Consider the following 57,671-nt stretch of genomic DNA (forward strand, 5'->3'; position numbering starts at 1 on the left):
CATGCCCTGCTGGCGGTGGTCAGTCGCCTGACGGTGATCAACTTCGGTGCCAAGCTGGCCGAAGGCGAACCGCGCAGCGTCATGGCCGATCCTCGGGTCCAGGACATCTACATGGGCATCGGGAGCTGACGCATGCTGACCATCGAAAAACTCTGCGCCGGCTACGGCGACTTTCAAGCGCTGTTCGACATCAGCCTGACCCTTGAGGCCGGTGAAACCGTGGCGATCATCGGCTCCAACGGCGCGGGCAAATCGACGTTCCTGCGCTCGTTGGCCGGGTTGATCAAGAACCAGCCAAGCGCCATTACTTTCAAGGGTCAGGCCATTGGCGACATGGCCGCCAATCAAGTGCTGGAGCGCGGCATCGCGCTGGTGCCGGAGGGCCGAAAGCTGTTTCCGTCCCTGAGCGTCGAAGAAAACCTGCTGATCGGCGCCTACAGCAAACGCCCGGGACCGTGGACGCTGAAGCGCATCTATCAGCTGTTCCCGGTGCTGGAAAAACTGCGCAAACGTCCCGGCACCGCACTGTCTGGCGGCCAGCAGCAAATGGTCGCGATTGGCCGGGGCCTGATGGCCAACCCGCATTTGCTGTTGTGCGACGAAATCAGCCTGGGCCTGGCACCGACAACGATCAAGGACATCTACGCCGCATTGCCCTCGATCAAGGCTGACGGCACCACGGTGATTCTCGTCGAGCAGGACATCAATCAGGCACTGAGTGTGTGCGACCGCTTCTATTGCTTCCAGGAAGGGCGCGTGTCCCTGACCGGTCGGCCTGGGGATGCGGACAAAGCACAAATCAAAGCCGCGTATTTCGGGATCTAGTGATGGAATGGCTCAATACTTTGCTTCAAGGCATGTTGCTCGGCGGCCTGTACGCGATGTTCGCGGTGGGGCTGTCGCTGATGTTCGGCATCATGCGCCTGGTCAACATCGCCCATGGCGATTTTATCGTGCTGGCGTCGTACTTGGCTCTGCTGGTGGTCAATCACCTGGGGTTCAGCCCGTTGGCCAGTTTGCTGATCGTGGTGCCGCTGATGTTCTGTTTCGGCTACCTGTTGCAACGGCTGTTGCTCAACCGGACGTTGGGCCAGGACATCCTGCCGCCGTTGCTGGTGACGTTCGGCCTGTCGATCATCGTGCAGAACGTGCTGCTGGAATTCTTCAGTGCCGACAGCCAAAAACTCGCTCAAGGTGACCTTGAGGTGGCCAGCATCGGCATTGGCAGCCTGAGCGTAGGCGTGATGCCGCTCATTGTGTTCTGCAGTGCGCTGCTGATCATCGGCGGCCTGCAGTTGCTGTTCTACAAAACATCGTTGGGCCGGGCGTTTCGCGCCACCTCTGATGACCAGCACACTGCACGGCTGATGGGCGTCAACAACGCGCACATTTTCGGCCTGGCCATGGCGCTGGCAATGGCCGTGGTGTCGATTGCCGGGGTGTTCCTGGCGATCCGCACCAGTTTTGATCCTACGGTCGGGCCGGCGCGGCTGTTATACGGCTTCGAAGCGGTGATCATCGGTGGCCTGGGCAGCCTGTGGGGCACACTGGCCGGAGGGGTGATTCTCGGCGTTGCGCAAACCCTGGGGGCAAAAGTCGATCCCGGTTGGCAAATCCTCGCCGGTCACCTTGTGTTTCTGCTGATCCTGGTCCTGCGCCCGCGTGGCCTGTTTCCCCGGAGTGTCGACTGATGAATGCCTTGAATAACCCCGCGCTTGGTTATCGCGTACAACGCACGACCACCAGCAGCACCGTCGGCCTGTCGTTGCTGGGCCTGTGCGTATTGATCTTGCTCAGTGCACCCTTGTGGGCCGATCGGGCGAGCCTGCGTCTGGTGGTGGAGTTCGCCTATTACCTGGCGTTGGCGCAAATGTGGAACTTGCTGGCGGGCTACGCCGGCATGGTCTCGGTAGGGCAGCAGGCCTTTGTCGGTCTGGGCGGCTATCTGCTGTTTATGCTGGCGAGCCAATTCGGTGTGCCGCCTTTGGTGGCGGTGTTGCTTTCAGGCGTGTTGGTGGCGCTGTTGGCGATACCCACGGCGCTGATCGTGTTTCGTCTGCGTGGCGCCTACTTCGCCATCGGTACCTGGGTGGTGGCGGAGGTCTTCCGTTTGGGCCTGGCGCAGATGAGCAGTCTGGGTGGCGGTTCAGGGCAAAGCCTGCCGGCGGCGATTGTGCGGCAGATCGGCAATGACCGGGACGGACGCGAAACGCTGATCTATTTCACTGCGCTGGCCATCGCCATTGCCGCCGTGGCAGTTGTGTTTTTTCTGCTGCGCTCGCGTCAGGGCCTGGCACTGGCATCGATTCGTGATTCTGAACCCGCGTCCGGCAGCCTCGGGGTGGATACGTTCCGTACCAAACTGATGGTCTACGTACTGGCAGCCGGTTGCACGGGGGTGGTCGGGGCGCTGATCTTCCTGCAAAAACTGCGCATTTCCCCGGACGCTGCGTTCAACCTGCAGGACTGGACGGCCGTGGTTATCTTTATCGTGATCATCGGTGGTATCGGCACCCTGGAGGGGCCGTTGATTGGCACGCTGATTTACTTTGTGCTGCGCGGTTGCCTGGCGCAGTACGGTGCGGTGTACATGATTATCCTCGGCGTGGTTGCGGTGGTGATGATGCTCAAGGCTCCGCAAGGGGTGTGGGGACTGGTCAGCGAACGCCTGGGCTGGCAGGTTTTCCCCATGCAGCGACGGTTATCTGTACAGCCCCAGCCATAACACAGTCCACAACAGCTGGCGAAGCCTGCGTTTGTGGTCTAGCTGATTTACGACTGCTGCGCAGCCGAACGCAGGCTACGCCAGCTGCTACAAAAAGGGGATGCGACAACAATTGCTGGAGCGCATGGTAATCCGTAGCAGCTGGCGAAGCCTGCGTTCGGCTGCGCAGCAGTCGTAAAACCTGTGTATGCGATCTACCTGATAGATGGTGTTGTCTGGGTTTACGTCTGCTGCGCAGCCGAACGCAGGCTGCGCCAGCTGCTACAAAAAAATGCATTACGACAGCAACTGCTTAACTGACTGGCATCCTCCAGAGAACCTGCCCCCATGGATCGTTTACTCAGTGTCGAAGCCTTTGTGCGGGTTGCCGAAACCGGCAACTTCGCCAGGGCGGCCCAGCAACTGGGCGTGACCCGCTCGGTGATCACCCACCGTATCCAGCTGCTGGAACAGTTCATCAATGCGCCGCTGTTCCATCGCAGCACGCGCCATGTGCGGCTCTCCGAAGTGGGCGAGACCTACTACAAGGAGTGCGCGGACATGGTCGCGAGCTTCAACTCGTTGACCGAACACATGCGCGAACAGCGGGCCAAACCCACCGGCAAATTGCGCGTGCAGATGCTGCCGGGGTTTGCCATCGGTCACTTCGGCCGCATGTTGGCCGAGTTCACGCGGTTGTACCCGGACATCGAAGTGGACGTGATCGTCAATGACCGGGTCGTCGACCCCATCGAAGAAGGTTTCGACGTGGCGTTCCAGATGTTCCCGCCCATGGCCGAAACGCTGATCGAGCGCAAGCTGTTCAGCGTGCGTCGATTGTTCTGCATGTCGCCCGATTACGCCGGCGAGTTCGGCGTGCCCAGCCATCCCCAGGAGTTGCTGCAACACAAGATCGCCTTGTACGAAGGCTATCCGTCGCGCAACCGCTGGATCTTCACCCGTGAAGACGAGCAAGTGGAACTCAGCCTGCCGGGCCAGGTGCGCTCGAACTCGGTGCATTTACTGCGCGATTACGCGCAAACAGGGGTGTGCATTGTCTGCCTGCCGACCCTGGTCGCCAGCGATGACTTGCTCAGTGGCCGCTTGATTCCGGTGCTGCCGGAGTATGCGCTGTCCTCGTTCAACTTCTCGGCGGTGTATCCCGCCACCCAGCGCCGGGCCTTGAAGGTCCGTACGTTGATCGACTTTCTGGTGGACAACTTCGGCGATGAGCCATGCTGGGACAAGCCCTTGCTGGAGCGTGGCTGGGTACGCTGAGTCAATACACAAACCCTGTGGGAGCGGGCTTGCTCGCGAAGGCGGTGTATCAGACGACATTTATGTTAACTGACACTCCGCCTTCGCGAGCAAGCCCGCTCCCACAAGGATTGCGATTGAGCAATGACAACAGTGTTTGCGTTTCGCAAACACTGTTGTCGCCGGTCCTCTAATTGTTCGCAGAGCGGGTGCGACGTACTGTTGGCTCACTGTTACTACAACAACAAAACGGTGAAAACCATGAGTAGCGCTGCAATCGAAACGGTCTTCGGCTCGCTGGACAACTACACCAAAGGGTCGGTTGAAATCATCAGCGGCCAGGCCAGTCACTACGCCTTTTCCAACATTTTCGAAGTGGCGGATAAATCCCTCCCTTACGAAAAAGTCGTGGTCGGTTTCAACCTCGGCTACGTCGTCGAAACCCTGCGCGCCGAAGGTCAGTCGCCTTGGTACACCGCGGCACACGACGAGTTCGCCATCGTCATGGACGGTGAGGTTCGCGTGGACTTCCTCAAGCTCGATACGCCGATGAAAGCGGGTGAGGGCACACACCTGGCCGGTGAGATGCCAGCAGGCAAACCGATGGGCTATGTCCTGCTCAAGCGCGGCCATCAGTGCCTGTTGCCAGTGGGCACCGCTTATCGCTTCGAAGCCAGTCGCTCGGGTGTGATCCTGCAGCAAACCATCAAAGGCCCGTTGTCGGTCGAGAAATGGGCCGACATCTGCTTCAAGTGATCTGCCGCGCCCGACCGCCCAATCCACAAAAACAAGAGGAATCCCGCCATGGCCATGCTTGAAACCGCTGCCGACACCGCAAACTTTGCCGACGATGAAGTCCAGGCCAGCGCTCCCCACGCCATCACCGGCTACTGCTCATTCAAACTCGGCGCCTTCGAACTGTCGCGCGACGAGTATTTTGCCCGCATCACCTGGCCAGCCAAAGGCCAGACCCGTTCGCACCTGATTCCGGTCGACGCCTTCCTGCGCGCCATGATGCGCGACGTGGCCTGGGGCTTTTTCTATGGCTGGGTCAACTTTGACCACGTCATCGGCACCCGCAACTACTACGGCAAGGTCGACCTGTACGCCGGCACCTTCAACGGCACGCTCAAGGCGGCCGGGGTCAATTACACCGAAAACTTCGAAACGCCGCTGATCATGGCCACCTTCAAGGCCATCCTGCGCGACTGGACCAACGCCACCTTCGACCCCTTTGCCGCCCCGGAAGAAACCGGCAGCGCATTCGGCCGCAAGAACGGCAACAACATCGAAGCCATCGAGCGCTCCCGCATCGCCACCAAACGCATGCCGGGCCTGAAGGATGACTCGCCGCTGCGTGACGACCTGCCGGTCAATCGCCAGTTCATCGATGTGCCACAGGACGAACCGGAGGTCCATGCCGCCGAAGGCTTCGAAGGCGAACTGCATGCCTTCAACCTGTTCAAGTACTTGTCCCGTTCCGACGTGACCTGGAACCCGTCGGTGACCTCGGTGTGCAAGGCCAGCCTGTTCTGCCCGACCACTGAGGAGTTCATCCTGCCGGTGTTCCACGGCAACGACCGTATCGAGTGGTTCTTGCAAATGTCCGACGAAATCATCTGGGATGTTGGCGACAAGGACGACGGCAATCCCCGTGCGCGCATCACCATGCGAGCCGGCGACATCTGCGCCATGCCCGCCGACATTCGTCACCAGGGCTACTCGACCAAACGCTCGATGCTGATGGTCTGGGAAAACGCCACGCCAAACCTGCCGCAACGCTACGAAAGCGGCGAACTCAAGCCGTATCCGATCGAGTTCTAGGACCTGGTGTCCGGCCCGGCCTCGCGTCGGGCAAAGCGCTCAGGAATCACTTCGTCAAACACTGCGCCAGCCGCGCGGTGCGAGGAAACCATTATGCAAAATCAGCTCTATATCGATGGCCGTTTCGTGGATGCCGTCGCTGGCGGCACCATCGACGTGGTATCGCCCCACGACGGTTCTTTAATCACCCGCATCGCTGCCGCCGAAGCGGCTGACATCGACCTCGCTGTCGCCGCCGCCAAGCGTGCGTTCCCAGCCTGGTCGGCCCTGGGCGCCGCCGAACGCGGACGCCTGTTGCTCAAACTGGCGGACAAGATCGAAGCGTGCGGTGAAGAACTGGCGCAGCTCGAATCACTCAATACCGGGCATCCGATCCGTGACTCCCGTGGCCTCGACGTGCCGCGCACGGCGGCGTGCTTCCGCTATTTCGGCGGCATGGCCGACAAAATCGAAGGTTCGGTGATCCCGGTCGAAGCCGGGTTCCTCAACTACGTGCAGCGCAAGCCTATTGGTGTGGTCGGGCAAATTGTGCCGTGGAACTTCCCGCTGATGTTCACCAGCTGGAAAATGGGCCCGGCGCTGGCGGCGGGCAACACCATCGTGATCAAGCCTTCGGAAATCACCCCGTTGTCGACCTTGCGCATTGTCGAGTTGATGACCGACGTCGGCTTCCCCAAAGGCGTGGTCAACGTGGTGCCGGGCTACGGCCATACTGCCGGGCAAGCGCTGGCCGAACACCTCGACGTGGGCAAGATTGCCTTTACCGGTTCGACCGCCACCGGGCGGCGGATCGTCGAAGCCTCCAAGAGCAACCTCAAGCGTATCCAGCTGGAACTGGGCGGCAAGGGCGCGAATATCGTGTTCGAGGACGCCAACCTGGACGCGGCGGTGAACGGTGCGGCCTGGGCGATCTTTCACAACCAGGGCCAGGCCTGCATCGCCGGCTCGCGGCTGATTCTGCACAAAGACATCGCGGACCAGTTCCTGGAGCGTTTCATCGCCTTGGCCAAATCCATCCGCCTGGGCGATCCCTTAGACCCGGAAACCGAAATGGGTCCGCTGACCTCGGCGCTGCACCGCGACCGGGTATTGGCATACATCGACATCGCGATAGAGCAGGGCGGCAAGGTCCTCGCCGGCGGCAAGGCACCGGACGATAAAGCATTGGCCAATGGATTCTATGTCGAACCGACAGTGGTCGAGGCCAGGCCCGGTGACCGTGTTTGCCAGGAGGAAGTCTTCGGCCCGTTCGTCACCGTGGTGCGCTTCAGCACCGACGAAGAAGCCCTGGCCATCGCCAACGGCAGCGAGTACGGACTGGGCAGCGGCCTGTGGACGCAGAACCTGAGCCGCGCACACAAAATAGCCGACGCGATTCACGCCGGTATGTGCTGGATCAACTGCTACAAACGGGTCAATCCGGGCAGTCCGTTTGGCGGTGTCGGTCAGTCCGGCTATGGCCGGGAAATGGGTTTCGAAGCGATCCACGATTACACCGAAGCCCGTTCGGTCTGGGTCAACGTCGACGCCAACATCCCTGCGTACTACAAACGCTGAGGCCTGCCATGAGTCCTTTTGTTTACCAAAGCCTGCCGACCCGTGTGGTGTTCGGCTGGGGCAAGCTTTCGGCACTGGCCGAGGAAATTGAACGACTGGGTGCGCGGCGCGCGCTGATCCTGACTACGCCGGAACAGCAAGGGCTCGGCGAACAGGTCGCTGCGTTGCTCGGTGATCGCGCGGCGGGTGTCTATCCCAAAGCCGTGATGCACGTTCCGCTGGAAGTCGCGCAAGCGGCGCGCCTTGAGGCGGCTCGGCTGGACGCCGATTGCTGCGTGGCCATTGGCGGTGGCTCGACCATTGGCCTGGGCAAGGCGATCGCGATGGATTCCGGCCTGCCGATCGTGGCGGTGCCGACCACCTACGCCGGCTCCGAGATGACGCCGATCTACGGGCTGACCGAAAATCGCCTGAAAAAAACCGGACGAGATCCCAAGGTCTTGCCCAGGACCGTCATCTACGACCCGCAATTGACCCTGACCCTGCCAGCGCACATTTCGGCCTGTTCGGGCATGAACGCCATGGCCCATGCCATCGAAGCGCTGTACGCCCAGGATGCCAACCCGATCATCGGTTTCATGGCCGAAGAGTCGATTCGCTCGCTGGCGCAGGCCTTGCCAGGCGTTGTCAGTAATCCCGATGACCCCGAGGCGCGCAGCCAGGCGTTATATGGTGCGTGGCTGGCGGGCATTTGCCTGGGTTCGGTCGGCATGGCCTTGCACCACAAGCTCTGTCACACGCTGGGCGGAACGTTCAATCTGCCTCACGCCCAGGCGCACGCCATCGTCTTGCCCCACGCCGCGCATTACAACCGCGAAGCAGCGGCCGAGCCTTTGCAACGGGCTGCACGCGCATTGGGTGGGAGCGAAGCAAGCGAGGTCGGTGCCTTGCTGTACGCGCTGAACCAGAAACTGGGTATTCCACTGGCCCTGGCGGACATAGGCTTCCCTGCAAACGGTCCGGCCGAAGCCGCGCAAATCGCCTGCGCCAGCCCTTACTACAACCCGCGACCGTTTGAACAAGGCCCGATAGAGGCGTTATTGAACCGTGCCCTGACAGGTCAGGCCCCAGCCTGATCTGCCAGCCACTCTTATCCTCGTCGGAATAACAACAATGACCGATCAAGACAAAGCCATAGAGAAACTGATCTCCCAACAGGCAGTGAACAGCTTCAACGATGCGCCCAATGCGCGTTACAAACAGATCATGCAAAGCCTGGTGCGCCACCTGCATGCGTTTGTCAGTGAGGTCGAATTGACCGAACAGGAGTGGTTCGAAGGCATTGGTTTCCTAACCGACACCGGGCACAAGTGCGATGGCCTGGTGCGTCAGGAATTCATTCTGCTGTCGGACACCCTGGGGGTTTCGATGCTGGTCGACGCGATCAACCATCGCCACAGCGCAACGGCCACCGAAACCACCGTGTTCGGGCCGTTCTACATTGATGGCATGCCGGATCGCGAGTTCGGCGAAAACATGGCCTTTACTCCGGGCGAAACGGCGCTGGTGCGCGGGCGCGTGGTCGACATTAACGGCAATGCCTTGGCCGGTGCGGTGCTGGACGTGTGGCAGACCGCCGAAAACGGTATGTATTCCGGACAGGACACCGAACAGCCTTTCGGCAACTTGCGCGGGCGTTATCGCACCGACGCGGATGGCTGCTTTGCGATTCGCACCATTGTCCCGGTGGCTTATCCGATACCGACCGATGGCCCGGTAGGGCGCATGCTCGATGCCGCCAACCGCCATGCGTGGCGGCCAGCTCACCTGCACTTCATGATTGATGTGCCGGGCTATCGCAAATTGGTCACGCACCTGTTCAATCACGATGATCCGTATCTGCAATCCGATGCCGTGTTTGGGGTGAAACAGTCGTTGCAGGTGATTTATGAAGACCTGAACACCCACGACGATGTGTCCGCCAGGCTGGATATGGAAGTGCCGTTCAAGCGTGCGTGTTATGAATTTGTCATGGAGTCAGCGTGAATCATGGGCCAGTTCTTTGCGGTATTTGCCACTGACCATGCGGATTGCCAGACACTGCGCCAGCAATTGCGGCCCAGCCATCAGGCGCATTTGCGTGCTACTGGAGACCATCGAGTGGTGGTGCGGCTCGGTGGTCCCATGCTTGATGTTGCCGGTGCGACGATGAATGGTACGTTGCTGGTGATCGAGGCGGGTAGCTTGCCGGAGGTGGAAGCGTTCATGCAGGACGATCCCTATGTCCGGGCCGGACTGTTCGCCAGCCTTCAGATCCGCCCCTGGCACTGGAGCCTGGGCAATCCGGAACTGCGCGGTTTTCCATGATCACCATTGCCTTGTGCCGACTCGACGACATCGCCGACGGCGGGGCGTTGGGACTGCCGCAGCACCGGCAACTGCATGCCGCCGGGCTGGTGGCGGTGCGTCAGGGCGAGCAGGTGTGGGTGTACGTCAACCGCTGCCCGCATTTCTCGGTGCCGCTGGACTTCAATCCGCAGCAGTTCTGCACTTATCGCGGCAAGGTCCTGATGTGTGCCCATCACAGCGCGATGTTTCGTTTCGACGACGGGCACTGCATCGACGGTCCGTGTAAAGGCGCGCAACTGGAGGCCGTGCCGGTGCGTTGGGTCGACGACCGACTGGTCATGGAGATTGGGTCCACCGCCGGTCAGTAACCGGGTGGCTGACGGGGGCTGATCTAAACTCCTGTTGGGGGTGAACCACGTTCATCCGGAGGTCATCATGAAAAAATTGTCACCCATCACTCTGTGCCTCGCATTGTCGGTTTTGAGTGTCCCTGGATGGGCACAAACAGTGGTGCCGATGAAAGGGCAAAGTTCGCAACAAACCCAGGCCGACATCAACGAATGCAACAGCATCGCCGCCAGCCAGAGCTCCTCGACGGCTTCCACGCCTTCGGGCGGGCGGGTCAAGGGTGCCGCTGTAGGGGCCGCCGCCGGCGCGACGGCTGCCCAGGTGCGCGGCAATCAACATGACGAGGCTTATGATCGAGTCGACGATGACAGGAAACAGGACTATCGCCAGAACCGCGCCAAGGAAACGGCGGCGGCCGGCGTCGTGGTCGGCGGTTCACGTCAGCGCCAGGAACGCCGGGAGCAATCGAAAACCACCCAGGCGAACACCACGAGCGCTTACACCAGCTGTTTGCAGGGCAAGGGGTATCAGGTCAACCCTTGAGCCAGGTACGGAACACACTGTAACGGTAGGAGCGAGTTCGCTCGCGATGGTCGTCAACGATAACGCTGTGTGGCAGGTGCCCCGCGGCGCTCTCCGGTTTATCGCGAGCAGGCTTGCTCCTACAATCTGACAACCGTTCATCGGTGAACTACGCTGCGATACGTACCCTCGATCTGAATTTTGTGACGTAAGGATCCGACACATGCGGAGCAGGCTGCTCGCTGTAATGTTTACTGTTTTCGGGACGTTTTGGTCGTTGCAACTGTGGGCCGAGGATGCACCGAAAGTGGTTAATGCTCCCGTTGAATTGAAAGTGGCCAACCGCAGCATCATGGTGTTTCGCGCGACCCTCCTCGGTGAAGCCCCGGCCTCGCGGGTCAAACGGGCGAAAACGGTGATCGGTGAGGCGCTGGATGATGCGGACGACCTCAATGTCACTCTCGACCCGATCATGCAAAGCTACATGGTGCTGCTGGGTAGCCGGCGCGCCTTTATCGTTTCGCCCAAGGACTTCGACGAGACCGAATACGACTCGGTACAGCAGGCCGCCGAAGCCGCGGCTGGCAAGCTGCGCCAGGTCGTGGCCGAAACCCGGGAAGCCCGTAGCCTGCAATCGATCCTGCGCTCGGTAGTCGCTGCGTTGCTCGCCACCGGCGTTTACATCGTTCTACTGTTCGGCATGTTGTTTCTGCGGCGCAAAGTGCTGAAGAAACTGCCCGAACTGATGCATCGACACACCCAGGCCCTGAAGGTCGGGCGGGTTCCGCTGATCGACGCCAACTTCCTCTATCCATTGGTCAGCCGCGTGCTGGAATTGCTGCGCTGGGTCATCGTGTTGCTGCTCACTTACGAGTGGCTGGGGTTTGTCCTGTCGCGTTTTCCCTATACCCGACCCTGGGGTGAAAGCCTTAACAACTATCTGCTGGAAGTCGTCGACTATTTGCTGCAAGGGATTCTCGGGGCCATTCCCGGGCTCGGCGTGGCGCTGGCGATCTTTTTCATTGCGCGAGGCGCGACAGCGTTCTCTCGCCGGATATTGCGGCGCCTGGCCACGCCCGGCACCTTGAACTGGTTGAACCATGAAACCCTGCAACCGACCCAACGCCTGACGTCCCTGGCGATCTGGCTGTTTGCCCTGGCCATGGCCTATCCGTACCTGCCGGGTGCCGGCACCGATGCATTCAAAGGCTTGTCAGTGTTGATCGGTCTGATGATTTCCCTTGGCGCCACCAGCGTGGTGGGCCAGGCAGCGGCAGGGTTGATCCTGACTTACACCCGGACCCTGCGCCCCGGCGAATTCGTGCGCATTGGCGACTACGAAGGCACAGTGACTGAACTGGGCATGTTCACCACCAGCATCCGCACCGGTCTGGGCGAGGTGCTGACCCTGCCCAACTCGATGATCACCGGCACCGTCACCAAGAACTACTCGCGGGTGGTACAAGGCCCCGGCTACGTGGTCGACACCGTCGTGACCATCGGCTACGACACGCCGTGGCGGCAGGTGGAGGCGATGTTGCTGGAGGCCGCAAAACGCACGCCAGGGATCCTCGACGTGCCACCGGCCCAGGTGTTCCAGACGGCATTGTCGGACTTCTACCCGGAATATCGACTGGTGGCCCAGGCCATTCCCAGTCAGCCTCGGCCGCGTGCCGCGCTACTGAGCATGCTGCACGCCAACATCCAGGATGTGTTCAACGAGTACGGCGTGCAGATCATGTCGCCGCACTACCTGGGCGATCCGCAACAGGAGAAATGGGTGCCCAGGGACAAGTGGTACATGGCACCTGCACAGGAATCCAGGGAACCGTTGAAATAATGGCGAGGGGGCTGGCAGGGCGAGGGCGAGCATTGCGGTGAGTGCGATGAGCGACCGGGGGAGGTCGCTCAACTGTAGCGGTGTTAAAAAAGCATATAGGCGGATGCGGTCGTCTGATTCAGGTTGATTTCTCCGACCTCCAGAACTTCGTATTCAGCACGCAGGCCGATGTTGCGAAAGACATCGACTTCCAGACCGACGCCGTAGGTCAGATCAACCCCGGTATCATCGTCGGTGGCATTGCCGTCGGCGTCCCAGGCATGAGCGCCGACACTGCCGAATACCCGCAACCGCTCTCCCAGTGGAAAGCCGATATGGGCGGCCGCCTGAACGGATTTTCCATCGAAATCGATATTCTTGTCCTTGAATTGACCGAGATCGACGTAGGCACCCTCGAAGGCCAGGTAGCTATTGACGCGATACCCCGCGTAAACCTTGTAGCTGGAGTCTTCATCGTCAAGATGGGATTCGTCAGTCTGGATGTTGCTTACGCCAGCTCCAAGATACAAACCTTTATCATCAGCGAGCGCCTGAAAAGACAGCAACGATAGCAGTGAAGCGAAGCCAAGGTTTCGAAGTAGCATGTGTAGTGGAGTCCTTGTACAGGTTTAGGGTTCGCCGGGAATTTGAGTGGCCAGGAGGGTTAATAGAAGTCATTGATTGATATTTTTGAGCCACGCTTATCGCCGAAATACCTGATATTTACCGGGCATTCAAAATAGCGCCTTGCCAAAGACTGGATGGGCAGCGCTTTGGAGAACAACCAGCCTTGCGCCAACAGAACGCCTTCTGAAAGCAGATGCGGCAGTTGCTGCTGAGACTCGACGCCCTCGGCCACGACCTTGAGTCTTAGAGTCTTGGCAATGTTGGCAATGTGTCGCCACAGGGCGTCGTTGGCAGCGATCTTGTCTTCTTCGAGGAATGAGCGATCTATTTTCAGAATATCGAACGGCACTGAGTCCAGGAGGGAGAGGCTGGAATAGCCGATACCAAAGTCGTCCACGGCAATACGATGTCCGCACGCTCGAAGCCTTCGCAACTGCGTGGCCGCAGACTCGTAGTCGAGCAAGATTCTTTCGGTTATTTCAAAGACCATGGCGGAAGCAGGCATGCCATAAGTTGCCAGCAGGCTGCTCACAAAGTCTGGAAAGGTTTGATCCTGAATATCCCGAGCGGAAAGATTGACCGTGATGTAGAAGTCCTTGCATGCCCAAAGGTAAGTGCTGTAATCCTCCGCCACTTGTCGTATGACCGAGCGCGTAAGTTCGCGGATCAAGTCGGACTTCTCTGCAGCCGGGATGAAGACATCCGCCGGAACGTCGACTCCGTTGGCATTCCAGTGAGAAAGCGATTCGGCGCCCACCATATAGCCTGTCGTCAAATTGACGATAGGCTGGTAGTGAACCCCCAGCTTGTTGGCTTTTATGGCATGGCGCAGCCGTACAGCGGTAGAGGTGTAATGTTGTCGGGTGAGCCAGGAGAGGTAGAGCAGCAGTTCGAACACGAAAGCAAGAGCAATGAACAGTTTGAATCTGAGTGCTGGCAGATAGCTCAACGGCAGAGAGATGACTGAAATCAGTTCATTTCGACTGCCTGGAAAGGCAATGAGGGCTTTGTCTGCCGAGGTGACAAGTTCTTCAAGATGGAACGGCTTCTGCATCTTGAGGGGCTGAGGACCCGTAGAGGCAATGGGTACGGCGCCGCCGGGACCAATGAGGTCCAGTTGTACGTCCTCGGGAAGTTTTAAATTGTCGAGAAGAATTTTCTTGTTTGCCCAGACGTAGACCGACTGCTGCGACACAATGATAAAGTCGGTGTCCGCAGAAGCCGCCTGGCCTGAGCCGAGCCAATAGGTTCGCTCTCCAACCGAGAATTTTCTGTTCTCATAGCCCGCCAGTATCGAACTGAGTTCTTGTCCGTAGGATGAACAGATCTTGCCATTTGGCAACTGGACTGCCGCTTGATCAACAAATCGTAAGTTTTTAACCAGCTCCGATATTTGTGCGTATTGCTTGCCGGAGCATTCCTGGTCGGAAAGATCAAGCTGGCCAAGGGTGTTCAGTACTTTGTCGATCTGCGCATTGGGCTCGGCTTGAGCAGCACGGAGATCGACATAAATGTTATTCAACTTCCGGGCAATGAAATGCTCGGCAAGTCCTCCAGCGCAAAACCATGCCGCCCAGCCCGCTGCAGCAATCGCGCACACAGTAATTGCGTGCCTTCCAAGTAACGCTTTATATGCGGCAAACATCGATAAATCCCCGAGGTATCATTATTTCACTGTGCACCTTGTCGTCGCGGATTAAACGTCTTCAGTACCAGTCAATTACCCAGGCCAATAAGATGCCGCTTGCATAGGCGATCATGCACAAAATTATTTTCTGCTTGAGTGGCAGCGTGTTTATTCGATGATGCATGCTTATCCCCTTGAGTCGGAAAACAAGCAATTGTTGCTGCCCCGGATTAATCAAGAGAAATTATTAATCATCATTTCCTGGGTTTGGCTGAGTTGCGCCGGGCTGTTTCTGATGGTGACTCTCCATAAGCATTCTGGTACGCCTTGGAAAACCGGCCTAGATGGTGAAAATTCCAGAACATCGCGGTTTCTGTCACGGTGGGCCACGTTTTTTTAATCAGATCGCGACGGGTACTTGCGAGTCTCAAGTTTCTGATATAGGCGATTGGCGAAATGCCGAACGTCTCAATGAAGCCAAAATGCAGGGTGCGAGTTGTAGTTTGAAGTTGCTTTACGAGTGACTTGATAGTGAGCGTTTTTTTCGTATTTTCATGAATGTACTCTATGGCTTCTATCGCCACCTTTCTTCGGGTCGGGACTTTACGACTGAAGCCGCCAGCGGGGGTCAATGACTGTAATAGAGACGCCAGTACCGCATCTTCAAACGCTGAAGCTTTTGATTCGTTGCGTTGTGATGAAAGAGTGTCATCGATGTCGACACAGGAGGCGCTGATGGCTTGAATGGCAGACCGTATGAACTGGAAGTTTTCAGCCTGGAAGCTGTGTTTTGTTCTGTTGGCAAATATGTCTATGACGGCGTGATGTTGGCAGCACCGCTCATAATGTTCCAGTGTTGTGGTTATGGTGAACAGTGTCTCATTCGGTTCGCATGTGTAATGCACCGGTTCATCGCTGTGCAGCACGATGATTTCGTTAGGCTGTAGCTTGTGATTATTGACGACGGGGCGACCAACCGGCGACTGCGAGATGGCGAATGTAATGAATCCGGCAGGGACAGAACTCACCAGGGTGACGGATGAGTCGAACTCAAGACGACTGCACTGGAGCTCGGGACTGTGAAAGAGCTTATGTTGCCGAATGCTCGCCTCCTGCTCAGAAGGGATAAGGCTCATTTCCCACTTGCCTATTGTTCTATTCAGTTGGCTCGGCAAGGCAGAAGACAAATGAAAGATTTCATCGGGCGGTGCGATACTCATGAGATTGAAGGCTCACCTGTTAAATGGTTAGGGTCAAGCAACGACTGATTGCGTGGCAATGGCGGTCACCTGCTGGATGAGGGTATAGCCGTGCCGGGAAGATACGCGATATGGCGTCCTTTCTGTCGCTGAGGTCGACCTTGTTGTCATTGGCTTTGAACCGGGCGTCAGAGCCCCCGGATGATTTCCAGCTCCGCCGAAAAAGCGTACCTGGTGTCCAATGGCGAGTCGTCCATGTGTTGAATGTTGCGTGGGTCAACCTTCGAACTGAAGATTTGCGACTGGGGTTTCATCGGGTCGATGGCTGCTGCTGTAAAAGAATGAAAATCATCCATACGATAACCCGTTGTTACCTGATAGCCGTTTTTCACCGCGCTGAGGGCCTTCTTGTTGGTTTCGACACTCGTCAATTTGGCACTGTAGAAACCCTTGTCGTCGGCCATGGCCTTGAGAGAGAGCAATAAACCAAACGTTACGGTGACGAAGTTTTTCAGTAGCATCGAGGCGATTCCTTATGAACAGTTTATTCGCCAGAACAGAGTGTCTGCTGCACCTCTGCCACGATTTGGCCTGCAAATCCTCTCACCCCGATTGCGCCTGCCAAAGTCAATAATTCATATTTGAGAGGTCGTCAGGATCGTCTGGTTAACGCCTGTCCTGGTGAGCGCCACACGCCTCAAAAGAATATGCGCGAGTTGGCATAACTCGTACCAGTATCACCTTGTGGTTGGGCAGGGAGAGGGAATTCACTGTCCTGCTCGTCCGTATGATACTCATTCTCAGTATGAATTGTCAGATGCGATAGTTTCTGTCTGTCATCCTGGCTTAATTCAATTTCATAATATTCAATTGTCGTGTTTTCGACCGCGCGCTCATCGTGTGCTGACGAGTAAAACGGTATGGCAGACAAGAATGAAACTGCCAGGATCCGGAGGTTCATTGATTTACTGATTCGCAGGAAATGCATGGCTTTCACTTGATTCCCCTGTGTTGGGCATTGTCCCGGACGAGAATCAAGCAGGCTCGATTCCAAAAATTAATGGCGAGGGATTTTTAGCAGGAGAGACATCTGATTCAAATCAATAATTGTTATTTTTGTTTGATTGATTTTTAAAGCGAACATATGTCTGAGGGGTGTTGCGTCAGTGGGGGAGGTCGGTTAACGGTTCATGCAGCGCAAGCGGCCAAGCTCATGTACGTAAAAGCACACGGCATTTTTATTCTGCGTCGGAATCAATTCGTAGTTTAAGATGGCGCCCTCTTGCAAGACGTATTGACGTCTGAAAAACAGTTCGGGGGTCTTTTCAATGGCGAAGAGTTCATTGTCCTGGCTGAGTTTGACGTTGCTGACTTTTATTTGGACGTGCGTTTTGCTTTCCCCGATAATATTCGCCGAGATAGTCGCGTTACGGATTTTTCCATTCAGGCTTTCCAGCGTGGTTCCGGTGAGTCGGCCATGCCCGATGGTGAGGTACTCTTCTGTGTTGAGTTGATTAAGATCCTCCAGCCATTGCCGGGTTTTTGTTTGGTAACTGGTATTTTCCATGTAGTGCGAAGGAGAATAAAAAAAGGAAAAAATGCAGAGTGCATTGATCAGGGCTATAACCGGCCAGTGAACGACTTGCGGAATTTCAAACTTCATAAGGTGACTTCCAGACATTGACGAATCATCAAGGCGAGGTCTCGTTCGCTGCTGTTTAATTGTAGATTTGCAGTGCTTAGATCCGGGCGAATGCACGAAACGGAGTAGTTGGCTTTATACAGATTTATCCAGACCTGGCCCTTCAGGCCTGGCGGCAATTGCTCGGTTTGTTTAACCGATAAATCCATCAGCGCTTGTGCCTCGGCAAGATCATTGCCTACGGCGTGGATGACCAGTCCATTCTTGTCGATACTGGAAACTTCAATTTTTGGCGTGTCGAAGTCGATTTGAAAAATAGTAAAAGCGCCGACTGCCAACGTAACGATATAAGCGATCAGTTGGGCTTTGGTAAGGTTGTAGGTTTTTTTGGTTTTACCTGAAGGCGCTACCAGGTCATCACTGCGAGTTGATGGTAGTTGGCCATCTGAGGAAGCGGCTGGTGGTGCAGTTTCCTCAGAGGGTTCTGATACATCTGTCGTTTCATCGATTACGCAGTGCCGGTTGAAGCAGTATCCTCGCCGAGGAACGGTCATCAAAATCTCGTGATCCCGACTGTCGTTAAGAATATTTCGTAGTGAGAAAACGGTTTGATTCAAACTGCCGGAGGCAACGACGCGGTCATTCCAGGTGTAGTCGATGATTTCGTCGCGGCTTTTAGTGACGCCTGGTTCCTTAAGCAGCAGGTCCAACAGACGCGACTCCGCTCTACCTAGCGTGGACTTTTGTACATCTCCATGGGGTGTTGTAATGGAAAGCATGGCGCTGTCCGGGTCGAATACTGCCACAGCGCCATTTTTTAACTTGAAGGTGTAGCTCATAGAAATATTCCGTTCAGGCGGTACTGGCCTGAGTATAGGGGCCGGATTTGACTCGGTACATTCTGGTCTGAGAGGTGAACGAAGATGAGGGCCAAGCGGAGGGTCTGATGGTTGATTGGACGCGATGAATAATGCTTGGAACGGATTTTCTGCGCTATCCGAAAACTGCAAGCTCGGGCAGGTGGATTTGTGCGTAGCCACGCCTGAGTGAACTAACTTCGCTGTCCCGAAAAGGCTCAATTGCTGGCTGAAGGATCAGGATACAAATCAATGATTGTTTTTTGCGCATCTGGCTCATTGAGGATTATTTTTGATTCTAATTAGCTTTGAACCAGGGGCGTTACCGCTTTAAATGGATCTCGAGGAGCGTTGACACAAATCAAGTTCATGGTTTGCTCGTCGGGGCTTAAACGATCCTCACCTCTCGTTCAACAACCTTTGCCCCGCGTCCTTTCATGGCGACGCGGGGCTTTTTTTCGTCTTACGCATTGACTGACGATCTGATTGCGTTCAAAGGGGTTTGGACAGCATCACCAAAGCTCTGACACACCGCTACGGCGCATTGAAGTCAGTAGCATAACCAGACTGATTGCGGCGAACGTACGCCCGGCAAACCGTTCGATACTGGTGCAATTAGGGGAGTCGCAGGCGAGGCCTGGAAGGGGGGAAGGGCGGGCTAGAGGCTGTGCGGTGCTACAAGCATTCCTGTGCCGCACGCTCGAAATGACAAGCCAAGGTCGGTAGTTGTTTCAGGTCATCGTCGTCGCAAATCAAGGCAACACATCGTAACCGCGTTGTTGCAGGCAACTGCTGTAGACGGAGTTGTTGGCAATGCTGCTTTGTTCGCTCGCGGCCAGGTTCTGCCTGCGCGCCTGACGTTGCCTGGCGCCCCCCACCACAACGCCGGCGGCTGCGGCGCTTTGTGCACGGTTCTGGCGATAGTCTTGCTTGGTGTCGTCGTCAATCTGGTCGTAGACGTTTTCATGTTGGCGGCCCCGAACCTCTGCCGCAGTCGCCCCGGCAACCGCGGCTGTGGCAGCGCCTTTTGCCCGTCCACCGGATGGCACGGTGTCGGGTATCGGCTGTTGGGTGTTGGCCTGGGATTGGCAGGCACTGGCGTCCTGCTGGATGGTCTGGGAAGTCTGGCCTTTGAGGGGGACCACCGTCACCGCCAGGGCACTGGTGCTCAGCAACATCGTAACGACCGCTAAGGTATGGGCCAGTATTTTCATCATTGGGTCTCACGTCAGGCTTCGACACGGTTAACGGTTTGTCAGGGGGGGCGTGGCGTGTCGCCACGTTGAAACCCCATGCCGGTCCGCTTGCCATCCCGTGCCGGTGGGTGGCAGGCGCTTCTACGATTGCGATGGGGTTTACTTGAAAATCAACGCTTGAGGAGGAGAGCCTGCATGTCGTCTGTCATGCCTTTGAGTGCAACCTTGAAGTCATTGGCAACAATTGGCTGTTCGGCATTTTTGAGGGTCGCGCCGAATACCTTGCGAACCATCTTCGCGACCGGCAGACCGCTTTGGGCGTCGATAAGATCGGCTTCGATGTACATTTCGGCGGTCTGATCGCGATGCCCGGTGGCTGCTTGTGTCGCCCCGACGATCGCCGCGATCGGAACGGCCTCATACCAGTGCATGCCTTCGTTGTTGGCGCTGACATGAGTGATCGCCGCTTGCAGGATCAGCGACCGCGAATCGGTTGGTGCCAGCTGCGCATAAGGGACGATCGTATAGCGTTGGGCAAAGGCGCTCTTGACGCTGTTACTGGTCATCAATTGCAGGTCTTGCAGCGTTTTCAGGCTGACGCGCGAGGTCGGTTTTGGCGCCGGGTACAGTTCTATCTGCCGGAACACGACAGTGGAGTACGCGCGAGGATCGAACCCCGGCGATACCCAGCGCAATACCTTCTGCTCACTCGGCGTGGTTTGTTCCTCCAGGCCCTGGTAATTGCCCAGGAAGCCCGAGTATTGCTCTTGCTGCGCCACTTTCGAGACGCAGCCGACCTGAAATACACAGCTCAAAGCAATTCCCACAATCCATTTATTCGACATGCCCATGTGTTTGGTTCTCAAGTGATGAAAGTTGTCATTCGGATTCCGATCCGGCTGCGGAGCGTTGCTCTGAGTGCGTTGCATTCAGGCCCTGGTCGTCGCCAGTCGGTCACGCACAGCAGGTGCTTGCACGCCGGTCAATGCGGGCCGAATGCTGCCCGTAGCGGCTGGATAATCCGAATCAATAACTCTCAAAAACTATTAAATGGTGCGGCCAGCCCAACCTGGCAGACGGCCTGCGGGGTGAACACCGGATCGACCTGCAATGGGTAATCGCGCGAGCAGTTGATACCGATCAACGGGTTTGACAGGAGAGGAGACACAGCATGGACCGATTCACCGGCGGTTGCCGGCGTTTCCACTCTCGGGGCATTTTGAGGTGTAGGGGGCACGAGCGATATCGAATGTCTTGACCCGGTCGACGGAAAATTGACTGTTCTTTCGACGGGGTGGAACGCCGGTCAGCCATTATTTGGCTCGACCGACTGTCGGGTGAACATTAGTTGGTGACCAGCAGTTCCGGGCCGAGGTAGTCGTTGATCTGGTTGATATCATCGTCGCCCAGGCTGCCCACTGAAGAGGCCAGGCGCAGGCGCGACATCAAATAGCGTATCTTGGCCTCGAACAGATCGTGGCGCGCAACGAAAAGCAGCTCTTCGGCATTGAGGACGTCCGAGTTGGTGCTGGTGCCGCCTTCTTTGAAGCCCTTGCGAGCCGATGCCAGTGAGCGTTCGTTGGACACTACGGCCGTCTCCAGCGCGCGAATGCGTTTGGCGCCGCTCAGTATGCCTTGATACTCACGGGTGGTTTCGGTGATGACCTCCTGTCGCGCGGCGTCGAGTTCGTCCATGGCCTTATCGCTATTGGCACTGGCCTGGCGTGTCAACGCGCTGACGCCGCCACCGCTGTACAGTGGGATATTGACTTCCAGCCCGATTGAGCCGTAGTGGTTGCGTTGATTCAACTCGGAGAGTGACTGGCTCTCACCCGCGGTGTAGCCGGCAATGAAATCCAGTGTTGGCCAGTGCCCGGCCCTGGCACGCTTCACTTCTTCTGCTGCGAGGTCGCTGCTATAACGGCGCGCATGGATCAGCGGGCTATCGGTCTGGGCTTTGACCAGCCAGTCCTGCAGGTTGCTCGGTAGCAGCGGTGGTGTATCGAAGCTTGGGCGCAAGGTGGTCATCGATTCGGGAGTTTCACCGATATATTCCTCAAGCTTGGCGCGCGCGTTGACCAGATTGTCCTGCGCTTCGATCAGTTCGGCTTCGGCAAGGTCGCGGCGGGCGGCCGACTCGTCGATGTCGGTGACGGTGCCGGCCCCCAGCTCCATGCGCCGCTTCGCCGAAGCGAGTTGCTCTTCGAAGGCGGTCAGCTTGGACTTGGCCAGGACGATGGTTTCGCTGGCCAGGAGCACATCGAAATAGCTCTCGGACAAGCGCACCGCGGCGTCCTGGGTCTTGGCATCGAACACCGCGACGCTGTAGTCGGCACGCTGTTGACCCTGGCGGTATTCGGCCATCTTCTGTTTGTTGAACAGCGGCTGGCGCAGGCGCACGTTTGCGCCCTTGGAGTCGTAGTGGAGATCTCTGTCGACGTTGTTCTGGCTTTGGGAGCCATTGACCTTGTTGTGGTAGCCCGAGGCATTGATCTGCGGTAGCAGGCCGGCCTTGCCGATGGCGCGGTTTTCCTCGCCAGCCTCCTTTTCATGCACGGAGGCCTGGTAAATAGGGCCCTGGAATTGCAACAGATCCCAGGCTTGTTTGAGGTCCATGGCACCAGCCGGCAGGGACAGCCCCAGCAGGCAGAAGAGCACGCAACGACGTTCCATCTCATTGTTCCTTGAATGAGCTGTCCACACGATCAAGCATTGGTTTAAGAAGATAGCTGATCATGTTGCGTTCGCCGGTTTTTATGGTGACGCTGGCAGGCATGCCGGGACGAATGTGGTTGCTGCCAAGCAGGCCCATGCCATCGGGTGTGACCTCCACCTGAGCCAGATAGAACGGTTGTTTGCTTTCCTCGTCCATCAGGCGGTCGGCGGAGATGGTTTTCACGCGGCCGGGGATGTTTGGCGTCTTGGCATGGTTGAAGGCCGGGAAGGAAATGTCCACGGGCAGACCGGGGACCATCTTGTCGATGGCCTGCACGGGAATCATTGCGTCGACCTGCAGCGGCTCGTTGACCGGAACGATTTCCATGATCTTGAAGCCAGGCTGAATGACCCCGCCAACGGTGGCAATGCTCAGGCCCTGGACCATGCCATCGATCGGTGACCGAATCACCGTGTGGGTCACTTCATAGTCCAGCGCGCGCAAGCGGTCGGCCAGGGTGGTGTTTTCCTTGGCGGTGTCGGTCAGTTGCGATTCGACTTCTTTCAGGTAATCGTGCTGGCGCTGCAGGATGCGCAGCTTGATTTCAGTGGTCTGGCTACGCACGCGGGCGATGTTGTTGAGGTTCTCGGCCTGGCCGGCGGAGAGCTCGGCATTGTTGCGTTCCAGTTCAAGCAGGCGGTTGCGCGGTACATAGCCTTCGGCCGTCAGCGTGCGGGTGCCTTGCAGTTCCTGGTTGAGGAAGCTGATCTGCGAGGCGCGGGCACTATAGACCTGCTGCAGGCCCTTGAGCTGCACCGCCGACGCCGCAAGGTTCTCCTGCAGTATGCTGATTTCGCCAGCGAGACCGGCGCGCCGGGTGTCCAGCAGACGCTGTTGCAAGTCCATGGCGGCCGTCAGGCGCTGGTCATCCCCAAAGCGCTTGAGCAACTCGGGGTCGAAGTTCACCACATCGCGGCCGTCACGTTCCGCTTCCAGGCGGTTTTCCACTGTCTTGCTGACGATGTACTGGGCGCTGACCGCACCCTGTTCGGAAACGGCATGCAACGAATCGAGACGGACCACCTCCTGACCTTTTTTCACCACATCGCCTTCGCGAACGAGAATGGCGTCCACGGTACCGCCGGTGAGGTGCTGCACGGCTTTGCGATTGTTGGTGACTTTGACCGTGCCTGTCGCGACCACGCCGGCATCCAGCGGCGCCAGCCAGGACCACAGGAGGAAGCCGCCGAAGCCGGCGAGCACCAGCCACACGCCCCATCGCGCGGGTTTGCCGACGTCCAGATCTACCATGCTCCTGGAGTCGGCTTTGATCATCTCGGTGTGTTGGCTCATTTGCATGATCGGTTACTCCCGCGCTTTGACGGAGGCCAGCGGAGTCGACGCGCCTGCAGGCATCACACTGGCCTTGCGCAGCGCTGCGAATACTTCATCGCGCGTGCCAAGCATCTGCACGCCGCCGTCGCGCAGCATCAGCACCTTGTCGACGGCGCAGAGTACGTTGGGACGGTGGGAAATCAGGATGACGGTGGCGCCACGGCCCTTGAGTTCGGCCAGCGCATCGACCAGGGCCTTTTCGCCGACGTCGTCGAGGTTGGCGTTCGGCTCATCCAGCACGATCAGATTGGGTTCGCCATACAACGCGCGAGCCAAGGCGATGCGTTGCTTCTGACCACCGGAAAGCGGGCTGCCATCGGTGCCCAGGCGGGTGTCATATCCCTGCGGGAAACGCAGGATCATCTCGTGCACGCCAGTGATCTTGGCAGCGCGGATGACCGCTTCGCTGTCCACTTCGCCAAAGCGCGCAATGTTGTCGGCGATGTTGCCCTCGAACAGTTCCACGTCCTGTGGCAGGTAGCCGAGCCAGGGGCCAAGTTCGCCCTTGTTCCAGGTGAAAATGTCCGCGCCGTCCAGGCGCACCTTGCCGGCCTGTGCCGGCCAGACGCCAACCAGCAAGCGGGCGAGGGTGGATTTACCCGAGGCGGATGGACCGATAATGCCAAGGCTTTCGCCGGGGACAAGGCTGAAGCCCACCCCGCGCAGAATCGTGTTGTTGGTACCGGGGGCACCGGCATACACATTCTCCACCGCCAGCATGCCCATTGGCCGCTGCAGCGACATGCTCGGTGGCCGGTGCGGATAGTCGTGCAGCATCTCGTTGAGCCGGCCCCAGGCCGAACGGCAACCGAGCAGTTGCTTCCACGACGCGATGACCTGTTCCACCGGGCCCAGTGCGCGGCCGGTGAGAATGGAGCAGGCAATCATCATCCCCGGGGTGATCTTGCCTTCGATCGCCAGCAGCGCACCGGCACCGAGGATCAACGACTGCAAAGTGATACGCACGAAGCGCCCGGTGCTGCTGATCAAGGCGGCGCGGTCGGAGGCCAGGGTCTGCATTTCCAGAATGCGCAAATGGCTTTGGAACCAGCGCTTGCTGATCGACGGCAGCATGCCCATGGCCTCGATGACTTCGGCATTGCGCAGGTTGTTGTTGGCGTATAGGGCGGAGGACATGGCGGCCTGATTGGCTTCGGCCAGCGGTTTCTGCGTCGCCTTTTCAGTGAGATAAGCCAGGCCCATCAGAATCAGCGAGCCGATCAGCGTGAGCAGTCCGAGCAGCGGGTGGATCAGATAGGCGACCAACAGATAGATCGGCGTCCACGGTGCATCGAAGAAAGCGAACAGGGAATTGCCGGTGACGAACTGACGAACCTGGGAGAGGTCTTGCAGGGCCTGGGCCGGATTACCTCCGGCGCGGCTCAGGTTGCGTTCGAATGCCGCGTTGAAAATACGTCGGTTGAGGTCCATGTCGAGGCAGTTGCCGACCCGGATCAGCACGCGGGTACGGATCATTTCCAGCGTAGACATCAGCAAGAACAGACCCACCACCAGAACGGTCAACATCGCCAGCGTCGTGACGTTGCGACTGACCAGGGCTCGATCATAGACCTGCAGCATATAAACGGCTGGCGTCAACATCATGACGTTTATGACGCCGCTGAACCCTGCCAGCAAGTAAAAACTGCGACGCATACGAAAGAGCGCGTCGGCCAGTTCGGAACGGATGCTCGACTGCTTGGGCATGTTGATCCTCCCACTTCGCAAAGCCGGTTGCCCTGGTGGCGCAACAGGTAACAGTAAATGTAGTCCCGTAAACAGCTTATGGACACGCAGGCTGGTCGCTCTATGGATGGCGAGTCTTCCGAAATCGCTGCGTTGCTCCCTTATGCAGCAGCGTAGGTGGCGGCGAAACAGTTCGAAATAATATTTTGCTCTATGTATGCGCTCAAATTTCTATATGTCGTTTAAAAACAGCTAGTTGTACTCCTCAAAACCGGTCGTCTGTTTTAAAGACGTAAAATTGACAAAGTTTTCCTATGGAACTTTAGTCTTAGTTATCGGGGGGGCGCCTGCCTGAAGCTTGCCATCGTTTTGGCAATGCGAGGCACGGTGATTCTCCCGAGAGGAGCCGAATCATGTCGTTCATTTCGTTCTTTTTCAGAGGGAAGGTGCTGACCGGGACGTTCGCCCTCACTACCAGATTCCATGGCCCGCCCAAGGCTCGGATTCGCTCTGCCTGATCACCCGGCGAGCAACTCATTTCGCGAATTCCAGACGTGTATCCCGGGTCCCGGGTAACGCCAGCTCTCGCTAAAAAACATAACCAACAAACTGCGCAAGCCAGCACTTGACTCGGCGCGGCGGGACTTTCTCGTCCCGTGCCTTTACCCAGATACATCGAGGGCAATCCAAATGGCCAACTTTAATCAATCCGATCTTGAGTTCATTCTCCAGCAGATTTTCATCTCGGAGGCAAACTCGGCTGGGCAGTTGCTTGTCGATCTGATACCGAGCCCGGAATTTGCTTTCGGTCTGCGTACGGTCGACGGGACGTTTAACAACCTGGGTCTGGGTCAGAGCGAGTTCGGCGCAGCCGACAACTTTTTTCCGCGCTTGACCACTCCAGTCTTCAGCCCGGCTGAGGCGGGCACCTCTTACACCCAGACCAGCGGCCTGGTGATCGACTCGCAGCCGCGCACCATCAGCAACCTGATCGTCAACGATACCGCCACCAACCCGGCGGCGGTCGCGGCCACGTTCGATCCCGGTCTGGATGGCATCCTCGGCACGGTTGACGATGTCTTGAAGGCCGGTGCGCAGGTCGTTACTGGAACCCGTACCGACGGCACGACGTTCCAGACCTTTTTCATGCCTAACGTGGCGCCGGACGCGGGCCTGTCCGCGCCGTTCAACTCGTGGATGACCTTCTTCGGTCAGTTCTTCGACCACGGCCTCGACCTGGTGACCAAGGGCGGCAGCGGCACGGTGTTCATCCCGCTGCAGCCGGACGATCCGTTGTTTGTTCCGGGTAGCCCGACCAACTTCATGGTGTTGACGCGGGCCACCAACCTGCCCGGGCCCGATGGCATCCTTGGCACCGCCGACGACATCCACGAGGCTTCAAACACCACCACGCCGTTCGTCGATCAGAACCAGACCTACAGCTCGCATCCCTCGCACCAGGTGTTCCTGCGCGCCTATGAATTCGATGCCGCCGGCAAGCCGATGGCGACCGGCAAGCTGATCACCAATCGTGACCTGGGCGCCGATGGCCTGTTCGGCACGGCCGACGACGTCGAAATCGGCGGGATGGCCACCTGGAAAGTGGTGAAGGCGCAGGCGCGCGACCTGCTTGGCATTAATCTTACCGATGCCGACTTCGACAACGTGCCGCTGCTCGCCACCGATGCCTACGGCAACTTCATCAAGGGCCCGAACGGCTTCCCGATGGTCATGATGAGGGGCGCGGATGGTATTGCCGATACCGCCGATGATGTGCTCGTCGAGGGTAATCGGGCTGCGCCGATCAGCCTGGTCAATGCCGTGCGCACCGGCCACCAGTTCCTCATCGATATCGCCCACACCGCCGTTCCGGTGGACAGCCAGACCGGTGCGCCACTGACGGCCGATGCCGACCTCGTTGCCGGCGGCCCGGTGGCCGCTGGCTTCTACGACAACGAGCTGCTCGACGCGCACTACATCGCCGGCGACGGCCGGGTCAACGAGAACATCGGCCTGACCACCGTCCACTCCATCTTCCACTCGGAGCACAACCGGCTGGTCCAGCAGACCAAGGACACGGTCCTCGCCTCAACGGCCGCCGGCGACCTGACGTTCCTGAACCAGTGGCTGCTGACGCCCGTCACGGCTGTTCCGGCTGATCTGACGACCTTGAACTGGAACGGTGAGCGCCTGTTCCAGGCGGCGAAATTCGGCACCGAGATGCAGTATCAGCATCTGGTGTTCGAAGAGTTCGCGCGTACCGTTCAACCGCAAGTCGACGCCTTCCTGGACTTCGATGACACGATCAATCCGTCGATCGTCGCCGAGTTCGCGCACACGGTCTTTCGCCTCGGCCACTCGATGCTGACCGAGACCATCGACCGGCTGGACCCCAACTTCGTCTCCAGCGAGATCGGCCTGATTCAGGCCTTCCTCAACCCGCTGGCGTTTGCGACCAGCGGCCTGACCCCGGAGCAGGCGGCCGGCGCCATCGTCCGCGGCTTGACGCGCCAGGTCGGCAACGAGATCGATGAGTTCGTCACCGAAGCGGTGCGCAACAACTTGCTGGGCCTGCCGCTCGACCTGCCCGCCCTCAACATCGCGCGCGGCCGCGATACCGGCATCCCGTCCTTGAACGAGGCGCGCCGTGAATTCTACGCCGGCACCGGCGACAACCAGCTGAAGCCCTACACCAGCTGGGCCGATTTGGTGCAACACCTGAAGCACCCGGAGTCGCTGATCAACTTCATCGCCGCCTACGGCACGCACGCCTCCATTACCAGCGCCACCACGCTCGACGCGAAACGCGTAGCGGCCTCTCTCCTGGTGTTGGGCGGCGTCGGTGAGCCGGTGGATCGCCTGGACTTCCTCCACAGCACCGGTGTCTGGGCGAACAACGCCGGGGCGGACGGTATTCCGAATACCGCAGACGACTTTACCATCTCCGGCGTTGATGACATCGACTTCTGGGTCGGCGGCCTGGCCGAGGAAAAAATGCCGTTCGGCGGCATGCTCGGCTCGACCTTCAACTTCGTCTTCGAGGAGCAACTTGAGAATCTGCAGAACGGCGACCGGCTCTACTACCTGCACCGCACCCAGGGACTCAACTTCCTGAGCGAGCTCGAGAACAACTCGTTCGCCAAGATGGTGATGCTCAACACCGACGCGACCCATCTCCCGGCGCTCATCTTCTCGACCCCGACCTTTACCCTTGAGGTCGACCCGACCAGGCAGTTCAACCGGAGCGTGATTGCCGGTCCGGACGGCATTGTGGGCACCGTCGACGACCTGCCCGGCAATGCCGATCCCACTGGCGGCATCATCATCAACGGCGTCGTGATCACGCCGCTGGTCATCCGCGACAACCCCAACACGGTCGGTCCCGATACCAACTACCTGCAGTACACCGGCGAAGACCATGTGGTGCTCGGCGGCACGGCCGGCAATGACATTCTCGTCTCTGGCGACGGCGACGACACGCTCTGGGGCGACGCCGGCAATGATCGCCTCGAAGGCGGCTATGGCAACGACGAGATCGAGGGGGGCGATGGCGATGACATCATCACCGACCAGGGCGGCGACGACGTCATCCACGGAGGGGCCGGCAACGACGTCATTCACGGTGGTAACGGCGTAAACCTGATCCTCGGCGGTGACGGCAACGACTTCATCGTTACCGGCGAGGACTTTTCGGAGGTCTTCGCTGGCGCGGGCAATGACTTCATGCTCGGCAGCCGGGTGAACTTACCAATGACGGGCGGCGATGGCGACGACTGGATCGAGGTCGGGAACCAGGACGGCTCCCCCGGCGACAACTTCGCCGGTAACCTGCCACTGGCTTTGCTGGCAGAGGTGATCGGCGGCAACGACGTCTTCAGCGGTGACGGCGGCTTCGATGAAATGATCGGTGAAGGCGGCGATGACATCTTCATCGGCAGTGAGGGCCCGGACAAGATGTTGGGCATGTCCGGGTTCGACTGGGCTACCTACAAGGATGATCGTTTCGGCGTGACTGTGGACATGAACCGCATCGTCTTCGAACAATCGGCCCTGTCGCCTTCTGTTGCAGGCGTGCATACCAATTTCGCCCAGGTGGAAGGTCTGTCGGGGTCGGCGTTCAGCGACATGCTGACCGGCGATGATGCCGACGCGCTCACGATCGCCGCTGCCGGTGTCCAAGGCAGCGTGCTCACCAATATTGACCTCGTCGCCGGTCTGCGGGCGTTTCTTGGCGCGGCTGCAGCCGGCCCGGACGGTATCGTGGGCACGGTAGACGATCAGTTCGGCGCGGGCAACATCCTCCTCGGCGGTGATAGCAGCGACATCATCGAAGGCCGCGGCGGTGACGACCTGATCGACGGCGACATGTGGCTGAATGTGCGTATCAGCGTGCGCCAGAACCTTGACGGAACCGGGCCGGAGATCGCCACCTTCGACAGCATGAAGGCCATGATCCCGTTTATGCTCGATGGTACCTTCAACCCCGGTCAGCTCGTCATCGTCCGCGAGATCCTGACTGCTGCCCCCGCCTTTGACACGGCCTTGTTCACGGGCAACCGGCTCGACTATACCGTCACCACTGTGGGCGGCGTGACCACCGTGGCCGACAGCGTCGTCGGTCGCGACGGCACCGACCGCCTCACCAATGTCGAGCGGCTGCAGTTCAACGATCAGTCGCTCACCCTGCCAGACGGGGTCGGGCTCAACAACGACCCGCTGGGCTTGCTGACCATACTCGATGCTGCCAGCAACACCCCGGACGCTACGCCGACCACGGGTCAACTGCTGAGGGTATCGGCTGCCGACGTGACTGATGCGGACAACGTCGCTACCGGCGGTGCGATCGCCGGACCGATCGCCTTCTTCTGGCAGTTCGAAGCGATTCCGGGCTCGGGCGTCTTTCAAGACATTATCCGTCTTGTCGACGGCGGAGCAGCCTCGCAGCGTATGTCCGGGCCGACCTTCACGGTGACCCCGGATCTCGCCGGGCTGGAATTGCGCGTCAGGGCCGTCTACAAGGATGAAAATGGCGTGCTCGAGACGGCGTTCTCTGCTCCAACCGCAGCGGTCGTAGCCGGCGTTGCTCCGCCACCGGCAGCCCCGCTGCCGGTCGAGACTCCGGTCGCCAGCACCGGTGTGCACTATATCCGGGCCGATCTGCAGTTCATTCTCGATCAGATTCTGATCGCGGAAAGGAATGCGGCCGGTGAGGATCTCCTCAGCATGCTGCCAAATGCACGGGTGGGTATGGGCCTGCGCACGGTCGACGGGTCGTTCAACAACCTGGTGACGGCTCAGAACGAGTTCGGTGCAGCCGACACAATCTTCCCGCGACTGGTTCCGGCGCAGTTCGATACGGCGGAGGCGGGCACCACTTACGCCCAGACCAGCGGCCTGGTGAACGACTCGCAGCCGCGCACCATCAGCAATTTGGTCGCCGACAACACCGCCACCAACCCGGCGGCGGTCGCGGCCACGTTCGATCCCGGTCTGGATGGCATCCTCGGCACGGTTGACGATGTCTTGAAGGACGGTGCGCAGGTGATTACCGGAACCCGTACCGACGGCACGACGTTCCAGACCTTTTTCATGCCTAACGTGGCGCCGGACGCAGGTCTGTCCGCACCGTTCAATACCTGGATGACCTTCTTCGGTCAGTTCTTCGACCACGGCCTCGACCTGGTGACCAAGGGCGGCAGCGGCACGGTGTTCATTCCGCTGCAGCCGGACGATCCGCTGTTCGTTCCGGGCAGCCCGACCAACTTCATGGTGTTGACGCGGGCCACCAACCTGCCTGGGCCCGATGGCATCCTCGGCACCGCCGACGACATCCACGAGGCTTCAAACACCACCACGCCGTTCGTCGACCAGAACCAGACCTATACCTCGCATCCCTCGCACCAGGTGTTCCTGCGCGCCTACGAGTTCAATGCCGCCGGCGCGCCGGTGGCGACCGGCAACCTGATCACCAATCGTGACCTGGGCGCCGATGGCGTGTTCGGCACGGCCGACGACGTCGAAATCGGCGGGATGGCCACCTGGAAAGTGGTCAAGGCGCAAGCTCATGACCTGCTCGGGATCAACCTCACCGATGCCGACTTCGACAACGTGCCGCTGCTCGCCACCGATGCCTACGGCAATTTCATCAAGGGCCCGAACGGCTTCCCGATGGTCATGATGACGGGCCCGGATGGTATTCCTGATACCGCCGATGATGTGCTCGTCGAGGGAGATCCTGCTGCGCCGATCAGCCTGGTCAATGCCGTGCGCACCGGCCACCAGTTCCTCATCGATATCGCCCACACCGCCGTTCCGGTGGACAGCCAGACCGGTGCGCCACTGACGGCCGATGCCGACCTCGTTGCCGGCGGCCCGGTGGCCGCAGGCTTCTACGATAACGAGCTGCTCGACGCGCACTACATCGCCGGCGACGGCCGGGTCAACGAGAACATCGGTCTGACCACCGTCCATTCCATCTTCCACCATGAGCACAACCGTCTGGTCCAGCACACCAAGGATGTGGCCATCGCCTCCAACGATGTCAACTTCCTGAACCAGTGGCTGATGCCCGATGCCCAATTGTTGGTGTTGCCAACAACCGCGGCTGAGATCGCTGCCCTGCACTGGAACGGAGAGCGCCTGTTCCAGGCGGCGAAATTCGGTACCGAGATGCAGTACCAGCACCTGGTGTTCGAAGAGTTCGCGCGTACCATTCAGCCGAACATCGATCCCTTCATTCCTGAACACCAGAATTATCAAACCGAGATCGACCCGGCGATCGTCGCCGAGTTCGCGCACGCGGTCTACCGCCTCGGCCACTCAATGCTGACCGAGACCATCGACCGGCTGGACCCCAACTTCGTCTCGAGCGATATCGGCCTGATTCAGGCCTTCCTCAATCCGCTGGCGTTTGCCGCCAGCGGCCCGACCCCGGAGCAGGCGGCCGGTGCCATCGTCCGCGGCGTGACGCGTCAGGTCGGCAACGAGATCGACGAGTTTGTCACCGAAGCGGTGCGCAACAACTTGCTGGGCCTGCCGCTCGACCTGCCCGCCCTCAACATCGCGCGCGGCCGTGATACCGGGCTTCCGACCCTGAACGAGGCGCGTCGTGAGTTCTACACCGCGACCGGTGACAGCAACCTGAAGCCCTACATCAGCTGGTCCGATTTGGTGCAACACCTGAAGCACCCGGAATCGCTGATCAACTTCATCGCTGCCTATGGCACGCACGCCTCCATTACCAGCGCCACCACTCTCGACGGGAAGCGCGCCGCGGCCTCTCTCCTGGTGTTGGGCGGCGCCGGCGAGCCGGCGGACCGGCTGGACTTCCTCAATAGCACCGGCGCCTGGGCGAGTGGCCCGACTGGCGTCACCATCACCGGTCTGGACAACATCGACCTCTGGATCGGCGGCCTCGCCGAGGAAAAAATGCCGTTTGGCGGCATGCTCGGCTCGACCTTCAACTTCGTGTTCGAGAACCAGATGGAGAAGCTGCAGAACGCCGACCGCTTCTACTACCTGGATCGCAACGCGGGGCAAAACTTCGTCACCGAGTTGGAGAACAACTCGTTCGCGAGACTGGTGATGGCCAACACCGATGCGACCCACCTCCCGGCCGTCATGTTCTTGACTCCGGCCTTTACCCTCGAGGTCGACCCGACCAGGCAGTTCAACGAGAGCGTGATTGCAGGTCCAGACGGCATAGTAGGCACCATCGACGACCTGCCCGGTAATACCGATCCGGTCGGCGGCAGCGCACTGGTTCCGCTGGTGATTCGGGACAACCCCAACACGGTCGGTCTCGATACCAACTACCTGCAGTACACCGGCGAAGACCATGTGGTGCTCGGTGGCGCGGCCGGCAATGAAACTCTCATCTCTGGCGACGGCGACGACACGCTCTATGGCGATGGCGGCAATGATCGCCTCGAGGGTGGCAACGGCAACGACTTCATCGTCGGGGGCGATGGTGACGACATCATCAGCGACATGGGCGGCGACGACACCATCCACGGTGGCGACGGCAACGACGTCATCCACGGCGGCAACGGCCTCAATCTGAGCCTCGGCGGCTTCGGCAAGGACTTCATCGTCAGCGGCACGGACTCCTCGGAGGTCTTCGGCGGCGCAGGTGACGACTTCATCCAGGGCAGTGTCGCCGACGAACAACTGATGGGCAACGAAGGCGACGACTGGATCGAGAGAGGAACCGCCGATGGCGCTCCCGGCGACAATTTCGACCCGAACGGGCTCGACCCGATACGCGGCAACGACATCTTCATCGGCACCGGCTCGCCCGACAGATTCATGGCCGAAGGCGGCGACGACATCATGTTCGGCAACGGCGGTGCGGGCGACCGCTACCTGGGTGGTTCCGGTTACGACTGGGCCGGTTTCAAGGACGACTCGTTCGGCGTGAGCGTCGACCTGGGCCTCGCCGACATCGTTCTCGGGGCGCCACTGCCGGAGTTGGCCGCAACCGTGGCTCGGTTCCGCCAGGTGGAAGGTCTGTCAGGATCGCACTTCAGCGACATCCTGCACGGCAATGATGCCGATGCGGCCGTGATCGCGGCCGCTGGGGCCTTGGGCAGCGTGCTTAACAACTTCGACCTGGTCAGTGGCCTGCGCTCGTTCGTCGGCACCGCAGCAGCCGGCCCGGACGGTATTGTGGGCACGGCCGACGATCAGTTCGGCGCCGGCAACATCGTCCTCGGCGGTGGCGGCAGCGACATCATCGAAGGTGGTGGTGGCGATGACCTGGTCGACGGTGACAAGTGGCTCAATGTACGTATCAGCGTGCGGCAGAACATTGATGGCACAGGTCCGGAAATCGCAACGTTCGACAGCATGGTCCCGTTGGTGCCGCTCATGCTCAACGGCACTTACAACCCCGGTCAACTCGTCGCCGTCCGTGAGATCCTGACGGATGCGCCTGACCCCCTTAACCCTGGCCATTCCTTCGACACGGCCCTGTTCACCGGCCTTCTGGCCGACTACACCGTCATCGAGAACGTCGACGGCACGATCACCGTGGCCGACAGCGTCGTCGGTCGGGACGGTACTGACAGGCTCAGCAATATCGAGCGGCTGCAGTTCGCCGATCAGTCGCAGGTTCTCGTCGCTGGCTTGAACGCCGAGCCGGTGGGCTCGCTGAGGATCAGCGATGGCACGCCGGCCGTTGGCCAAGTGTTGACGGTGTTGGCCGACACCATCAGCGATGCGGACAATGTCACAGCAGGCGGTGCGATCACCGGTGACATCGCCTTCGTATGGCAGGTCGAAACGAACCCAGGCACCGGTATCTTCGACGACATTGGTATTGTGCTCGGAGGTGGACTAGGAACCGCGACCGGCTCGACCTTTACGGTGACCGCGGCTGAGCTGGGACTGGCGCTGCGCGTCAGGGCGGTCTATCAGGACGGCCACGGCGTGCTGGAAAGCGTGTTCTCGGCGCCGACCGCGCCAACTGCGCCGCTCGGCGGCAGCCCCGTCAACCTCCTGCCGGTTGGCACGGTGCTGATCAGCGATACGAGCCCGACGGAAGGCTCGGCCTTGACCGCCACGGATGCGTTCACCGACGCCAACGGAATTGGGGTGGTCACGCATCAGTGGCAAGTAGGGGGTATCGGCGTGTCCTTCACGGACATTGCCGGCGCGACGGGCTTGACCTTCACGCCGACCCAGGCGCAGGTCGGATTGAGCCTTCGCGTTGTCGCGAGTTTCACCGATGGCCTCGGCACGCTGGAGCAGGTCTTCTCCGCGCCAACGACTGTGGTCGGCGATGTGATTGTCGGTACCGCCGGTGCCGACATATTGATCGGCACGGCAGGCGACGACGTGATCAGCGGAGGTGATGGCAACGACATCCTGAACGGCCTGGGCGGCAACGACATCATCAATGGTGACGCGGGCAATGACGTGCTCATCGGCGGTCTTGGTGCCGACACGATGGCCGGCGGTATTGGCAACGATATCTACGAAGTCACCGACGCTGGGGACGTGGTGACGGAGCTAGCCGGTGGCGGTATTGACGAGGTCTGGACCTCGCTCACGAGGTACACCCTGAGTGCCGACGTCGAGAATCTGTTTTTCGGCGGCAGCGGCAACTTCGCGGGCAGCGGTAACGTGCTCGACAACACGATCGTGGGCGGTGCGGGTAACGACATCATCATCGGTGCCGGAGGTGCCGACATAATGGTCGGCGGTGGCGGCAACGATATCTACGAAGTCACCGACCTTGGGGACCAGGTGATCGAGGCCGCCGGTGGTGGTGGCGACACGGTCTGGACCTCGCTCGCGAGCTACTCCCTGGGTGCCGACGTCGAGAATCTGTTTTTCGGCGGCAGCGGCAACTTCGCGGGCAACGGTAACGCGCTGGCCAACACGATCGCGGGCGGAGCGGGTAACGACGTCCTCGTCGGTGGCGCAGGTGCCGACATGATGGTCGGCGGTGGCGGCAGCGATATCTATGAAGTCACCGACCTTGGGGACCAGGCGGTCGAACTCGCCGGTGCCGGCATCGACACGGTCTGGACCTCGCTCGCGAGCTACACCCTGAGTGCCAACGTCGAGAATATGTTTTTCGGCGGCAGCGGCAACTTTGCGGGCACCGGCAACGAGCTGGCCAACATGCTCGTGAGCGGTGCGGGTAACGACCTTCTCATCGGTAACGGCGGTGCCGACACGATGGTCGGCGGTGCCGGCAGCGATATCTACGAAGTCACCGACCTCGGGGACGTGGTAGGCGAGAACGCCGGTGGCGGCAGCGACACGATCTGGACCTCGCTCGCGAGCTACACCCTGGATGCCAACGTCGAGAATCTGTTTTTCGGCGGCAACGGCAACTTTGTGGGCACTGGCAACGGGCTGGCCAACACGATCGTGGGTGGTGCAGGTAACGACTTCATCGTCGGCGCCGGGGGTAACGACGTGATGAGTGGTGGCGTGGCCGGCAACGATACGTTCGTGTTTGGTGCCGCCGGTTTCGGCAACGACACGATCCTGAACTTCGGAGCCGATGCGGCCGCAGGACAGGACTTGCTCGATCTCAGGCCGATGGGGATCACCAGCGCGACGTTCGCTCCCAGCCTGACCATAACGGCTAACGGGGCGGACACGGTGGTCGGGATCGGAGCGGACTCCATCCGCCTTGTGGGTGTCAGCAGCGCGACCGTTGATCAGACGGACTTCATTCTGGCCACTTGAGGTCCTGGTCAGTACGGTCGCAGGGAGCGTGGAAAACGGAGGGGAGGGCAGTGGATGCCCTCCCATTCTCCTTCCATTCAATTGCCTCATGAATGCGTTCGATGTGGGAATTCAGGGAGGGCTGAATCGACCAGGGTTTTGCAGCGATAGCGATGATCATGGCGTTGCGAGCTGCTCTCGCGCTTTGCGGGTCGAGGCAATTATTTCCTAGCGAGTTCGTTCTTTCTCGGCTGCTCGGGACAGGACTAGCGCTCCCGCACATTGAGCGATGACGGCCCATGCCGCATCAGGGCTATCGAGACGATCGGCCCAGGCTTTCTGTATTTGCTTCAGGCCTTTTTCGACGGCCACCCGTACCTCCGGTTCGGCGCGCGCAATCTCTCCTCTCCACCCAAGGCTGGAAGGACATGAAAGGTACTTAGGCAGTTACGCGCTGCGACGTTATTCCTTTGTTATTTGCACTCCGGCAGTTAGCAATAACATTTCGCTCTATATCTGCACTCATAATTCTATATGTCGTTTAAAAACAGCTAGTTGTGAGGTCTAACACCGGTCGTCTGTTTTAACGACGTAAAATTGACAAAGTTTTGCTATGGAACTTTAGTCTTAGTTATCGGGGGGCCCGCCCGCCTGAAGCTTGCCATCACTTTGGCAACGCAAGGCGCGGTGAATCTCCTGAGAGGAGCAGAGCTATGTCGATCATTTCGTTCTTTTGCAGAGGGAAGGGGCTGTCCAGGACGTTCGCCTTCACTTCCAGACTCCATGACCCGCCCAGGGCCCGGATTCGCTCTGCCTGATCGCCCGGCGAGCAATTCATTTCGCGAATTCCAGGCGTGTATCCCGGGTCCCGGGTAACGCCAGATCTCTCGCAAAAAAACACGACTAACAAACTGCGCAAGCCAGCACTTGACTTGGCGCGGGAGGGTTTTCTCGTCCCGTGCCTTTACCCAAATAGATCGAGGGCAATCCAAAATGGCCAATTTCAGCAAGTCGGACCTTGAGTTCATCCTTAAGCAAATCTTTATCGCAGAAGCGAATGCCGACGGCGCAAGCCTCATTGATTTGCTTCCCAACTCTCAGGTGCCGTTCGGCCTGCGTACCGTCGATGGCAGCTTCAACAACCTGGTCATCGGCCAGAGCGAGTTTGGCGCCGCAGACAATACCTTCCCGCGCCTGCTTGATCCTTCCTTTCTATCGCCGGCATACGCCGGGACAGGGTCGGTGACCGATCCGCAACCACGGATTATCAGTAACCTGATCGTCGACCAGACCGCCAATAACCCGGCGGCGTATGCCGCAGCGTTCGACCCGGGTCTGGACGGTGTGCTCAACTTCGGCACGGTGGGTAACGACGACGTACTCAAAGATGGCGTACAGATCGTCACCAGCCCCGGACTGGATGGCGTGTTCGGCACGGCCGATGACAAGGACGTGTTCTTCATGCCCAACGTGGCGCCGGATGTCGGCCTGACCGCCAGCTTCAACTCGTGGATGACTTTCTTCGGCCAGTTCTTCGACCATGGTCTTGACCTGGTCACCAAGAGCGCTACCGACTTCGTGTTTATTCCGCTGCAGCCGGACGATCCGTTGTTCGTAGCGGGCAGCCCGACCAACTTCATGGTGCTGCCACGCGCGGTGCGTACTGCCGGTGCGGATGGAATACTCGGCACTACCGATGATGGCCAGCCCAACACCACTTCGCCGTTCGTGGACCAAAGCCAGACCTACAGCTCGCACCCGTCGCATCAGGTGTTCCTGCGTGAATACGTCCTCAACGCGGCAGGCGATCCTGTTGCAACGGGACGCTTGATTACCAACCGCGATCTCGGCGCCGATGGCCTGTTCGGCACTGCCGATGATGGCAGCGGCGAAAATGGCGGCATGGCGACCTGGAAGGTGGTCAAGGCCCAGGCCCGTGACATTCTGGGCATCAACCTGACTGACGCCGATGTACACAACGTGCCGTTGCTGGCAACCGATGCGTACGGCAACTTCATCCGCGGGCCGAACGGCATGCCACAGGTGGTGATTCGCATCAGCAACGGTGCTGACGGCATCGCCGGGACAGCGGATGACGTCACTCAACTGGTCGAAGGCAACCGGGCAGCTCCCATCAGTCTGGCCAACGCCGTGAGCACCGGGCATGGCTTCCTCGACGACATCGCCCACAATGCCGCGCCGGTCGTCGTCGGCGGGGTACTGCAGGCGGATGCCGACATCGCTGTCGGCAATGCGCAGCCCGTTGACGCGGGCGGCAACAACCTGACCTATGACAACGAACTGCTCGACGCCCATTACATTGCCGGCGACGGCCGGGTCAACGAGAACATCGGCCTGACCACCGTGCACCATGTGTTCCACTCCGAGCACAACCGCCTGGTCCAGCAAACCAAGGACACCCTCATAGCCGCCGGCGATCTGGCCTTCCTCAATGAATGGCTGGCAGTCGACGTGGCCGCGATTCCGACTACACCCGCCGAGATCGCAGCGTTGGTGTGGGACGGCGAACGCCTGTTCCAGGCCGCCAAGTTCGGCACCGAGATGCAGTACCAGCACCTGGTGTTCGAGGAGTTCGCGCGGACCATTCAGCCACAGGTCGACGAGTTCCTTGCACCCAGTGGGTATGACACCTCGATCAACCCGGCAATCCTCGCCGAGTTCGCCCACGTGGTATACCGCTTCGGTCACTCGATGTTGACCGAGACCGTCGATCGCTTCGATCCTGCGTTCAATCCGCTCCTCACTGACCCGGCCAACCCGGATTCGCAACTGGGTCTGATCGCGGCCTTCCTCAACCCGCTGGCGTTTGCCGGCAGCGGGGTGACGGCGGACCAGGCGGCAGGGGCGATCGTTCGTGGTGTGACCCGCCAGGTCGGCAACGAGATCGATGAGTTCGTCACCGAAGCGTTGCGCAACAACCTGCTCGGTCTGCCGCTCGATTTGCCGAGCCTGAACCTGGCGCGTGGTCGCGACACTGGCATCCCTACCTTGAACGAGGCGCGCCGTGAGTTCTACGCATCAACCGGCGACAGCCAACTCAAGCCGTACATCAGTTGGGCTGACCTGGCAGACAGCCTCAAGCATCCCGAGTCGCTGGTGAACTTCATTGCAGCCTTTGGCACGCATAGCTCGATCACGGCGGCGACCACGCTGGCAGACAAACGCGCTGCAGCCTTTGCGCTGGTATTCAATGTTGCGGGTTCGCCGGCTGACCGCCTGGACTTCCTCAACAGCACCGGTGCCTGGGCCAACGTAACGACAGCGGGCAGGGATGGGGTACTGGGTACTGCAGATGACCAGACGGGCGTGACGATCACGGGCGTCGACGACATCGACTTCTGGGTCGGTGGCCTCGCCGAACAGAAGATGCCGTTCGGCGGCATGCTCGGCTCGACGTTCAACTTCGTGTTTGAAACCCAGATGGAAGCGTTGCAGAACGGTGACCGCTTCTACTACCTGTCGCGTACCGCGGGCCTGAACTTCGGCACAGAGCTTGAGAACAACTCCTTTGCCAAGCTGATCATGCTCAATACCGATGTCACCCACCTGGCGAACACCGTGTTCCTGACGCCGACATTCACCCTTGAAGTGAATCAGGCCAATCAGTTCACGGGCCTCGGTTTGGATAGCCGCGCCGATCCGACAGGCGGCATCATGATCAACGGCGTGGAAGTCGTGCCGCTGGTGATTCGCGACAACCCCGACACTGTCGGTCCGGACACCAATTATCTGCAGTACACCGGTGAAGACCATGTCGTCATGGGTGGCACCGCCGGCAATGACATCATCATTTCCGGTGACGGCGATGACACCATTTACGGCGACGCCGGCGATGACGTCCTCGAAGGCGGTGCCGGTAACGATGCGGTACTGGGCGGCGCGGGCGATGACATCATTTCCGACTCGTTCGGTGACAACCGTCTGGAAGGTAATGCCGGTAACGATGTGATCGTGGTCGGCAGCATGCTTGCTTTAGGCAACCTGATCCTGGGTGGCGACGGCCAGGACTTCATCATCACCACTGAAGACATCAGCACCACCTTTGGCGGTCAGGGTGACGACTTCATCCTCGGTGCCAAGACCAACCTGCCACCTACCGGCAACGAAGGTGATGACTGGATCGAGAAGGGCACCCAGGACGGTGCGCCTGGCGATAACTTCTCGCCACTGCTCAATGACGATGTGATCGGCAACGATATCTTTGTCGGTGGTGGAGGCTTCGACGAAATGATCGGCGAGGGTGGCGATGACATCTTTGTCGGCAGCGATGCCCAGGACAAGATGGACGGCATGTCCGGCTTCGACTGGGTGACCTACAAGAATGACAAGGTCGGCGTGACCGCTGACCTGACCATGGCCGCGCTGGCGCAGCCACACGGCAACACGCCAAACCAGAACGCCGGGGTGTTCAATCCGGTCGGAGCCTCGCCGGCCTCGATCCTTGACCGTTTTGCCGAGGTCGAAGGCTTGTCCGGTTCGAGTTTCGGTGATGTGCTCAAAGGCGACGATGTTGATGCAGTCACTATCATCAACCACGGCGGTACCACGGGCAGTGCGCTGACCAATGTGGCGTTGATCCGCGGCCTGGACCAGTTCCTCGCCGATGCCGGATTGCCGGTCACCGGCTTTGCCACTGGCAACATCATCCTCGGTGGCGATGGCAGTGACCTGATTGAGGGCCGCGGTGGCGATGATCTGATCGACGGCGACAAATGGATCAACGTCAGAATTGCCGTTTATGCCCTCGGTGATGTCAACCATACCGGTCCCGAAATCGCCAGCTTCGACAGCATGGTCGACATGATCCCGTTCATGCTGGATCGTACCTATAACCCTGGTCAGCTCAAGGCTGTGCGGGAAATCATGCCCGGCACTTCGACGGGCGGGGCGGCCTTCGACACCGCCATTTTCTCCGGGGTTGCGTCCGAGTATACGGTTACCGTTGACGACCGCGGCACGGCCGATTTGGCGGACGATGTCTATACAGTGATCGATAGCGTCGCGGGTCGCGACGGCACCGATACCCTGCTGCATATCGAACGCCTGCAATTCGCCGATGACCAGCTAGTGCTGGTGGATGGGCTCAATGCCCAACCGGTTGGCAGTCCGACTGTCACGGATGGCAACGGCGGCGCGATCACGGTGGGCGATTTACTGACTGTAAGCGTCGCCGGGGTGCGCGATGCCGATAACGTCGCGGCGGGTAATCCGCAGGGGTTGGTCAACTCCTCGGTGTCCTACATCTGGCAGTTCGAGGCCACCCCAGGCAGCGGCGTATTCGAGGACATCATCCTGTTGCCGGCTGGCGACCTGGCGTTCCAAAGCGCCGATGGCACCGCGTTCAAGGTCTCTCCTGACCTCGCCGGGTTGTCGTTGCGGGTCAAGGCGATCTATCAGGACGGTCACGGCACCACGGAGATCCTGTTCTCCACGCCGACGGCTGCCGTAGTTGCCGGTGCACCGGTCACGCCAACGCCGCTGGTACCTGTAGTCGATGCCACCGCGGGTGGCGCGGGTCTTCACATGGTCCGCTCCGACCTCAACTTCATTCTTGACCAGATCAAGATTGCCGAGGCTGATGCAGCCGGTCAGGACATCCTCTCGCTGATCCCGAACATTCGCTCGCCGTTGGGCTTGCGTACGGTCGACGGGTCGAACAACAACCTGATGAACCTCAACGGCAACAACCACACCGAGTTTGGTGCCGCCGATAACGTCTTCCCGCGCTTGACCGATCCGGTCTTCAATCCGGCGGAAGCGGGAACGTCGTATACGCAGAACAGCGGCCTTGTGATTGACTCGCAGCCGCGCACCATCAGTAACCTGATCGTCGACCAGACGGCGAATAACCCGGCGGCCTATGCCACGGCTTTCGACCCGGGCTTGAACGGTGTGCTCGACTTCGGCGCGGTGGGCAGCGACGACGTACTCAAGGATGGCGTACAGATAGTCGCCAGCCCCGGGCTGGATGGTCAGTTCGGTACTGCCGATGATCACGATGTGTACTTTTTCGAGAACGTCGCGGCGGACGCGGGGTTGTCCGCGCCGTTCAACGCCTGGATGACCTTCTTCGGACAGTTCTTCGATCATGGCCTGGACCTGGTCACCAAAGGTGGTTCGGGCACCGTGTTCATCCCGTTGCAACCGGATGATCCGTTGTTCGTACCGGGCAGTCCGACCAACTTCATGGTGCTGACGCGCGCGACCAATCTGCCGGGGCCGGATGGCGTTCTCGGTACGGCCGACGACATCCATGAGCACACCAACACCACTTCGCCGTTCGTGGACCAGAACCAGACCTACAGCTCGCACCCGTCGCACCAGGTGTTCCTGCGCGCTTATCAGATGACCGATACCGGCCCGATAGCGACCGGCAGACTGATCACCAACCGTGATCTGGGAGTGGATGGCCAGTTTGGTACCGCGGACGACGTCGAGATTGGTGGCATGGCGACCTGGAAGGTGGTCAAGGCGCAGGCCCGTGACATTCTCGGCATCAACCTGACCGACGCCGACGTCGATAACGCCCCGTTGTTGGCGACTGACGCCTATGGCAATTTCATCAAGGGGCCGAACGGCTTCCCGATGATCGTGATGAAGGGTGCTGACGGTCTTGGTGGCACGCCTGATGACGTCCTTGTCGAAGGCAATCCGCTTGCTCCCGTTGACCTGACCAATGCTGTGCGCACCGGTCACCAGTTCCTCGTCGACATCGCCCACAATGCAACGCCGGTAATCGTCGGCGGGGTACTGCAGGCGGACGCCGACACCGCTGTTGGCAATGCGCAGCCTGTTGACGGGGCCGGCAACAACCTGACCTATGACAACGAACTGCTCGACGCTCACTACATCGCCGGCGACGGCCGGGTCAACGAGAACATCGGCCTGACCGCGGTGCATGCGATCTTCCACTCCGAGCACAACCGCCTGGTCCAGCAAACCAAGGACACCGTGCTCGATTCGGGTGACGTGGCCTTCCTCAACGAGTGGCTGCTCAATCCGGTGGCTGCGTTGCCAACCACCCAGGCTGAGTTCGATGCGCTGGTATGGAATGGCGAGCGTTTGTTCCAGGCTGCCAAGTTCGGCACCGAGATGCAGTATCAGCACCTGGTGTTCGAGGAATTTGCGCGGACCATCCAGCCCAACATCGACCTGTTCTTCGCGCCGACCCAGGTCTATGACGTCGACCTCGATGCCTCGATCGTCGCCGAGTTCGCCCATACCGTGTACCGGTTTGGCCACTCGATGCTGACCGAGACCGTCGATCGCTTCGATATTGATTTCAACGTGGTAGGCGACGGCAATCCGAATGCCCTGGGCAATCAACAGACCGGCCTGATCGCTGCATTCCTCAACCCGTTGGCGTACGCCGCCAGTGGCGTGTCGCCAGAGGATGCGACCAGTGCGATCATACGTGGGGTGACCCGGCAAGCCGGTAACGAAATCGACGAGTTCGTCACCGATGCGCTGCGCAGTAACCTGCTCGGCTTGCCGCTCGACCTGCCGGCGCTCAACATCGCCCGTGGCCGCGACGTGGGGATTCCCTCACTCAACGCGATTCGCCGCGACATCTACGGCCAAACCGGTGATACCCAACTCAAGCCGTACACCAGCTGGGTCGATCTGGTACAGCACCTCAAACATCCGGAGTCTTTGATCAACTTCATCGCGGCCTACGGCACGCATGACACGATCACGGCGGCGACCACGCTGGTAGACAAACGCGCTGCAGCCCTGGCGCTGGTCTTCGGTGGGGCGGGTGCGCCGGCCGACCGCCTGGACTTCCTCAACAGCACCGGTGCCTTTGCCAACGTAACGCTGGCCGGTAGCGATGGGGTACTGGGTACTGCCGACGACCTGAAGAACGTGACGGTCACGGGTGTCGATGCCATCGACCTGTGGATCGGCGGCCTGGCCGAACAGAAAACCCCGTTCGGCGGCATGCTCGGCTCGACCTTCAACTTCGTGTTCGAGAATCAGCTGGAAAAACTGCAGGACGGCGACCGCTTCTACTACCTGGAGCGTACCTCTGGCCTGTCGATGAATGCCGAACTTGAAAGCAACTCGTTCGCCAAGCTGATCATGGCCAACACCTCGGCCACGCACTTGCCGGGCCTGGTGTTCTCGGACATGGGGTTCTATCTGGAAGTGGACCCGGGCAAGCAATTCAACGAGGGGCTGCTCGCAGCCGATCCGCTCGGCCCGACTGGCGAGCAGGTGGTATTCCGCGACAACCCGCTGACCGTAGGGCTGGACACCAATTACATCCGGTACAGTGGTGAAGAGCATATCGTGCTGGGTGGCACCGACAACGCAGACATTCTCATCTCCAGTGATGGCGATGACACGGTCTGGGGCGATGGTGGCAACGATCGCATCGACGGTGGTAACGGCAACGACCAACTGCGCGGTGGTGCCGGCGACGACATCATCACCGACACCGGCGGCGACGATAACATCCAGGGTGGCGACGGCAACGACGTGTTGCACGGTGGTAACGGCATCAACCTGATCATTGGCGGCTTCGGCAAAGACTTCATCATTACCGGTGAAGATGCCTCCGAGGCCATTGGTGGCCAGGGCAATGACTTCATCCTGGGCAGCAAGGCCAACGAACAGGACATGGGTAACGAAGGCGACGACTGGATCGAGAAGGGCACTTCGGACGGTGCGCCTGGCGACAACTTCGATCCGCTCGGCAACGACCCGGTCATCGGCCACGATGTATTCGTCGGCGGTAACGAGAACGATAAGTTCAACGGCGAAGGCGGTGACGACATCATGGTCGGCAGTCTCGGCTTCGGTGACCGCTATATCGGCGGCTCGGGCTATGACTGGGCGACCTTCAAGGATCTCGCCCAGGGGGTCACCATCGATTACAGCGACCGCTTCTTCGATGTGCCAGTTCAGCCGGGTTCGGGAGCCTCGGCGCTGGTGCGTTTCGACATCATGGAAGGTCTGTCGGGTTCGTCACACGGTGACTTCCTGCGCGGTGATAACGAAAATGCGACATCGCTGCCAACCGCCGGTGCAACCGGCAGTGTGCTGACCAACATCAGCCTGATCGATGGCCTGGCGGGTCTGCTGCCTGTCGGAGCGACGTTCTTCGATGGCGGTAACATCATCCTCGGTGGCAGCGGCAGCGACCTCATCGAAGGCCGCGGTGGTGACGACATCATCGATGGTGACAAGTGGCTGAACGTACGCATCAGCGTACGGGCAAACGCTGATGGCACTGGCCCGGAAATCGCCACGTTCGACAGCATGGTGCCGATGGTTCAGGCGATGCTGAACGGTACTTACAACCCGGGCCAACTGGTCATCGTGCGGGAGATTCTGACCGGCACTGATAGCTTCGACACCGCGGTGTTCTCCGGTAATGCGTCGGAGTACAGCGTCGCTGTCGATGGCAACACCGTCATTGTGACCGACCTGGTGGCCGGGCGTGATGGCGTCGATCGCCTGACGGGCATCGAGCGTCTGCAGTTCGCCGACGAGGCGCAGGCGTCCGGGGTTGGCACCGCCTTGAACAGCGGTCCTGTGGGGCGTCTGGCGATCCTCGATGCTACCACTGGTGCACGTACCGACGCGTCTGTCGCCGGCCAATTGCTGCGTGTCAGCGATCAGTCGGTCCGCGACGCGGACAACGTGAGTGCGGCCAATCCGACCGGCGCGGTTACCGGTCCCGTGGCTTACTACTGGCAGGTCGAAAACGCTGCGGGCTCGGGTGTCTTTGAAGACATCACCTTTTTCGCCGCTGGCGAGGTGTCGCGGGCGACAGGTGCCACCTATCGGGTGGCGGATGATGTCGCCGGTCTGAACCTCCGCGTTCGGGCGGTGTATCAGGATGCCCAGAGTACGCTGGAGATCGTCGACTCGTCGGGGAACAACGCACCGACTGCAGGGCCGACCATCCTCGGGCTTGCGTTTCCGGACCAGGTGTTGACCGCCGACACGTCGAGCATCATCGACGTCGATGGCCTCAGCAATGCGCAGTTCACCTTCCAGTGGCAGGAGACCAACGGGGTCACCTTCGTCGACATCGTCGGAGCCACCGCCAGCACGTTCACGCTTGGCCTGGATCAGGTCGGCGATCAGGTGCGCGTGGTGGTCAGTTACGTGGATGACTTCGGTGCGGCCGAAAGCATTGCGTCCGACGCTACAGCCCCGGTGGCCGCCGGTGATGTGTTTGTCGGTACTGCCGGTGTCGACATATGGACCGGCACGGCAGGCGACGACATTGCCAGCGGAGGTGCTGGCAACGACATCCTGAACGGCTTGGGCGGCAACGACCTCCTCAATGGTGACGCGGGCAATGACATTCTCATCGGCGGTGTCGGTGCCGACACGATGGTCGGCGGTGCTGGCAACGATGTCTACGAAGTCACCGACGCTGGGGACGTAGTGACCGAGCTCGCCGGTGGCGGCAACGACGAGGTCTGGACCTCGCTCGCGAGCTACACCCTGAGTGCCAACGTCGAGAATCTGTTTTTCGGCGGCAGCGGCAACTTCGCGGGTACCGGTAACGTGCTCGGCAATAATATCGCGGGTGGTGCGGGTAACGACGTCCTCATCGGTGCCGGAGGTGCCGATACGATGGCCGGCGGTGGCGGCAGCGATATCTATGAAGTCACCGATGCTGGAGACGTGGTGATCGAGCTCGCTGGTGGCGGCAGCGACACGATCTGGACCTCGCTCGCAAACTACACCCTGGGTGCCAACGTCGAGAATCTGTTTTTCGGCGGCAGCGGCAACTTCGCGGGCACCGGTAACGTGCTCGGCAACACGATCGCGGGCGGTGCGGGCAACGACGTCATCATCGGTGGTGGAGGTGCCGACACGATGGTCGGCGGTGCTGGCAGCGATATCTACGAAGCCACCGACCTTGGGGACGTGGTGATCGAGCTTGCCGGTGCCGGCAGCGACACAGTCTGGACCTCGCTCGCGAGCTACAGCCTGGGCGCCAACGTCGAGAATATGTTTTTCGGCGGCAGCGGCAACTTTGCGGGCTCCGGCAACGAGCTGGCCAACACGCTCGTGGGCGGTGCGGGTAACGACGTCCTCATCGGTGGCGCGGGTGCCGACACGATGGCCGGCGGTGCTGGCAACGATGTCTACGAAGTCACCGACCTTGGGGACGTGGTAGGCGAGAACGCCGGTGCCGGCAACGACACGGTCTGGACCTCGCTCGCGAGCTACACCCTGGGTGCCAACGTCGAAAATCTGTTTTTCGGCGGCAGCGGCAACTTCGCGGGCACCGGCAACGTGCTCGGCAATAATATCGTGGGTGGTGCGGGTAACGACGTTCTCACCGGCGGTGGCGGTAACGACGTGATGAGTGGCGGCGTCGCCGGCAACGATACGTTCGTGTTTGCTGCCGCGGGTTTCGGCAACGATACGATCTTGAACTTCGGAGCCAATTTGGCCGCAGAGCAGGACTTGCTCAATCTCACGGGGTTGGGGATCACCAGCGCGACGTTCGCTCCCAGCCTGACCATAACGGCAGACGGGGCGGACACGGTGGTCGGGATCGGAGCGGACTCCATCCGCCTTGTGGGTGTCAACAGCGCGACCGTTGATCAGACGGACTTCATTCTGGCCACTTGAGGTCCTGGTCAGTACGGTCGCAGGGAGCGTGGAAAGCGGAAGGGAGGGCAATGGATGCCCTCCCTTTCTCCCTCTAATCATTCGCCTCATAAATGCATTCGTGTGGAAATTCAGGGGGGGCTGAATTGCCCAGGTTTATGCAGCGACAGCGAGGGTCATCATGGCGGTAGTAGCCGGAGCGGGGGCACATCCGAGCTCCGAAGTCAAAAACCATGAAAAAAGGAAACCCGGCCTTGAACATTTCAGCCATCTGCCTTTTGAGCAGCTTATTGGTTTCGGTCGCGGCTTCTGCTAGTGGGGTCGCTCCGGTCTTCGACCTGGACTTCACCAGATCAGCCACGGAAACACTGAAGAAGCTGGACATCAACGACGCTTGCATTATCGCCGTCTCAAGTCCTGCAGCGTTTACCTTTTGCCGAAAAGGATCGTCAACGCTCTGGAAGTATCAGGTGTTGGATCTGGAGCAACAGGCGGCAATCCAAATTGGCCAACAGCGGTCTTCGACAAATGATCATCGAATTACCGTTGTTCAACTCGATAGCGCTGCCTGCGAACAGGATCACCTTGCGCCATTGCTTACACCGGAGATTACTCACGGACTTGTCCTTGGCTTGATCACACTGTTTCTGTTGCTCGGCCTCCAGCACACCTACCGCGCAATCATGCACTGTCGTTATGACCACGCAGGGTTTTCGAAGTCTGGCTCGCAGCGCCCGAGCGAATTCCGGCCACCGCACAATTCAATGGCAATGGCGTTGACCGCGTGGGGTATCGCTGTAGCCATGGCATTCGTTTACTTCGGGTTTTGGGCATGAGGAAGGCTCGGCGTGATAGACGATCCTTCCTCCTGGACGCCATTACGATGATCAGGCTTGCGCCGCACTCATCCCGCCGGTGGCGGTGGATTTTTTGCGCACCGCTTGATAGAGCAGGCTGGACACCATGAAGCCCGCAATGGCCAGCACACTCATCAGGGTGAAGACATAGTTGTAACCCTGTTGACCGGGGAAGTGGTCGAGGATCGCGCCATAGATGACGTAGGCAAACATGCCGGGTGCGTAGCCGATCAGGCAACCGATGCCGAAGGCCGAGCCGGTGATGTGCTGGGGAATGCCGACTTCACCCATGGGCGCCCAGAACACACCGCGCATGGAGAACACGATCAGGGCAAAGGACAGGGTGGCGGCCATGCCTGCATAGATGAAGCCCGGGCTTTTCGGAATCAGCATGATCACGCCCATCAGCGGCAACAACGCGAGGAATGCCCACTTCAGGTAACGGCTGGTGCTCTTGAATTGCTTGTCGGCGATGAAACCGCCAGCAGGCCCGCCGAGGATCTTCAGAAAATACTGGTTGATGATGCCGTAGGCGCCCACCAAAGCCACGGGCAACCCGTACATTTCCTTGAGGTAGGGAATGAAATAGGTCAGGCCGCAGTAGACGATGTAGACCATGAACACGTTGAGACTGACCAGCCAGATTCCCGGTACCTTGATCGCCTCCATCAGGTTCGCCAGACCGTTCTTTGGTTTGGCCACTGATTGTGCGCTACCGCCCTTGAGCAGGAACCAGGTCAGGCCGCCGGCCAGAATGTCGATGACCGAGTAAAACAGGATCGCCGACTTCAGCCCGGCTTCGCCCGAGCCCATGGCGACGAACACACCGAGGGCGGAAAAGGCCACCAGGGTATCAACCACGCCACGCCCGCCTTCGAGCAGGCCGAACAACCGGCCTTGCTCCTGATCGTCACCCAGGTTGCGGATGGCTTTGAGCAGCGAAGGCCAGAACAGGCAGTCGGCACAGACGGCCAACAGACTGAACACGATCAGCAGATTGCTGAAGGGTGGAAAGGTCGCCAGGTACAAGCCCAGGCCACCGGTCCCGATCAGGCCGAGGGGGATCAGCTTGCGCGTGTCGTAGCGGTCGGCGAGCAGGCCGCCAAGCACAAACAGTGTGGTGGCGATGATTGCGTTGGCACTCAGTAGCATGCCGATTTCAGTGTGGCTCAAGCCCATGAACTCCTGCATGGGTACATAGAAGGCGTCCTTGAGGTTCGCCAGCTTGTAGATGGTGCCACCACCGAGGATGAGGATCAGGAATCTGAGCCATTTGGCCTTGTTTTGAGTTGTCATTATTGTTCTCCGGGCGTAATCGGGTCGTCAGGTTCAGGCGTTGGAAGGAGGGGCCAGGGTCAGTTCGGCCAACGTGCGCAATTCGGCCAGCAGGCTACGGACATAGGCCACCTGGTTGTTCGCCCAACGGTGTTCATCGGCCAGCATTCGCTCAAGCGAGTAGCCGTTCGGGAGTGGCGTTTCGCTCATCTCCCGGTAGGCAATGAAGGGATCGGCCGCCTCAAGGCTCTGGCGGAAAGCCGGCGCCACGTAGTGGTTTTCCTGCTCGAGGATGAACGCGATCACCTGTGGGGTTGCTTCGCCGAGCATCAATAGCTCGAACAGCATGCGGGCGCTGGGCAGGTCGTCCTCGTCGCTGCCTTGCAAAACGCCGTAATGACCGAAGCCGTTTTGCTCGGGGACGATGCGCACGCCCTTGAGGTGAGTCTGGCGGATGTGCGGCGCCAGGTTGCGCAGGGCCTGCAGGGGCTCTTCGCAGGCGTTGATCATGTTGCCGAAGTCGAAGAGGGCATGCAGGCGAGGGTGGTTCAGGCGGTTGAGCAGTTGCGCGATCTCGCCGCTCTTGAGTTCTTCATGCTGTTCGAAGTCAAAGTACAGATCGTGCTCGTCGGCCTGTTGCGCGAGGTAGTGCAGGTCGGTTTCGATAATGTCCATGACCCGCGACAGGCTGCCCTCGTAGCGTGAGTAAACACGGATATTGCGTACCCCCAGTACCCTGGCAATGGCGATCACCTGATCGACATCCTTTTTCAGCGTGCTGCTGATTTCCAGGTGCACATCCAGCCCCAGCGCTTTGGCCTTGGCGGCAAACGCCTGGAGCTGCACGGGCGACATCTGGCTCAGGCTGTTCTCTTCACCGTCGAGCAAGTGCAGGCTCAGGCCTTGCAGCTCATGGCGATAGGCGAAGTCCAGCAGGTCGGCAGGGGTGACACGACCATGGGTGAGGTTGGTCAGCAGCGGGTAAGCGTGGGCAAACAGGCGCAATTGCCCGAGACGCTCAAGCAACCGCCGGGCCAGTGCGTCCGTCAGCACGGGAGCAGCCCCGCACTCGACCACCTTATGGCTCAACAAGGCATTGAATCGTTCCTGGATCTTATTGTTCATCAGAGTCGTTCCTGGTTCAGACACCGGGTCTACCGGCGCAGCCTTTATCGCGCCAGTCAGGAACTCTCGATAGATCCATTATCCGTTAATTGATAAGACCACTTGCCCGGCCTCAAGTGGTCGGCGGCAGATAACCCAAGCTGCGCAAGGCCCGGGCCAGTGCCTCGACACGCTCCCGGGCCTGGTTTTCAGGCGTGCCGGCAAAGCCGATCAACAGGGCCGGCGGCAGGGCATGCTTGATGCGGTAGTCGCTCAGGGCATAAGTGTGGATGTTGTGCAGGGCCAGTTGCCGGGCGATGTCAGTGTCACTGAGTTCGGGGGGCAGCCAGGCGATCAAGTGCATGCCGGCATCTGTCGGGGTGATCGTGAAGAAGCTGCCAATCTGCTTTTCCAGTTGTTCGACCAATGCCTGCTGGCGCGCCTTGTACAGCGCTCGCATGCGGCGGATGTGCCCCAGGAAGTGGCCTTCGCCCATGAAGTCCGCCGTGGTCGCCTGCAGCAGTGTGGGCGGACTGCGATCCATGACCGCGCGCAGGGTGCAGAAGGGTTCGACCAGGGCCTGCGGCAGAATCACGTAACCCAGTCGCAGTGACGGAAAGAGCACTTTGCTGAACGTTCCGACGTAGATCACCCGGGCCATCTGGTCCATGGCATACAGTGCCGGGAGGAGGCGGCCACTGTAGCGAAACTCACTGTCGCAATCGTCCTCGATGATCCAGCTCTGATGCTGCGCAGCCCAGTCGATGAGGGCCTGGCGCCGTGTATAACTCAGGGTGACGCCCAAAGGATGCTGGCGCGAAGGGGTACAAAACACCAGGCGGGCATCGGGGCACTCGGTCAGGCCTTGCTGGACATCGATCCCCTGTTCATCGATACGCAACGGAACCACCTGAGCCCCCTGGGCCTGCAACGCAATGCGCGCGGCGATGTGTCCCGGGTCCTCCATCCAGACGCTGTCCTGCGGATTGAGCAGCAGCATGCCCAGCAGGTTGAACGCTTGCTGCGCACCGGAAACGATCACCACTTGCCCGGCATTGCAGTCGATGCCACGAGCATCGAAGACGTATTCGGCAATCGCTGTGCGAAATGCCTGCAAGCCTTGCAACTCGCCATAACCCAGGATGGCCTTGGTCGGCTTGAGCAGATGACGGCTCATCAGGCGCCGCCAGATCGCCTGCGGGAATGCATCATAGGTGCTGTGGCTGGGCAGAAAGGAGGTCGGGGTCGCGGGGTCCCAGTCGGCATAGGACACCCCACGAAAATGATCGCTGCGCAGCGACAGCATTGACTGGCTCAGATCGGACAGACGCGGTGGCTGGCGCTGTTGCTCATCCTCGGTACCCCGGTTTTCCCACTCAGTGCCGACGTAGGTGCCAGCGCCAGTGCGTGAGGCCAGGAAGCCTTCGGCAATCAGTTGATCGAAAGCATTGAGAATGGTGATCCGCGACAACCCCAGCTCATTGCTCAAGGTCCGGGTCGACGGCAGGCGCACGCCCCCCTGGATTCTGCCATTGAGTATCTGTTTGCGAATCTGCAGATACAGTTGGCGGTACAGGGGGATGGCGCTGGCACGGTCCAGCTCGATAGCCGACAGCAGCAAACCTGCGGGGGATTTCATGACATGCTCGTCTGGGTGAAATGGATTTGACCTGGAAACCGTCAGGCGACGGGGGAGGTAAGGGTATCGATCGAAACCCGATAAGTCATCTGCCCGGACTCGGGCTGTCGCCCAGGTAAACCGGCTTGAGCGGGTTTGATCCTGAAGAGGGGAGTGTGGGCGTTTCCGGGTTGAGCCAGCGCTCTTGGAGCGATCGTGCAGTCGTTCCAAGAGCGCTGCTCTGGTTACTTCAGGTTGCCGCTGAGGAACTGCTGCAGGCGTTCGCTTTTGGGGTTACCCAATACGTCCTCGGGCGCCCCTTGCTCTTCAACCCGCCCCTGATGCAGGAACAACACCTGGTTCGACACTTTGCGCGCAAAGCTCATTTCGTGGGTCACCATGATCATGGTGCGGCCTTCTTCGGCCAGGCCCTGGATCACCTTGAGCACTTCGCCCACCAGTTCCGGGTCCAGGGCCGAAGTCGGCTCATCGAACAGCATGATCTCCGGTTCCATGGTCAGGGCGCGGGCAATGGCGACGCGCTGTTGCTGGCCACCCGAAAGGAACGCCGGGTATTGATCAGCCACCCGCGACGGCAGGCCCACCTTGTCCAGGTAACGCCGGGCGCGTTCCTCTGCATCCTTCTTGCTGACGCCCAGCACCCGGCGCGGGGCCATGGTGATGTTGTCGAGCACGGTCATGTGGCTCCACAGGTTGAAGTGCTGGAACACCATCGCCAGGCGCGTACGGATGCGTTGCAATTCATTGGCGTCGGCCACGCGCATGCCGTGGCGGTCATGGACCATCTGAATCGGCTGGTTGTCCAGGCTCATGGCGCCGTCGTTGGGTGTCTCCAGGAAATTGATGCAGCGCAGAAAGGTGCTCTTGCCCGAGCCGCTGGCGCCGATCAGGCTGATCACATCGCCAGTCTTGGCCTTGAGCGAAACGCCCTTGAGGACTTCGTGGTTGCCGTAGCTTTTGTGCAGGTTTTCAACGGTCAGTTTGTACATGTGCAAGCATCCTGAATTAGTGAGCCGGGCCAAGGAAAGACAGCCAGCGGCGCTCTGCCAGGCGGAACAGGCCGACCAGCGAGAAAGTGACGGCCAGGTAGATCAGCGCGGCAATGCCGAACGACTGGAAGGTCAGGAATGTCGCCGAGTTGGCGTCCCGCGCGACTTTCAGAATGTCCGGGATGGTCGCGGTGAAGGCCACGGTGGTCGAGTGCAGCATCAGAATCACTTCGTTGCTGTAGTACGGCAGCGAACGACGCAGGGCCGACGGCATGATCACGTAGGCATACAGCTTCCAGCCGGTCAGGCCGTAAGCCTTGGCGGCCTCGACTTCGCCGTGGTTCATGCTGCGAATGGCCCCGGCGAAGATCTCCGTGGTGTAGGCGCAAGTGTTCAGGGCAAAGGCCAGGATGGTGCAGTTCATCGCATCGCGAAAGAATGCGTCCAGCACCGGCTGAGCACGCACGGCGGCCAGGCTGTAGATGCCGGTGTAGCAAATCAGCAGCTGAATATAGAGTGGCGTACCCCGAAACAGATAGGTGTAGAACTGCACCGGCCAGCGCACCCAGACATTGCTTGAGACCCGGGCAATCGACAGCGGGATCGACATCACGAAGCCAAAGAAGATCGAGGCGCTGAGCAGCCACAGGGTCATGGCCAGGCCGGTGATGTGACTGCCGTCCTGGAACAGGAAGGGTTTCCAGTATTCCTGTAGAAGTTCGATCATCGTACGGCCTCCCGGGAGCCTGCGGCGTAGAAGATTTCCATCCGGCGCAAGACGTAGTTCGAAACGGTGGTGATCACCAGATAGATCAAGGCGGCCAGTATCAGGAAGAAGAACAACTGATAGCTGCTCTTGCCCGCGTCCTGGGCCACCTTGACCAGGTCGGCCAGGCCAATGATCGACACCAGCGCGGTGGCCTTGAGGATCACCATCCAGTTGTTACCGATGCCCGGCAGGGCAAAGCGCATCATTTGCGGGAACACCACGAGGCGAAAGCGCTGGGCACGGGTCAGGCCGTAGGCGGTAGCCGCTTCCATCTGCCCTCGTGGCACGGCGAGGATGGCGCCGCGGAAGGTTTCGGTGAAATACGCCCCGTAGATGAAACCCAGGGTGATGACACCGGCGCTGAACGGGTTGATCTCGATGTATTCCCATTCCATGAAGTCAGTCAACGAGGTCAGCCAGGTTTGCAGGCTGTAGAAAATCAACAGCATCAGGACCAGGTCCGGCACCCCGCGGATCAGCGTGGTGTAGGCCTGTGCAGGAACGCGCAACAGCGCCGACTTCGAAAGCTTGGCACTGGCGCCAATCAGGCCCAGGCCAACGCTCACCAGCAAGCACAGAAAGGATAATTTGACAGTCATCCAGGAGCCTTGCAGCAACAGCGGGCCGAAGCCCTTGAGACTGAAGCCCGACAGCCCGAGAATCTGCAATAGGTTTTCTAACATTGTGCAGCCCTACATCAATCAGAAAAGTGCCCATCCGGAGATGGGCGCAGGGTCATTATTTGCCGCTGTACAGATTCAGATCGCCAAAGTGCTTCTGTTGGACGGCCGCATAGGTGCCATTGTCGTGCAGCGCCTTGATGCCTTTGTTCAGCAAGGCCTGGAGCTCGGCGTTGCCTTTGGTCAGACCCACGGCAGTTTTGGCTGGCAGCAGCGGGTTTTCGACCGGCTCGCTGACCTGGAAGTCGACGCCTTGTGGCGACTTCAGAAAGCCCAGTTCGGCTTGCAGCATGTCCTGGATCGAGGCATCGAGGCGTCCGGAGATCAGGTCGGCGTACACCTGGTCCTGGTTGGCGTAGGCCTGGGTTTTCACGCCGGCCTTGTCCAGCACGGCCTTGGCGTAGGCTTCCTGGATGGTGCCTTGCTCGTAGCCGACGGTCTTGCCCTTGAGGGAGGTCGGATCGCTGTCGACGGCCGCACCTTTCTTGAATACCAGCGCGGTCGGGCCAGAGAACAGCTCGCTCGAGAAGTCGATGACTTTCTCACGTGCTGGCGTGACGGTCATGGACGAGATCACGCCGTCGAACTTGTTGGCCTTGAGGCCGGGAATCATGCCGTCGAAGTCGCTTTCGACCCACTTGCACTTGACCTTCAGTTCAGCGCAGATCGCGTTGCCCAAGTCGATATCGAAGCCCACCAGGCTGCCATCGGCGGCCTTGGATTCGAATGGCGCATAAGAGGGATCGACGCCAAAACGCAACTCCTTGTACTCCTTGGCCAGCGCAGAACCGGCGGCCACACACAAAGCCAATGCAGAAATGGTGAGAAATGCTTTTTTCATTGTTTTTATTCCTAAGGACCATCGAAAGCGCTTGTGCCGCAAGAGCGCGCGTACTGAACCTGAAGTGTCATATGCACACGCAGATACTTGTACAGACAAGTGTATGCAATCACCCGGCCAATTCGTGGATCAGGCATTTGAGAAAGTGCATAAAGTGCTTTGCGATGGGCTTGGCAGGCAGGTGAGGGCGGGGAGTGGGGCAGCTTGTGAGGCTGTTACCGAAGCAGGTTTTTACCCCCGGATGGGGTATGCGGTAACAAAGTGTGAGATCAAGGGCGCCGACTTTGCCGGCTAAATCCTTGCTGATGATATCGGTGGAGTGTCAGCGCAGGCATTGGGTGATCAGCCTGCTAAGCACCTGACTGGCCTCAGTTGCTTTTTCTCATTGCAATAGCCTCAAGGTTTCAAACAGTGCGCGGTCTTCTTTTTTGCCTGATCGAGCGTGGCGTCGAATGACTTGCAACAGGCAGTCGGTGAAGCAAAGCGCCGCATTGCTCAGCGCAACATTGCGACGTGTCACGATGCTCAATTGTCGAGGTTCGAACTGTTCCTTCAGATTCAGGGAAACCAGGCGGCCAAGAAAGGGCGGGGCGATACTCACGATGGATGGCCCCCAAGTGCACATGTCGGCCCGCTCGACCATCATCTGCAAAATAGCCAATGAATGGGCCCGCACAATCCGGTTCTCGTCGATTTGCGCGCCATGTTTCCAAAACAACTCTTGCATCAATCCATCGTGCCCATCCGGTGCGTAGTTCAAGGTCCAGTTCTGCTCCAGCAGTTCATGGATCGAACGCGCGTGCTGTCGTGGGTGTCCCTCACGAACCAGCACTGACGCCTGGTATTCCAATAGGGTTTGGCAAGCAAATTCCTGGGTGGATTGCGCCGGGTGAAGCTGTCCAATCGCAAAATCCATGCTGCCGTCACGCAGCAGTGGTTGGGCCACAGCCATCAGGCTTTCATACAGTTCCAATCGTATTTGTGGCATTCGCTCGCGAAAGGCCAAGATCACTTCGGGCAGAAATGTCAGGGCGATCCACGGCGTGATACCGACGCACAGTCTGCCCTGAGCCTTGCCACGCATGTGATCGAGTTCGGTTTGTGCGTGCTCCAACTGCTTGATCACCAGCCGTGCATGGGTCAGCAGAACCTTTCCATATTCAGTGAAATTCAGGCCGGTGGGGGTTCGGTTAAACAGCGGTAGTTGCTGAGAAGTTTCCAGCTCCCGTAGCGCCTTGGTCACGGCTGCCTGGGAAATCTCCAGCGAACGCGCGGCGGCGCGGATACTGCCTGTTTCGGCGCTGGCAATCAGTGCTTGTAATTGATGCAGTTTCATCTGCTTACCCTTCAGACAACCCGTGGTTGTCATCATAACCAAACTGGGGCTCCCCAGCCCATGGTTCCGTCCCTAAGATCGATCCCGACAGCGCTTTCACAGGCGTCGCGTCCCAATCGAAGGAGAACAACAATGGATGCCGGCCACGTGCTGCCAGGTATTGCAGCGATACAAGATGAAATGAT

At 59.5% G+C, this 57,671-nt stretch carries 38 protein-coding genes (2 of these 38 cut by a window edge); 18 read left to right on the forward strand and 20 right to left on the reverse strand.

The genetic code is table 11. The features are described 5' to 3' along the window. From ABIA48_RS00240 to ABIA48_RS00305, 14 genes are all read left to right on the forward strand, one after another. Positions 1-129, forward strand: the 3' end of a protein-coding gene (locus ABIA48_RS00240) for an ABC transporter ATP-binding protein (RefSeq protein ID WP_007981528.1). It extends 597 nt beyond the left edge of the window; the window shows 129 of its 726 coding nt (coding positions 598-726); its start codon lies beyond the left edge, outside the window; its stop codon occupies positions 127-129. A gap of 3 nt (positions 130-132) precedes the next feature. Next, the gene (locus tag ABIA48_RS00245; RefSeq protein ID WP_095965999.1) at positions 133-825 is read left to right on the forward strand and encodes an ABC transporter ATP-binding protein; all 693 of its coding nucleotides are present in this window, start codon (positions 133-135) and stop codon (positions 823-825) included. 2 nt (positions 826-827) lie between these two features. Further along, positions 828-1,691, forward strand: coding sequence for a branched-chain amino acid ABC transporter permease (locus ABIA48_RS00250; RefSeq protein ID WP_429486363.1), 864 nt, complete (start codon positions 828-830; stop codon positions 1,689-1,691). Beyond that, positions 1,691-2,725: a branched-chain amino acid ABC transporter permease gene (locus ABIA48_RS00255; protein WP_429486365.1), complete on the forward strand. Its 1,035-nt coding sequence runs from the start codon at positions 1,691-1,693 to the stop codon at positions 2,723-2,725. Before ABIA48_RS00250 ends, ABIA48_RS00255 begins: the two co-directional genes overlap by 1 nt. Before the next feature lie 327 nt (positions 2,726-3,052). Further along, positions 3,053-3,982 carry a LysR family transcriptional regulator gene (locus ABIA48_RS00260; RefSeq protein ID WP_429486367.1) on the forward strand — a complete coding sequence of 310 codons (930 nt, stop codon included), beginning with the start codon at positions 3,053-3,055 and terminating at the stop codon, positions 3,980-3,982. A gap of 240 nt (positions 3,983-4,222) precedes the next feature. Then, the gene (locus ABIA48_RS00265) at positions 4,223-4,717 is read left to right on the forward strand and encodes a hydroxyquinol 1,2-dioxygenase (RefSeq protein ID WP_429486369.1); all 495 of its coding nucleotides are present in this window, start codon (positions 4,223-4,225) and stop codon (positions 4,715-4,717) included. A gap of 48 nt (positions 4,718-4,765) precedes the next feature. Continuing rightward, positions 4,766-5,785 (forward strand): hydroxyquinol 1,2-dioxygenase, encoded by a 1,020-nt coding sequence (locus tag ABIA48_RS00270; RefSeq protein WP_310063985.1) that lies wholly within the window; start codon positions 4,766-4,768, stop codon positions 5,783-5,785. Positions 5,786-5,878: 93 nt separating this feature from the next. After that, positions 5,879-7,342 (forward strand): aldehyde dehydrogenase family protein, encoded by a 1,464-nt coding sequence (locus ABIA48_RS00275; RefSeq protein ID WP_429486370.1) that lies wholly within the window; start codon positions 5,879-5,881, stop codon positions 7,340-7,342. 8 nt (positions 7,343-7,350) lie between these two features. Then, positions 7,351-8,418, forward strand: coding sequence for a maleylacetate reductase (locus ABIA48_RS00280; RefSeq protein WP_429486372.1), 1,068 nt, complete (start codon positions 7,351-7,353; stop codon positions 8,416-8,418). 37 nt (positions 8,419-8,455) lie between these two features. Beyond that, entirely contained in the window at positions 8,456-9,328 is an 873-nt protein-coding gene (locus ABIA48_RS00285; protein WP_429486374.1) for a dioxygenase, read from the forward strand. Positions 9,329-9,331: 3 nt separating this feature from the next. Further along, positions 9,332-9,649, forward strand: a complete 318-nt coding sequence (locus tag ABIA48_RS00290; protein WP_429486376.1) for a YciI family protein — start codon at positions 9,332-9,334, stop codon at positions 9,647-9,649. Further along, positions 9,646-9,999 carry a Rieske (2Fe-2S) protein gene (locus ABIA48_RS00295; RefSeq protein WP_429486378.1) on the forward strand — a complete coding sequence of 118 codons (354 nt, stop codon included), beginning with the start codon at positions 9,646-9,648 and terminating at the stop codon, positions 9,997-9,999. The genes ABIA48_RS00290 and ABIA48_RS00295 overlap by 4 nt, the downstream gene beginning before the upstream one ends. A 67-nt stretch (positions 10,000-10,066) precedes the next feature. Continuing rightward, positions 10,067-10,522 (forward strand): hypothetical protein, encoded by a 456-nt coding sequence (locus ABIA48_RS00300; RefSeq protein WP_429486380.1) that lies wholly within the window; start codon positions 10,067-10,069, stop codon positions 10,520-10,522. A 202-nt stretch (positions 10,523-10,724) separates the two neighbouring features. Next, on the forward strand, positions 10,725-12,341 hold the full coding sequence (locus tag ABIA48_RS00305) for a mechanosensitive ion channel family protein (protein ID WP_429486382.1): 1,617 nt from the start codon (positions 10,725-10,727) through the stop codon (positions 12,339-12,341). An 83-nt stretch (positions 12,342-12,424) separates the two neighbouring features. Here the strand turns inward: ABIA48_RS00305 and ABIA48_RS00310 are convergent, their stop codons facing one another. The 12 genes from ABIA48_RS00310 to ABIA48_RS00365 form a co-directional block, all read right to left on the reverse strand. Then, positions 12,425-12,925, reverse strand: coding sequence for an outer membrane beta-barrel protein (locus tag ABIA48_RS00310; RefSeq protein WP_204931353.1), 501 nt, complete (start codon positions 12,923-12,925; stop codon positions 12,425-12,427). Between the two features lie 59 nt (positions 12,926-12,984). Next, positions 12,985-14,592, reverse strand: a complete 1,608-nt coding sequence (locus ABIA48_RS00315; protein WP_429486384.1) for an EAL domain-containing protein — start codon at positions 14,590-14,592, stop codon at positions 12,985-12,987. Positions 14,593-14,828: 236 nt separating this feature from the next. Beyond that, entirely contained in the window at positions 14,829-15,794 is a 966-nt protein-coding gene (locus tag ABIA48_RS00320) for a helix-turn-helix domain-containing protein (protein WP_429486386.1), read from the reverse strand. A gap of 167 nt (positions 15,795-15,961) precedes the next feature. Continuing rightward, on the reverse strand, positions 15,962-16,294 hold the full coding sequence (locus tag ABIA48_RS00325; RefSeq protein ID WP_429486388.1) for a hypothetical protein: 333 nt from the start codon (positions 16,292-16,294) through the stop codon (positions 15,962-15,964). Positions 16,295-16,470: 176 nt separating this feature from the next. Beyond that, positions 16,471-16,761 (reverse strand): hypothetical protein, encoded by a 291-nt coding sequence (locus ABIA48_RS00330; protein WP_429492749.1) that lies wholly within the window; start codon positions 16,759-16,761, stop codon positions 16,471-16,473. 192 nt (positions 16,762-16,953) lie between these two features. Beyond that, complete coding sequence (locus ABIA48_RS00335; RefSeq protein ID WP_204931361.1) at positions 16,954-17,436, reverse strand: hypothetical protein; 483 nt, start codon at positions 17,434-17,436, stop codon at positions 16,954-16,956. After that, a complete protein-coding gene (locus ABIA48_RS00340; RefSeq protein WP_429486389.1) occupies positions 17,433-18,254 on the reverse strand; it encodes a winged helix-turn-helix domain-containing protein in 822 nt (273 codons plus the stop codon). The genes ABIA48_RS00335 and ABIA48_RS00340 overlap by 4 nt, the downstream gene beginning before the upstream one ends. A gap of 770 nt (positions 18,255-19,024) precedes the next feature. Further along, on the reverse strand, positions 19,025-19,486 hold the full coding sequence (locus tag ABIA48_RS00345; protein WP_429492751.1) for a hypothetical protein: 462 nt from the start codon (positions 19,484-19,486) through the stop codon (positions 19,025-19,027). A gap of 152 nt (positions 19,487-19,638) precedes the next feature. Beyond that, the gene (locus ABIA48_RS00350; protein WP_429486390.1) at positions 19,639-20,319 is read right to left on the reverse strand and encodes a DUF3313 domain-containing protein; all 681 of its coding nucleotides are present in this window, start codon (positions 20,317-20,319) and stop codon (positions 19,639-19,641) included. A 493-nt stretch (positions 20,320-20,812) separates the two neighbouring features. Further along, on the reverse strand, positions 20,813-22,141 hold the full coding sequence (locus ABIA48_RS00355) for a TolC family outer membrane protein (protein WP_429486391.1): 1,329 nt from the start codon (positions 22,139-22,141) through the stop codon (positions 20,813-20,815). Position 22,142: 1 nt separating this feature from the next. Continuing rightward, positions 22,143-23,483: an HlyD family type I secretion periplasmic adaptor subunit gene (locus tag ABIA48_RS00360; protein ID WP_429486393.1), complete on the reverse strand. Its 1,341-nt coding sequence runs from the start codon at positions 23,481-23,483 to the stop codon at positions 22,143-22,145. A 6-nt stretch (positions 23,484-23,489) separates the two neighbouring features. After that, positions 23,490-25,226, reverse strand: a complete 1,737-nt coding sequence (locus ABIA48_RS00365; RefSeq protein ID WP_429486394.1) for a type I secretion system permease/ATPase — start codon at positions 25,224-25,226, stop codon at positions 23,490-23,492. 669 nt (positions 25,227-25,895) lie between these two features. Between ABIA48_RS00365 and ABIA48_RS00370 the strand changes: the two genes are divergently transcribed. The 3 genes from ABIA48_RS00370 (at position 25,896) to ABIA48_RS00380 (ending at position 48,832) form a co-directional block, all read left to right on the forward strand. Further along, positions 25,896-36,410 (forward strand): peroxidase family protein, encoded by a 10,515-nt coding sequence (locus tag ABIA48_RS00370; protein WP_429486396.1) that lies wholly within the window; start codon positions 25,896-25,898, stop codon positions 36,408-36,410. Between the two features lie 972 nt (positions 36,411-37,382). Beyond that, positions 37,383-48,017 carry a peroxidase family protein gene (locus ABIA48_RS00375; protein WP_429486398.1) on the forward strand — a complete coding sequence of 3,545 codons (10,635 nt, stop codon included), beginning with the start codon at positions 37,383-37,385 and terminating at the stop codon, positions 48,015-48,017. Between the two features lie 212 nt (positions 48,018-48,229). Beyond that, a complete protein-coding gene (locus ABIA48_RS00380) occupies positions 48,230-48,832 on the forward strand; it encodes a hypothetical protein (protein ID WP_429486400.1) in 603 nt (200 codons plus the stop codon). A gap of 51 nt (positions 48,833-48,883) precedes the next feature. Here the strand turns inward: ABIA48_RS00380 and ABIA48_RS00385 are convergent, their stop codons facing one another. The 8 genes from ABIA48_RS00385 to ABIA48_RS00420 form a co-directional block, all read right to left on the reverse strand. Next, a complete protein-coding gene (locus tag ABIA48_RS00385; RefSeq protein ID WP_429486402.1) occupies positions 48,884-50,149 on the reverse strand; it encodes an MFS transporter in 1,266 nt (421 codons plus the stop codon). A gap of 33 nt (positions 50,150-50,182) precedes the next feature. Further along, positions 50,183-51,253, reverse strand: a complete 1,071-nt coding sequence (locus ABIA48_RS00390) for a sugar phosphate isomerase/epimerase family protein (protein WP_429486404.1) — start codon at positions 51,251-51,253, stop codon at positions 50,183-50,185. A gap of 112 nt (positions 51,254-51,365) precedes the next feature. Next, positions 51,366-52,871, reverse strand: a complete 1,506-nt coding sequence (locus ABIA48_RS00395; RefSeq protein WP_429486406.1) for a PLP-dependent aminotransferase family protein — start codon at positions 52,869-52,871, stop codon at positions 51,366-51,368. Between the two features lie 224 nt (positions 52,872-53,095). After that, positions 53,096-53,860 (reverse strand): ABC transporter ATP-binding protein, encoded by a 765-nt coding sequence (locus tag ABIA48_RS00400; RefSeq protein WP_429486408.1) that lies wholly within the window; start codon positions 53,858-53,860, stop codon positions 53,096-53,098. A 16-nt stretch (positions 53,861-53,876) separates the two neighbouring features. Next, on the reverse strand, positions 53,877-54,587 hold the full coding sequence (locus ABIA48_RS00405; RefSeq protein WP_429486409.1) for an ABC transporter permease: 711 nt from the start codon (positions 54,585-54,587) through the stop codon (positions 53,877-53,879). After that, positions 54,584-55,312: an ABC transporter permease gene (locus tag ABIA48_RS00410; RefSeq protein ID WP_429486411.1), complete on the reverse strand. Its 729-nt coding sequence runs from the start codon at positions 55,310-55,312 to the stop codon at positions 54,584-54,586. The genes ABIA48_RS00405 and ABIA48_RS00410 overlap by 4 nt, the downstream gene beginning before the upstream one ends. A 55-nt stretch (positions 55,313-55,367) precedes the next feature. Next, positions 55,368-56,150 (reverse strand): transporter substrate-binding domain-containing protein, encoded by a 783-nt coding sequence (locus tag ABIA48_RS00415; RefSeq protein WP_429486413.1) that lies wholly within the window; start codon positions 56,148-56,150, stop codon positions 55,368-55,370. 382 nt (positions 56,151-56,532) lie between these two features. After that, positions 56,533-57,486: a LysR substrate-binding domain-containing protein gene (locus ABIA48_RS00420; RefSeq protein ID WP_429486415.1), complete on the reverse strand. Its 954-nt coding sequence runs from the start codon at positions 57,484-57,486 to the stop codon at positions 56,533-56,535. A gap of 132 nt (positions 57,487-57,618) precedes the next feature. Here ABIA48_RS00420 and ABIA48_RS00425 point away from each other — a divergent pair, with 132 nt between their 5' ends. Continuing rightward, positions 57,619-57,671, forward strand: the beginning of a protein-coding gene (locus ABIA48_RS00425; RefSeq protein WP_429486417.1) for a M20 aminoacylase family protein. The gene runs 1,117 nt beyond the window's last position; 53 of the gene's 1,170 nt are visible here — the first part of the coding sequence; the start codon lies at positions 57,619-57,621; the stop codon falls past the right edge of the window.

This window comes from Pseudomonas sp. S30_BP2TU TE3576 (assembly GCF_050436025.1).
Classification (GTDB): domain Bacteria; phylum Pseudomonadota; class Gammaproteobacteria; order Pseudomonadales; family Pseudomonadaceae; genus Aquipseudomonas.

Coding starts and splice junctions, on each gene's coding strand:
- ABIA48_RS00245 (WP_095965999.1), top strand. CDS start 133: ATGCTGACCATCGAAAAACTCTGCGCCGGCTACGGCGACTTTCAAGCG.
- ABIA48_RS00250 (WP_429486363.1), top strand. CDS start 828: ATGGAATGGCTCAATACTTTGCTTCAAGGCATGTTGCTCGGCGGCCTG.
- ABIA48_RS00255 (WP_429486365.1), top strand. CDS start 1,691: ATGAATGCCTTGAATAACCCCGCGCTTGGTTATCGCGTACAACGCACG.
- ABIA48_RS00260 (WP_429486367.1), top strand. CDS start 3,053: ATGGATCGTTTACTCAGTGTCGAAGCCTTTGTGCGGGTTGCCGAAACC.
- ABIA48_RS00265 (WP_429486369.1), top strand. CDS start 4,223: ATGAGTAGCGCTGCAATCGAAACGGTCTTCGGCTCGCTGGACAACTAC.
- ABIA48_RS00270 (WP_310063985.1), top strand. CDS start 4,766: ATGGCCATGCTTGAAACCGCTGCCGACACCGCAAACTTTGCCGACGAT.
- ABIA48_RS00275 (WP_429486370.1), top strand. CDS start 5,879: ATGCAAAATCAGCTCTATATCGATGGCCGTTTCGTGGATGCCGTCGCT.
- ABIA48_RS00280 (WP_429486372.1), top strand. CDS start 7,351: ATGAGTCCTTTTGTTTACCAAAGCCTGCCGACCCGTGTGGTGTTCGGC.
- ABIA48_RS00285 (WP_429486374.1), top strand. CDS start 8,456: ATGACCGATCAAGACAAAGCCATAGAGAAACTGATCTCCCAACAGGCA.
- ABIA48_RS00290 (WP_429486376.1), top strand. CDS start 9,332: ATGGGCCAGTTCTTTGCGGTATTTGCCACTGACCATGCGGATTGCCAG.
- ABIA48_RS00295 (WP_429486378.1), top strand. CDS start 9,646: ATGATCACCATTGCCTTGTGCCGACTCGACGACATCGCCGACGGCGGG.
- ABIA48_RS00300 (WP_429486380.1), top strand. CDS start 10,067: ATGAAAAAATTGTCACCCATCACTCTGTGCCTCGCATTGTCGGTTTTG.
- ABIA48_RS00305 (WP_429486382.1), top strand. CDS start 10,725: ATGCGGAGCAGGCTGCTCGCTGTAATGTTTACTGTTTTCGGGACGTTT.
- ABIA48_RS00310 (WP_204931353.1), bottom strand. CDS start 12,925: ATGCTACTTCGAAACCTTGGCTTCGCTTCACTGCTATCGTTGCTGTCT.
- ABIA48_RS00315 (WP_429486384.1), bottom strand. CDS start 14,592: ATGTTTGCCGCATATAAAGCGTTACTTGGAAGGCACGCAATTACTGTG.
- ABIA48_RS00320 (WP_429486386.1), bottom strand. CDS start 15,794: ATGAGTATCGCACCGCCCGATGAAATCTTTCATTTGTCTTCTGCCTTG.
- ABIA48_RS00325 (WP_429486388.1), bottom strand. CDS start 16,294: ATGCTACTGAAAAACTTCGTCACCGTAACGTTTGGTTTATTGCTCTCT.
- ABIA48_RS00330 (WP_429492749.1), bottom strand. CDS start 16,761: ATGCATTTCCTGCGAATCAGTAAATCAATGAACCTCCGGATCCTGGCA.
- ABIA48_RS00335 (WP_204931361.1), bottom strand. CDS start 17,436: ATGAAGTTTGAAATTCCGCAAGTCGTTCACTGGCCGGTTATAGCCCTG.
- ABIA48_RS00340 (WP_429486389.1), bottom strand. CDS start 18,254: ATGAGCTACACCTTCAAGTTAAAAAATGGCGCTGTGGCAGTATTCGAC.
- ABIA48_RS00345 (WP_429492751.1), bottom strand. CDS start 19,486: ATGAAAATACTGGCCCATACCTTAGCGGTCGTTACGATGTTGCTGAGC.
- ABIA48_RS00350 (WP_429486390.1), bottom strand. CDS start 20,319: ATGGGCATGTCGAATAAATGGATTGTGGGAATTGCTTTGAGCTGTGTA.
- ABIA48_RS00355 (WP_429486391.1), bottom strand. CDS start 22,141: ATGGAACGTCGTTGCGTGCTCTTCTGCCTGCTGGGGCTGTCCCTGCCG.
- ABIA48_RS00360 (WP_429486393.1), bottom strand. CDS start 23,483: ATGCAAATGAGCCAACACACCGAGATGATCAAAGCCGACTCCAGGAGC.
- ABIA48_RS00365 (WP_429486394.1), bottom strand. CDS start 25,226: ATGCCCAAGCAGTCGAGCATCCGTTCCGAACTGGCCGACGCGCTCTTT.
- ABIA48_RS00370 (WP_429486396.1), top strand. CDS start 25,896: ATGGCCAACTTTAATCAATCCGATCTTGAGTTCATTCTCCAGCAGATT.
- ABIA48_RS00375 (WP_429486398.1), top strand. CDS start 37,383: ATGGCCAATTTCAGCAAGTCGGACCTTGAGTTCATCCTTAAGCAAATC.
- ABIA48_RS00380 (WP_429486400.1), top strand. CDS start 48,230: ATGAAAAAAGGAAACCCGGCCTTGAACATTTCAGCCATCTGCCTTTTG.
- ABIA48_RS00385 (WP_429486402.1), bottom strand. CDS start 50,149: ATGACAACTCAAAACAAGGCCAAATGGCTCAGATTCCTGATCCTCATC.
- ABIA48_RS00390 (WP_429486404.1), bottom strand. CDS start 51,253: ATGAACAATAAGATCCAGGAACGATTCAATGCCTTGTTGAGCCATAAG.
- ABIA48_RS00395 (WP_429486406.1), bottom strand. CDS start 52,871: ATGAAATCCCCCGCAGGTTTGCTGCTGTCGGCTATCGAGCTGGACCGT.
- ABIA48_RS00400 (WP_429486408.1), bottom strand. CDS start 53,860: ATGTACAAACTGACCGTTGAAAACCTGCACAAAAGCTACGGCAACCAC.
- ABIA48_RS00405 (WP_429486409.1), bottom strand. CDS start 54,587: ATGATCGAACTTCTACAGGAATACTGGAAACCCTTCCTGTTCCAGGAC.
- ABIA48_RS00410 (WP_429486411.1), bottom strand. CDS start 55,312: ATGTTAGAAAACCTATTGCAGATTCTCGGGCTGTCGGGCTTCAGTCTC.
- ABIA48_RS00415 (WP_429486413.1), bottom strand. CDS start 56,150: ATGAAAAAAGCATTTCTCACCATTTCTGCATTGGCTTTGTGTGTGGCC.
- ABIA48_RS00420 (WP_429486415.1), bottom strand. CDS start 57,486: ATGAAACTGCATCAATTACAAGCACTGATTGCCAGCGCCGAAACAGGC.